The following is a 56829-nucleotide window of genomic DNA, read 5'->3' on the forward strand; positions in this document are numbered from 1 at the left end:
CGAGGATCAGCGCCGTCTCGAAGCGCGGATCGCTGAGGTCCTTGTAATAGGCGCCGACCTGATAGGCCAGGAACATGCCCTTGTAGACGATGGTGCGCGCCGACAGCGACACACAGTAGGAGCCGATGTCGCGGTTGTCGTTCTCCGCGTAGATGCGGCCCGAGATCACCTTGCGCAGGAGATAGAGCCGCGCCTCGTACTCTTCGTCATCGTCGATGTCGGGCGTGCGGCCGATAAAGACCTGACGGTGGAACGGCTCGGCGGCGGCGATTTCAGGCGCCTTCGAAAGCGAGGAATTGTCGACCGGAACGTCGCGAAAGCCGATCAGCGGCAGGCCTTCGGACTGCGCCGACTCAGCGATGATCTCGTCGATATGCGCCCTCATCGCCGCATCCTGCGGCATGAACCAGTGGCCGACGCCATACTGCCCGGCAGCCGGCAGTTCGATGCCCTGCCTGGCCATTTCCTCGCGAAAGAAGCGGTCGGGAATCTGCACCAGCACGCCGGCCCCGTCGCCCATTAGCGGATCCGAGCCCACGGCGCCGCGGTGCGTCAGGTTCTGCAGCATGGCCAGACCGTCCTCGACGATCTGGTGCGACTTCACGCCCTTCATCTGCGCGATGAAGCCCACGCCGCATGCATCATGCTCGTTGCGCGGGTTATAGAGGCCATGCTCGAAGGCGCGTTTGACGGCGACGGCTTTCGTCTGCGCGGGGGCTGTCCGCTCCGTCGTCACAGATGAAATGTCCATCATCGTCCTTCCTCCGTTCTTGCCTCGCGCGCCGCTTCGTCGCATGCCTGACGGCGCCCGACGAGCGGAAATGTTGCGAAATTCGGCGAAAACATCCGGACCGGCCAGATGGTTTCCGCCTTTTGCGGCACCATTACCGCCTGTCGATATCACGGCGCCACCCGCAGCGGCAGCCGGACAGGCGCGATCATACGCCAAATCCAGCACACATTGCGAAGATAAATACGACAGCACTACTGTCCTAAATTTCTTATGTCAGAATTTTTCCGCTGAAACAAGACCGATTTGCAAACATCTTGACGCAGGCGCGACATAAAATTTCGCCTTACGGCGAATTCAGGTAACTTTTAGCCTTCTCCACTGCGGCAACATGCGGTCCGACACGGATGGAACAACCGCCTCTTGAACTCCGGCTGCAAAACCGGTGAATGTCGCGTCGCCTTCAACTCTCGATCGTTTGGACAGAAAATGATTTTCGCATCAGACAATTGGGCCGGCGCGCACCCTTATATCGCAGCCGGACTTTCGGCCCACGCTTCCGGCTACGACCCGGCCTATGGCGACGGCGCGCTGGACCGAGCGGTCGCCGAACGGTTCAACGAGATCTTCGAACGCGAGGTAGCGGTTTTCTTCGTCGCCACGGGCAGCGCCGCCAATTCGCTGGCGCTGGCGTCGCTGGCGCGGCCGGGCGGCGTCGCATTCTGCCACCGGGAAGCCCATATCCTCGAGGATGAATGCGGCGCTCCCGAATATCTGACCGGCGGCGCTCGCCTTCGCGCCGTAGACGGCAGGCTGGGCAAAATGGATCCGGACGGACTCAAAGCCGCGATCAACCACTTCGTGCCCGAATTCGTGCATGCCGGGCAGCCTATGGCTGTTTCAATCACGCAGGCGACCGAGGTCGGAACCGTGTACGGCCTCGATGAAATCGCCGCGATCTCGTCCATCGCTAGGGAGTACGGCCTGCCGCTCCACCTGGACGGCGCCCGTTTCGCCAATGCGCTGGTGGCGCTGGATACGACGCCGGCCGAGATGACATGGAAGCGCGGCGTCGACATCGTTTCGTTCGGCGCCACCAAGAACGGCTGCTGGTGCGCCGAGGCGGTTGTGCTGTTCGACACCGGGCGAGCCAGGGATTTTTCGTTCGTGCGCAAGCGCGCCGCTCAGCTCTTCTCCAAATCGCGCTTCATCGCCGCGCAGTTCGACGCCTATTTCAGGGACGGGCTCTGGCTGGAAACGGCGCGGCACGCAAATGCGATGACCAGGCGCCTCGCCTCGCGCGTCGGAGCATCGTCCAGGGTCCGGTTGGCCTGGGAGCCGCAGGCCAACGAACTCTTCGTGGTCATGAACAAGGATCTGGTGGAGAGGCTGACCGCAGCGGGCGCGGTGTTCCATCCCTGGAACACGCCGCATGGCTATACCGGCACGGGCAACAAGGAGGAGACGATATGCCGGTTCGTCACCAGCTTCGCCACAACGGCCGAGGATGTCGACCGCTTCGCCGAACTGATCGCATAAAAAAGCGGCGCCCGGAGGCGCCGCTTTTTCGCTCGGGAGGAGCCTTACTTGGTAGTCGTGGCTTCGATCTGCTTGGCGGCCTTCGCAGGCGCCGTAGCGATCGCGATCTTGCGCGGCTTCATCTCCTCGGGAACGTTGCGCTTCAGGTCGATATGAAGCAGGCCGTTCTTGAGGAAGGCGCCGTTGACCTCGACATGGTCGGCAAGCTGGAAGCGGCGCTCGAAAGAGCGCGCGGCAATGCCGCGATAGAGGACTTCCGAGCCCTCGCCATTGCCTTCTTCCTTCCGCTCGCCCTTGACGGTCAGCACGTTACGGTGCGCCTCAATGGCGATTTCGTCTTCGGAGAAGCCGGCGACGGCCATCGAAATGCGATATGCGTCTTCACCGGTCCGCTCGATATTGTAGGGCGGATAGGTCTGGGCGCTCTCCGGCTGCGCGAGCGAATCGAGCATCGTGAAGAGCCGGTCGAAACCGACGGTCGAACGATAGAGGGGTGAAAAATCAACGTGACGCATGGTCTGTTCTCCTGTTGAGCAACACTGTTTGCGTTTTGGCCCGGTGCAAATCCTTGAGCGGCATCTTGCATGGACCAGCGGCCCCGTTTTCGGCGGCCACGTCGGTAATTTGGGAAGCAGAAATTGCCGTTTCAAGAGTTTTTGAACCGGGAATAATCCGCAGCGGACAGCGTTCTTGAATATGAACGCAGGATGAACCGCGGCTTCGGCGAGCGTTCAGGCGACGGATGTTAGATTTGCGTTCGAAATCAGGTTCGGCGATGCGCCGGTGCGCATCGTGACGAAGCCGAGCCGGGTGTAACGTCCCTTCCTCCCGGATCGACAGAGGCCGGAAGCCTGCCGCAAGCAGCTTCCGGCCTCTTCTGTTCCCGGATTTCCTTTGCTTTTGCCGGTCATGATTTCTATCACCGTGGCAGCGCTGTCCTTCCGGCGCGCCGAGAGCAAAGTGGACGATGAGCACTCTTTTCTATGAGCTTCCCGGCAATCCGGTCCCGGAAAACGCCACCGCCGGGTTCTTCACCGCCAGCGACGGCAAGACGCTCCGCCACGCCTTTTTTCCGACATCAGCGCGTCCCCTCAAAGGCACGGTGGTTCTGCTGCCTGGCCGCAACGAGTGCATCGAGAAGTATTTCGAAACGATCCGCGATCTGACTGCGCGCGGCCTCGCCGTGGTGACCTTCGACTGGCGTGGCCAGGGCGCTTCCGACCGGCTGATCAAGGACCCGCAACGCGGCTATGTGCGCAGCTTCTTCGATTACGCCAACGACCTCGACCAGTTCTTCACCGAATTCGTGCTGCCCGACTGCCGCGGCCCCTATTACGTGCTCGCCCACTCGGCCGGAGCGCTGGTAACGCTTCTGGCGGCGCCGTCGTTGGCCAACCGCGTCCGCCGCATAGTGCTGACCGCCCCCTTCCTGATGGTGACCAGCACATCGCTAACGCTCGCGACCATCCGCCGCCTGGCGATGGCGCTCTACTATCTGGGGCTGGGCGGGCTTTACGTTGCCGGCGGCCCGCGTCCGCTCGAACGATACCCTTTCGCCTCCAACAAGCTGACGTCCGACCCGGCGCGCTATGCGCGAAACTGCGAGCTCTACGAGGCCCATCCGCATCTGGGGCTGGGCGGCCCGACCGTGGCCTGGATCCGCGCTGCGGCCGAAGCTTCCATGACTGTCCAGGGCCCGGACTTCATCGCGAAAATCCAGACCCCGATCCTGATCGTCGCTGCAGGCGCGGACGAGGTGGTGGCCAACCGGCCGATCGAGGATCTGGCGCGCAGACTGCGCAACGGATCGCTTCTGACCATCGACGGCGCCCGCCACGAAATCCTGCAGGAAGCCGACATTTTCCGCGAGCAGTTCTTCGCCGCCTTCGATGCATTCGTACCGGGGAGCGACGGCTAAAAATCAGTCCCGGTGCAGCAGTTCCAAGGCCGCATCGTGCAGCTTCGGCGAGCCGGCGGCGACGATTTCGCCACCATTTTCGGCCGGTCCGCCATCCCAATTGGTGATCTTGCCGCCGGACTGCTCGATGATCGGGATCAGCGCCACGATATCGTATGCCTGCAGGCCGACCTCGACGACGAGGTCGATATGGCCGGCGGCGAGCATGGCGTAGGCGTAGCAATCGGTCCCGTAGCGCGACAGCTGAATCCCGGCCTCCAGCCGGTTGTAAGCCTCGCGCCGGCCGCCAAGGAACAGCGCCGGCGTCGTCGTACACAAAGTCGCGGCGGCCAATTCGTCCACCTTGCGCGTCGCCAGCCTGCGGGCGCCGCCCGGGCCTTCATAGAAGGCGCCGCTGCCGTCGGCGCGGAAAAGCTCGCCGGTGAAGGGCTGCGACATCATCCCGGCCACCGCGTCGCCGTCGACGGTGAGCCCGACCAGCGTGCCCCAAAGCGGAACTCCGGAGATGAAGGAGCGGGTGCCGTCGATCGGGTCGATGACCCAGATGTGGCTGCTCCCGATATTCTCGGAACCGAATTCCTCGCCCAATATGCCGTGGTCGGGATACTCTTCCCGGATGACCGCGCGGATCGCCTGCTCGGCCCTGCGGTCCGCCTCGGTCACGGGGTCGAAGCCGCCGGAAAGCTTGTTGGAAACCGCCCCCTGGCCGCGAAATCGTGGCAGGGTTTCGGCGGCGGCGGCCTCGGCGACGCGTCGCATGAATTCGGCCGAAATCTTCAAAGTCCCGTCTCCAAGGGCGAGCGATGCCGGAATCACTTGGCCGACTATAGCCGTGCTCATGCCGGTTCAGGGGCCATTTCCGCGATTTAATCAGGCAATTTGGCGCGTTTTGTGTTGCGCGGACGCAACATTCGACGTCTATTGCCCGATCTCCACATCAATATGAATTAATTATTCATGTATGCGCTTGACATTTGTGCAGCGCACAATAAATTTTAAGTCGGACAGGTTCTCCTGTCTATGCCCTCCTTGGGCGTTTCCTCCCTAGACTTCGACCGCGTTGTGCGAACAACGCGGTTTTTTTTGACCGGCAGATGCGCCGGCTATTCGGCGGCAAGCGGCAGGTCCACCAAATCGCGGTCTGGCATCCTCATCAGGTCGGCGCAGAACCGCGCCAGATCGTCGGCCAGCGCATCGAATCCGGCGGATCTCTGCAACGTCCGCTCGTTCATGTAGAGCCCGCGATTGACCTCGATCTGAAGCGCGTGGAGGCCCCGCGCCGGCCGTCCGTAATGCTCGGTGATGAAGCCGCCGGCGTAAGGCTTGTTGTGCGCGACGGTGTAGCCCATCGACGTCAACAGCCCGATTGCTTTTTCGGTGAGCGCCGACGCGGCCGACGCGCCGAAGCGGTCGCCGATGATGAAATCGGGCCGCACACCGCTGTCGCCGATCCGGATGCTGGCTGGCATCGAATGGCAGTCGATCAACACGCCGTAACCGAAGCGCTGGTGGGTCCGCGTCACCAGCCGCTTGAGCGCGTCGTGATAGGGCTTGTAGACGGCCTCAATGCGCGCCACCGCCTCTGTGAGAGGCAGGCGGCTCGCATAGATGTCGAGCCCCTCGCCAACCAGCTTAGGCACGGTGCCGAGCCCGCCGGCCACGCGCGCCGAGCGGATATTGGCATAGGGCGGCACAGGCTCGACGAACATGCGCGGGTCGAGTTCCCACGGCTCTCGGTTGACGTCGAGATAGGCGCGCGGAAAGTTCGCCGCCAGCATCGGCGCGCCCAACGCCACGGCGCTGCCGAACAGTTCGTCAACGTAGCAGTCCTCGGAGCGGCGGATCGCATTGCGGTCGAGCCGGATCATGGCGAGGAACCGGTCGGGATAGTGGGAGCCGCTATGCGGGGAATTGAAGACGAACGGCACGCTCTGCTCGGCGGCGGTGCGGATCTCGAACGGCGCAAGCGCCGAAAAGTCATCGGCCGCCGTCATCGACACATGCCCGCGAACACCACTCCATCATGGCTTCGAAACTGCCATCTGGCGGCCATTCTGTCCAGCGGTTCGACGCGAAGGCGGACGCTGTGCATCAGCGGCGGCATGACTGCATTCACTTGATCTTTACCGTCGGCTCTTCATATAGAGATGGTTAACCAGACTGGCTGCAAGCAGTCTTTGCAGGTGATTCGGACGGGAAAACATGGCACGCATTCTTCTGGCGGAGGACGACGACGACATGCGTCGGTTTCTGGTCAAGGCGCTTGAGCGCGCTGGCTACGACGTCAGCGATTTCGACAATGGCGCCAGCGCCTATGAGCGTCTGCGCGAAGAGCCGTTCTCGCTGCTTCTGACCGACATCGTCATGCCGGAAATGGACGGCATCGAGCTGGCGCGGCGTGCGACCGAGATCGACCCCGACCTGAAGGTGATGTTCATCACCGGCTTTGCCGCGGTGGCGCTCAATCCCGATTCCAAGGCGCCTAAGGATGCCAAGGTGCTGTCGAAGCCGTTCCACCTGCGCGATCTCGTCAATGAGGTCGAAAAGATGCTGCAGGCCGCCTGACGGCGCAATGCGGCCCGGCTCCAGGCCGGTGCAAATAGCCGGCCTTTGGACAATTCTCGCTATTGACGCGCTCGGCCATAATATGGTGTATGCGCGGCTTCGGATGGGCGTGTAGCTCAGCGGGAGAGCACTGCATTGACATTGCAGGGGTCACAGGTTCAATCCCTGTCACGCCCACCATCCTTTCAAGCACTTAGCCATCTCTCTCCTTCCGGCCGCACAAAATGCCCTGCTGCACGATCCGGGGTACCAACGGCGGGAGGGACGCGCACCGCATCGCCTCACAGCGGCGCCTTACCCTCGTCGATCAGCCGCGCCGCCTGTCCCGACAGCAGCTTCACTGCCTCGCCGTACATTCTCGCCTTCTCCGGATTTGAGGCGTTGCCGTCCAGGGCGCGCTTGTAGACGCCCTGGCAGATCGCCGCGAGACGGAAGAAGGAGAAAACAAGAAATACCGTCCAATTGGTGATGCCGTCGATGCCGCGCCGCCGGCAATATGCGGCAACATAGTCCTCTTCCGAAGGCAGGCCGAGCGCACGGCGGTCGAGGCCGCCTAGGCCGCGAAAGCCCGATGCATGCGGCAGCCGCCACTGCATGCACTGGTAGGCGAGGTCCGCATAGGGATGGCCGAGCGTCGACAGTTCCCAATCGAGCACAGCAAGCACCTGCGGTCTGTCGGCCGCGAAGATCATGTTGTCGAGCCGGTAATCGCCATGGACCAGCGAGACGACGCCGTCATCCGGCGGGATATGTGCCTCCAGCCAGTGGATCAGCCGGTCCATGTCGGACAACACGCCGGTTTCGGAAGCGCGGTACTGGCTTGTCCAGCGGCCGAGCTGGCGCTCGAAATAGCTACCTGGCTTGCCGAAATCTTCGAGGCTGACAGCCGCCGGATCGACATCATGCAAGGCTACGAGCGTTGCGTTCATGGCGTCGTAGATCGCCGCGCGTTCGGCATTGGACGCGATCTCGGGCAGCGCCGGGTCCCAGAAAATGCGGCCTTCAACGTAGCTCATAACGTAGAACATGCGTCCGATCGGCGAATCCTCGGCCGATAGGTGCAGCATTTCGGGAACCGGAACCGCCGTGGGGGCCAGCGCCTTCATGATGCGGAATTCGCGATCGACCTGATGCGCGGATTTCAGCAATTGCCCGGGCGGCTTGGCCCTCAGCACATAGCGGCCGGATGTTGTTGTTGTCAGCAGATAGGTTGGATTGGATTGGCCGGACTGGAACTTCTCGATCGACAGGAGCCCGGCAAAGCCCGGGATTTCCGCCTCCAGATAGGGTGCGAGCGCCGCCTGGTCGAGCGTGTTCGGGTCGTTCATCCCGTAGCTTTCTCCGGCTCGACCATGGTCAGCGTCAGCCAGCGCGCCGTCAGCGCCGGCTTCTTCGATCCTTCGATCTCGATGGTCACCTCGTGCGCGACCTGAATCCAGCCGGAGGGCCGGACTTTTACGTCGGCGAGCAGGAATTTCGTCCGGATGCGGGCGCCGGTCTTTACTGGCGCAACGAATTTCAGGTTCTCGAATCCCTGGTTGATGCCCAAGCCGGCGCCCTCCAGCGGCGGAATGGTCTCGTAGGCCATGGCCGACAGAAGCGACAGCGTCAGGAAGCCGTGCGCGATCGTACCGCCGAACGGGGTTTCGGCCGCCGCCCGTTCCGGATCGCAATGGATGAACTGGTGGTCGTCGGTCGCATCGGCGAACAGGTCGATCATCTGCTGCGTGACGGTGCGCCAGGGCGATGTGATTTCGGATCCGACGCCGGCCACGAGTTGATCAACGGTTATGGGTTTCAAGCTTTCGGCTCCCGGTACAGATCATTCCTTGAACAGCGTCATGCCATGCTGCACCGACTGTCCGCCGTCGATGGGCAGTATGGCGCCGGTGACATAGCTGCCCGCGCGGCTGCACAGATACAGGGTCGCGCCGGCAATGTCATCGGGCGCGCCGATCCGGCCGATCGGGACGTGACTCGCCACCCGGTCTGCGCCTTCTTCGGTGCCGGTGGCGAACGCCGTCATGCGGCTGCGGAAGGGTCCGGGCGCGAAGGCGTTGACGGTGATGCGCCGGCCGGCCAGTTCGATCGCCAGCGTCCGGGTCAAATGATGCACCGCCGCCTTCGAAGCTGTGTAGGAATAGGCGTCGTCGGCCAGCGGCTGCGTTCCCATCACCGAGCCGAGATTGATGATACGCGCCGGATCGTCATCGCTCGCCGCCTTGGCCAGCAGCGGCAGCAGTTCCCGCGTCAGGTGGAACAGCCCGGTGACGTTGACGTCGAACACTTTCGCCCAGGCCTTGTAGGGAAAACTCTCCAGCGGCTCGCCCCACGACGTGCCGGCATTGTTGATCAGTATGTCCAGCCGGTCCGTCCGCTCCTTGACCGCGGCGGCAAGCGCCAGCACGCCCGCCTCGGTCGCGACGTCACCACGGAAGCCCTCTGCTTTGCCCGGCGCGCCGAGTGCGTTCAACTCGCCGGCGACGCGGGCGCAATCCTCGCCCTTGCGCGAGGCGATCATCACGCTCGCGCCCGCCCGGACCAGCGCGGTTGCGGCCATGCGGCCGATGCCGGTCGCTGCCCCTGTAACCAGAGCGGTCTTGCCCGTCACCGAGAAAAGCTCGTCGAGATAGGACATGGAAAACCTCCCAGCTGCGCCGCGGCGCTCGTTCACGATGGCGTTGCAACGGCAAGCCAGTATGTTGATGCGGCGCCCGCCGTAAAGGTCTGAGCGCGGCTTGTTCGACGAGTCTTTTCGGTTCATGTCTGACCAGGTGGTGATCCGCGCGTTGCGTGGGCTCGGCTTCACGGAGGAGAAATCGGATGTCTGAGATGGCCCTCGGCATGACGGAGCGGCTGAAGCCGATCCACGAACGCGTCGCCCGCATAATACGGGAAGAGATCATCCCGCTCGACGCGGAATTCCTCGCCGAAGTCGGCAAGGCCGGCGACCGCTGGGTCTATACCGATCGCCAGACCGAAATCCTCGGCGGGCTGAAGGCGAAGGCGCGCGAGCGCGGCCTGTGGAACTTCTGGCTGACCGGCTCGGAGAGCGGCTACGGCCTCTCTACGGTGGAATACGCCTATCTTGCCGAGGAGATGGGACGCGCCCACCTCGGCGCCGAAACCTTCAACTGTTCCGCCCCCGACACCGGCAATATGGAGGTGCTGGAGCGCTACGGCTCGGAAGATCACAAGGAGAAATGGCTACGGCCCTTGCTGGACGGCAAGATCCGCTCCGCATACCTGATGACCGAGCCGGATGTCGCCTCCTCCGACGCCACCAACATCGCCATGCGCTGCGAGCCCGACGGCGACAATTATGTGCTGAACGGCGAGAAGTGGTGGGCTACGGGCGCCGGCGATCCGCGCTGCAAGATCTACATCGTCATGGTCCGGACCGGCGATGACGCTGCGCCGAAGCACAAGCGGCATTCGATGATCCTGGTGCCGGCCGATACGGGCGGTGTGAAGAAGCTGCGGCCGATGACCGTCTATGGCGACGACGATGCCCCGCACGGCCATTTCCACATCCGCTTCGAAAATGTGCGCGTACCGAAGGAGAACCTGATCCTTGGCGAGGGCAGAGGCTTCGAGATCGCGCAAGGCCGTCTCGGCCCCGGCCGCATTCATCATTGCATGCGGGCGATCGGCCAGGCTGAATCGGCGCTGGAGATGATGTGCCAGCGTTCGCTGCGCCGCGAGGCGTTCGGCAAGCAGCTTGCCGAGCTAGGCGCGAATTTCGACATCATCGCCGAGTGCCGCATGGAGATCGAGATGGCGCGCCTGCTTTGCCTCAAGGCGGCTTGGATGATCGACCAGGGCGATGCTCGCGCGGCCGCGCCCTGGATCAGCCAGATCAAGGTGGTTGCGCCGCGGGTGGCGCTGAAGGTCGTCGACGAGGCGGTGCAGATGTTCGGCGGCGCCGGCGTCAGCCAGGACACGCCGTTGGCGCGCGCCTGGACGCATCTGAGGACTTTGCGCCTCGCCGACGGCCCCGACGCAGTGCACCGGCGCCAGGTCGCGCGAGCGGAACTCAGGAAATACACTCAGGAAAATATCTGAGGCCGGGGAAAAGCGCCCCTCCGAATACGACGCTGAGACGAGAGGACGTCAGGCGGCTTACTCTGCCGGTTCCATGCCGGTATAGGCTGCCTCGTCGAGTTCGCGCTTCAGCCGCGCCTCTTCCTCGATCTTCGGCGTCACGAACCTTCCGAGCAGCAGATAGGCCACCGGCGTCAGGAACAGCGTCGAGACGGTCGCCAGTCCGAGCCCGCCGACAATGATCCAGCCGAGCGCTATGCGCGCTTCGGCCCCGGCGCCGCTCGCCAGTACCAGCGGCAGGCCGCCCAGGATGGTGCAGATCATGGTCATCAGCACGGGCCGCAGGCGGATGTTCGACGCCTCCTCGATCGCTTCGCGCACGCCCATGCCCCTGTCGCGGAGTTGGTTGGCAAATTCGACGATGAGGATGCCGTTCTTGGCCATGATGCCGACCAGCATGACCAGGCCGATCTGGCTGTAGACATTGAGGCTGGTCCCCGTAAGCAGCATCGCGAACACGGCGCAGGCAAGACCGAGCGGCACCGTCGCCATGATGATAATGGCGCTGACGAAGCTCTCGAACTGGGCGGCCAGCACGAGCAGGATGATGACGATGGCGAAGCCGAAGACCGCGAACATGCTGCTCGACTGTTCACCCAGCGTCGCCGTTTCGGCGAGCGGTATGATGCGGCTGCCGGCAGGGAGCAGCGGAGCCGCAATCTCCTGCGCGGCCTCATAGGCAGCGCCGAGAGCAAAGTCGTCGCGCAGCCCCGAGGTGATGGCGACGGCACGCAATTGCTGCTCGCGCGCCAGCGACGGCGGCACGGCCTGTTCGGTCAGGCTGGCGATGGTCGACATGGGAACGAAACGGCCGTCGCCGGCGCGAAGGTAAACGTTCTCCAGGTCTGTCGGGTCGTTGATCGGGTTGGTGGTCGAAACGAATTTGACGTCATAAGCGCGGTCGTCGATGAAAACCGAACCGACTTCGCGCCCGTCGAGCATGGACTGCATGGCTTCGGCAAGCCCGGCTATATCAATGCCGACGTCGGACGCGCGTTCGCGGTCGATGCGCACGGAAAGCTGCGGCTGGGTGGTGTCGGTGGAAAGCCGAGGCTGCTGGAACCGGGGGTCCTTCTCCATCTCCGCGACGATTGCGGCCGCGGCCTTGCCAAGGTCGGCATAGTTGTTGCCGGCGACCGCGAATTGCAGGCCGCTGCCGGCACCGCGGATGCCCAGGCTGTTCGGCTGGGCGGCGAAGACCCTTACGCCCGGCACCTGCCGCATCAAATCTTCGACCTCATCGACGATCTGCTGCTGAGTGCGCTCGCGCTCGTGCCATGGCGCGAGAGACAGCACCATGAAACCGCTATTGGACGAGCTGTTCGATCCGGCGATGCCGAAGGTGCTTCGAATCTCGCCCGCCTGGCGCATGGGGGCAACCAGTTGTTCGATCTCGCGCATCTTCTGCGACAGGTAGTCGAGGCTGACGCCTTGCGGCGCGGTGATGCGCAGGAAGGCGGACGAACGGTCCTCGGGCGGAGTGAGTTCCTGCTGAATGGTGCCGGACACGCCGAATGCCGCCGCGCCGAAGAGCACCGACGCCAGAACGACCAGGGCTGGAGCATTCAGGCACGCGCGAAGGATGCGTCGGTAAAGGCCGGCCAGGCTCTGGCCCACGCGGGCGACGACGCCAGTCCGCTCCTCGCCGGCATGGCCGCGAAGCATTCGCGACGCAAGCATGGGACAAAGCGAAAGCGCAACGACAGCGGAGAGGCTGACCGAACACGCCAGCACGAACCCGAATTCCCGGAACAGGCCGCCGGTCTGGCCGGGCAGGAAGGACAAGGGGACGAACACGGCGATCAACGTCGCCGTGGTGGCGATGACCGCGAAGAACACCTCCTTGGCGCCCAGCACGGCGGCGGCGCGCGGGCCCATGCCCTGGTTGCGCCTGCGCACGATATTCTCGAGCACGACGATGGCGTCGTCGACGACGAGGCCGGTGGCCAGGACCAGCGCCAGCAGGGTCAGGATGTTGATCGAGAAGCCGGCCAGGTAGATCGCCGCGACGGTCCCGATCAGCGCGACCGGCATGGAGAAACCCGGAATGAGGGTCGCGCGCCAATCCCAGAGGAAAAGGAAGATGACGAGCAGCACCAGTGACACCGAAAGGCCGAGGGCGATCTCGACCTCATGGATCGCGCCCTGGATGAACGTCGCATCGTCGCTGGTGACGCGGATCTCCATGCCTTCGGGAAGCGTCTCGTTAAGTTTCGCGGCCGCTGCGCGCACACCCTCCGAAATGTCCAGCGTATTGGACTGAGCCTGCCGCACGATGCCGAGGCCGATGCCGGTGGCGCCGTTGGCGCGAAGGCTGGATTCGCCGATGTCGGGACCGAGCGTGACCGTTGCGACATCGCCCAGACGCGTCCGCCCATTGATTATGATGTTCTCGAAGGCCTCCGGCGTCGTCAACGAGGCCGTTGCGCGCACGACCAGATCCTGCGTGTTGCTGGTCAGCGATCCTGCCGGTGCGTCGAAGGCCATCGAGGAGAGCGCGCTGCTGATATCGGCGACGGTCAGGCCATGGCCGGCGAGGCGCGCCTGGTCGATGTCCACCCGGAAGATCTTGTCGCGGTCGCCGTAGACTTGCACGTCGGCCACCCCGGGAACCGCAGCGAAGGCGTCGACCACCTCCTCTTCGATCAACACAGTCATATCCTCGACGGACATGTCCTGCGAAGTAACGGCCAGACGCAGCACTGCTTGCGCGTTGGCGTCGGCCTTCACGATGCGCGGTGTGTCGGCAAGGTCGGGAAGCTGGTTCTGAACCCTCGACACAGCATCGCGCATGTCCGAGGCCGCAGTATCAAGATCGACATCGTCGCCGAATTCGACCGTGACCCGGCTGCGGCCGAAGGAGGAGGTCGACGATATCGCTTCCACGCCGGCCACGCGCGAGACCGCGCCTTCCACGATGGCCGTCAGTTCGCGGTCGATGGTTTCTGCGGCGGCGCCGGTGAAATCGGTGGAAATGGAAATTACGGGCCGGTCGACATCCGGCAGTTCACGAACCTCGACACCGGCCAGGGCCGCCAGACCCGCCACCACGATCAGCGTGTTCAGGACGAAGGCCAGCACCGGACGGCGCACGAAAAGCGCCGTCATGCCTTTTTCGCTGTTGGGGTCCTGGTTTGCGGCCATAGTGGCGCCTCAGGAGCCGCTGCCGGAGGCGAGTGGCGTCGGCATGGCCGATGCCGCGGGTTCTCGGCCGGCAATGAGCAGTTCGGCGCCCTCGCGGACGACGTGAATGCCCTCCGTGACCACTTCGACACCGGCGCGTATGTCGGCGTCGATCAGGACGTTCTCCGTGTTGCGCTGGACGATGCGAACGGGCGTGCGCTTGGCCCTGCCGTCCTCGCCTATCGCCCAGACGAAGGCTCCGTCGGCGCCCCACTGGATGGCAAGCGGATCGACCGAAGGGTAGGTGTCGCCGGCAAAACGCATCGACACCTGGAAGGACATGCCGGCCCGCAGCGTATCGTCGGGATTGCCGATGCGCGCCCGCACATGCAGCGTGCGGCTGGCCTCGTCGAGCCGGTTGTCGACCGCGCTGACAGCGCCTTCGAACACCTGGTTGGGACGGGCGATCGAGGTGGCGCTCATCGGCATGCCGACGGTGATGGCGCTGGCGTAGCGTTCCGGCACCCAGAAATCGACGATGATGCTGGAGCGGTCGTCGAGCGTGGCGATGGCCGTCTCGGTGGTGACGTAATTGCCGGCCTCGACCGGCAATATGCCGACAATGCCGGAGATCGGCGCGACGATGGAGCGGCGCTCAAGCGCAAGCTGGGCGTCGCGCAGCGCCAGGCGCGCATTTTCGAGCGCCAGTTCCGCTTCGGTCATCTGGACGGCGGTGGCGGTGTTGGACGAACGCAGCGCCTTGATGCGCTCGACGCGCGCTTCGGCGTCGGCCATGGCGATGCGGGCCCGATCGACCGCGATTTCCTCGGTGTCCGAGTCGAGTCGGGCGATGATGTCGCCAGCGCGGATGCGGCTGCCCGCGGTGACCGCAACTTCGGTCAGCCGGCCGGCCGAATAGGGTTTCACAATAACGGATTTGTCGGCTCGGCCGGTGCCGATCGCCGACAGCCGGTCATTGATCGTGGCAGGAGTGACCGGCCGCGTCACGACAGCGGTTTGAAGGCCCGAACCCCGCCCGCCACCCTGACGACGGCCGCCGGTGGCTGTATTTTCAGATTTAGGCGCAGCTGCCAGCGCCCATTCGATCCCCCAGCTTGCGAGCATTTCCGGCGCGCCGGGGAAGAACCGCACCCAGGCCGCGGCTGCCGCCACAAGGATGACCACGGCGATAAGAAGTTGTTTCCAGGCGGCCATCGGGACTCCGGTCGGCAGTCGGTTTCGCGTCCACCCGGCCTCTGCCGTACCGAAAGCGAGCCGGGAAACTTTCGGGCGCAAAAGCACCCGGAAATCAGTACGCGGCCTTTATGACAATTCGCAGGCCGGTACGCACCTTAAATATCCGTAATATCACACCGCGCCCGCCTTAGCCAAAATCACGAAACGCTGATTTTCAACGCAGATTCTCCATCTCGCGGATGCGCTTGGCGCTATCGGCCTCGAGTTCGCGCGTGACCTCGCCTATCAGCGCCTCGGCGACCACGAAGAGGGCGGAGGACGAATCCCAAGGCGAAGGGACCGCCGTGCGTCCGGCGATGACATGGCGGGCGAAGCGGGCGATGGGCGACAGCCATTGGTCGGTGAAAAGCACGATCTGCACGCCGCGCTGATGCGCCGTCTCCGCGAAGCGGATCAGGCTGTCCTGGTAGCGGCGGATGTCGAAGATCAGAACCACGTCACGCTTGCCCATGTCGATAAGCTGATCGCGCCAATTGCTTTCCTGGCCGGTCAGATGGAAGACGTTGGGCCGGATGATCGTCAGATGCGCCGCCATGTAGCGCGCCACCGGGTCGGTGAAGCGGCCGCCGATCAGGAAGATCTTGGCGCGCGGATTGGAAAGCTGGACGACGATTTCGCGCATCTGCTTTTCCGAGACGTGCCGGAAGGTTTCGCGGATGTTCTCGAGCGTCGCCTCCAGCATCGGCGAGGCCTGTCCGCGGCGATGCGAGGAGGACGAGGCGGTGCGCGACAGCGGTGACTGCAATTGCGCGGCAAGTTCATCCTGCAGCGCCGACTGGAATTCCGGATAGTTCTGGAAGCCGAGGCGGGAAACGAAGCGCAGGATCGTTGGCGAACTGACGCCCGCCTGTGCCGAGAAATCAGCGACGGTCTTCAGCCCGATCATCGGATAGCTTGCGATCAGCGTCTGCGCGGCGCGACGTTCGCCGGCCGGCATCGTGTCGATGCGATCAGAGATCAGTTCGGCAATGCTCGACGACAATGAACCCTCTCGCAGCCGCCGGTTGTGGTCCAATGGATGTCCCCGCTTTTGCGGCCGTCAACAGCGCGAACGCGTTTGACAAACCTTCCGAATGTGTATGAAATCATCCATTGAGGCGCAATGATAGAAAATACGTACCATACGATACGCGCTTCAGGGGACGACGACAAATGGAACCTGCGCGGTCCGCCGAGCAACCAATTTCCAATGCCGTCCGGATCACGAACCGCAACGGTCGTAGTCCGATCGTCCTCATTTGCGATCACGCATCAAACTTCATTCCCAAGCGCTTTGGAGACCTCGGCCTCGGAAAACGCGAGCTCGAAAGCCATATCGCCTGGGATCCGGGCGCTCTGCCGGTGGCCCGCAGGCTTGCCAAGGCGCTCGATGCGACGCTGATCGAATCCCGGCTTTCGCGCCTGCTGATCGATTGCAACCGGCCGCTCGACGCGCCCGACCTGATCTGCGCGGTCAGCGAGACCACCGCCGTTCCGGGCAATGCGGACCTTTCGGTCCAGGACCGCCAGGCTCGCGTCGCACTGTCATGGCAGCCCTTTCACGAGGCTGTCGAACGGCTGATCAAGGACCGACTATTGCAGGATCGGGAAACCACGCTGGTTTCGATCCATTCCTTCACCCCAGTCTACAAGGGAGTGAGGCGGCCGTGGCATATCGGCATCTTGCATGACGAGGATCGGAGCATCGCGGATCCCATGATCGCCGCTCTGAAAATATCGGGCGGCATCGTCGTCGGCGACAATCAACCGTATTCGCCGGCCGACCGCGTGTATTTCACGCTGGAGCGGCACGGGCGTTCGCGCGGGCTCTCCTGCGTCATGGTCGAAATCCGCAATGACGAGATCGGCGACGAAGCCGGCCAGCGCCGATGGAGCGACATGCTTGCCGGGATTCTCGCGGGAATGCCGGTAGCCGCCGAACGGGAACGGACCATTGCCTGAAGTTGTGAAAACCTATGTCCGTATCGTGGATGCATGGAGCCGATACCTGGGCCTCTTCACCATGTATCTGGTGTTCCTCATGATCGGCATTTTGTTCTATGCCTCGGTCATGAAGGTCTTCTTCCTGCCGTCGAACTGGACCGTCGAAATGGCCCAGTTCGTCATGGTCGCGTATTTCGCGCTCGGCGGAGCCTACACGATTCGCGAAGGCGACCATGTACGCATGGACTTGCTCTACAGCGGCTTTACGATGCGCGGCAAGGCGCGGGCGGACTTGTTCACCTCGATCGTGCTGGTCGGCTTCCTCGTCATGCTCCAGATCGGCGGCATAGCTTCGTTGGTCTACGCGTTTCAATATGGCGAGAAGAGCTTCTCGGCTTGGGCGCCGGTGATGTGGCCCATCAAGGTCGTGCTCAACATAGGCATCTTTTGCACGCTGCTGCAGGCAGTCGCGATCTTTTTCAAGGACTGGGCGACGCTCAGGGGGGAATCTCTCTCGTGAGTTATAGCCTCATCGCAACCTTGATGTTTTCATCGATGATGCTGCTGCTCCTGACGGGGCAGCGGGTGTTCGCCGTGATCGGCTTCGTCGGCGCAACCGCGGCGGTCTTGCTGTGGGGCACGGGAGGCATCGAGATTCCCTTCACCGCCATCATCAAGGTGATGAAGTGGTATCCGCTGCTGACGCTGCCGCTTTTCGTCTTCATGGGCTACATGCTCGCCGAATCGCGCATCGCCGACGATCTCTACAAGATGTTTCACGTCTGGTTCGGTCCTGTTCGGGGCGGACTCGCGATAGGCACCATCCTGATGATGGTCATTATTTCAGCCATCAACGGGCTCAGCGTCGCCGGGATGGCTGTGGGCGCAACCATCGCGCTCCCGGAACTTTTGAGGCGCGGCTACGATAAGGTCATGGTAACCGGCGTGATCCAGGCGGGCTCCACGCTTGGCATTCTCGTGCCGCCGAGCGTGGTGCTGGTTCTATACGGCATGATCGCACGCCAGCCCATCGGCAATCTCTGGATGGCTGGCGTGTTCCCCGGCCTGATCATGGCGGCGCTCTTCATCATCTACATCACAGTCCGATGTTTGCTTCAGCCGAAGCTCGGCCCGCCCCTGGTGAAAGAAGAACGTGACCAGTACACGTTCGGCCAGAAGGTGGCTCTCGCGCGGGCTGGTCTGATCCCGCTCGCTATTTTCCTCTCCATGACCGGACTGTTCCTGACCGGCGTCACCAGCCTCGTCGAAAGCTCGGCCGTGGGCGCAGTCGCCTCGATCGTGGCCGCGTGGCTGCGGGGCGGACTCAACTGGACGGTGCTCCATGACACGACGCGCAAGACGCTCGGCATTTCCTGCATGTTCTTCTGGATTATCACCGCCGCGCTCTGTTTCGGCGCCGTGTTCGACGGGTTAGGCGCGGTACGCTCTATCGAAAACCTGTTCCTCGGCGAGCTTGGCCTCGAACCTTGGCAGGTTCTGGTCTTGATGCAGCTCACCTTTGTTGGTCTCGGTGTCTTCCTCGACGACACGGCCATGCTGGTTATTGTCGCGCCGCTCTTCATCCCGCTAGCCGGAGCGCTGGGCTTCGATCTGGTTTGGTATGGGATCCTTTACACGATCACCTGCCAGATTGCGTATCTGACGCCGCCCTTCGGCTACAATCTCTTCCTGATGCGCGCCATGGCTCCTCCGGAAGTGACGCTGCCCGACATTTACCGGTCAGTTTTCCCGTTTGTCGGTATCATGCTGCTCACGCTGCTGATCATCGGGATATTCCCGGAGACCGCGACGTGGCTGCCGAACTACTATTATTCAAAGTAGGCCTAAGGCTGTTCAACCAGAGGGAATGACAATGGAAAAAATCCAGAATAGACGCATCTTCCTGAAGAAGGCAGGGCTCGTGACGGCAGGCGCCGTCGGCGCCTCGACCCTGGCGACGCCCTATGTGATGGCGCAGACGACGCCGATCAAATGGCGCCTCCAGACCTATGCCGGGGCGGCGCTCGGACCGCATGTCACCAAGCCTGCGGTCGATATGTTCAATGCCGCCGCCAAAGGCGAAATGGAGATCGAACTCTACTTCGCCGACCAACTCGTGCCGACCGGCGAACTGTTTCGAGCCATGCAGGCAGGCACGATCGACGCGGTCCATTCGGACGACGATTCCATGGCGGCGCCGGTCGATATCTCGGTGTTCGGCGGCTATTTCCCGTTCGCGACCAAGCATATCCTCGACGTGCCGGTGCTATTCAACCAGTACGGGCTCGCCGACATATGGCGCGACGAGTATGCCAAGGCCGGAGGGGTTGTGTGGCTCTCGGCCGCGGGCCAGGATCCGTGCCACTTCAACACCAAGAAGGCGCTCAATTCCCTGGCGGACCTGCAGGGCCTTCGCCTCTACACCTTCCCGACCGCCGGACGGTTCCTGTCTCAGTTCGGCGTGGTTCCGGTATCCATACCGTATGAGGACGTGCAGGTCGCGGTGCAGACCGGCGAACTCGACGGCATGTCCTGGTCGGGCATCACCGAAGACTACACGGTGGGTTGGGCCGACGTCACCGATTACTTCACGACCAACAACATCTCCGGCGCCTGGATCGGATCGTGGTTCGTCAATGAAAAGAAGTGGGCGGACACTCCGGAGCACCTGAAGCAGTTGTGGCTTGCCTGCGTCGACGCCAGCCACACCTATCGCAACCAGTGGTATTGGGGCGGCGAGGCGAAGCTTCGCGCGACGGGCGACAAGCTGAAGCTTACGACGATCCCGGCCGCCGAATGGGCCGAGGTGGAGAATGCTGCGCTGAAATTCTGGGATGAGATCGCGGCCGAGAGCGAGACCCGCGCCAAGGTGGTCGGCATCTTCAAACAGTACAACGAGATCCTGAAAAAGGCCGGCGGCGTCTACACCCAGGGATAACGCCGACAGATTGTGCGATAGAGCCCGGCTGCTCCGAGCCGGGCTCCTTGCGTGGACAAGACGATGCCGATCAAGCCGGCGTTCGTGCAAAATGAGGAAGAAAATGGCCGGAAATGTTTCATTCGATGAATTGAAAGCGGCAGTCGCCGGAAGCGAGATCGACACCGTTCTCGCCTGCGCCGTCGACATGCAGGGTCGCCTCGTCGGCAAGCGCTTCCTGGCCAAATATTTCGTCGAGTCGGCCTATGACGAGACGCATGGCTGCAACTACCTGCTGGCCAACGACATCGATATGGAGCCGGTGCCCGGCTACAAGGCGGCAAGCTGGTCCAAGGGCTATGGCGACTTCGTCATGAAGCCCGACCTGTCGACCATCCGCCGGGTGCCGTGGCTGGAGAAGACGGCGCTTTTGCTATGCGACCTGCAGGATCATCATACCCATGAAGATCTGGGCCATTCGCCCCGGGGCATCCTCAAGAAGCAGGTAAAGCGGCTCCAGGAGCGCGGCTATCTCGCCTATTTCGCCTCCGAACTCGAATTCTACCTGTTCAGCGAAAGCTACGATTCCGCCCGCGCCAAGCATTGGCAGAATCTGGAAACCGCCTCGCCCTATATCGGCGACTACCTGATCGGCATCACCACCAAGGAAGAGGGTGTGATGCGGCGGCTGCGCAACGAAATGGAAGCCGCCGGCATCCCGATCGAGAACTCGAAGGGCGAATGGGGCCCGGGCCAGGAAGAAATCAACGTCCGCTACGCCGAAGTGCTGGAGATGGCGGACCGCCACGTCATCCTCAAGAATGGCGCCAAGGAAATCGCCGACAGCATGGGCAAGGCCATCAGCTTCATGGCCAAATACAATTACGGCCTCGCCGGCAATTCCAGCCACATCCATAATTCGCTGTGGAGCGCCGACGGCAAGACGCCGCTTTTCTACGATAGCAACAGCGAATGGACGCTGAGCCGGCTCGGCCAGCAATGGGCGGCCGGCCAGCTTAAATACGCCAGGGAATTCACCTGGTTCCTTGCGCCCTACATCAACTCCTACAAGCGCTTCCAGGCCGGCACCTTCGCGCCGACCAAGATCATGTGGAGCGAGGACAACCGCACGGCCGGTTTCCGGCTTTGCGGCGAGGGCACCAAGGGCATCCGCATGGAATGCCGCATCGGCGGCGCCGACCTCAACCCGTATCTGGCCTTCGCGGCGCTGATCGCCGCAGGCCTCGCCGGCATCGACGAGAAGCTCGAGCTGCAAAAGCCCTTCGTCGGCGATGCCTACCAGGCGGCCGAACTGCCCGAAATTCCTAAGACCCTGCGTGACGCGACGCAAACCCTGGCCGAGTCGAAGATGCTTCGGGAGGCGTTCGGCGAGGAGGTCATCGAGCACTATGTCCACACCGCGAAATGGGAGCAGATGGAATACGATCGCCGCATCACCGACTGGGAACTGCATCGCGGGTTCGAGCGGTATTGATCGGCTCAAGAAAAAGAAGAACACGAGGACGACATGACGGAAACCATCAAGCTCAAATCCCCCATCGACGGCTCGATCTATGCCGAGCGGCCGGTTGCCACCGATCAGGCAGTCAACGGCGCGGTCGAGCGCGCCAGAGCCGCCCAGGCGGAATGGGCGCAAACGTCGATCGCCGAGCGCGGCAAGTACCTGCTCGCCTTCCTCGAGGCGCTGCTGGCCATGAACGACGAGATCGTGCCTGAACTCGCCTGGCAGATGGGCCGGCCAACGCGCTACGGCGGCGAGAAGGGCGGCGCCGAGGAGCGCACCCGCTACATGGTGGCGCTCGCCGAAAAAGCGCTGGCGCCTTACGTGCCGGAGGACCGGCCGGGCTTTCGCCGCTACCTAAAGAAGGAGCCGCTCGGCGTGGTGTTCGTCATCGCGCCGTGGAATTATCCTTATCTCACCGCCGTCAATTCGATCGTGCCCGCTTTGATGGCCGGCAACGCCGTAATCCTCAAGCATGCAGCGCAGACGCTGCTCGTCGGCGAACGTTTCCAACAGGCCTTCGACAAGGCCGGCCTGCCGAAGGGCGTATTCCAAAACATCGTGCTGAACCACGCCCAGACGGAGAAGCTGCTGGGCTCCGGCAAGATCGACCACGTCAACTTCACCGGTTCGGTGGCCGGCGGGCGGGCGATCGAGAAGGCGGCTGCCGGAACCTTCATGACGCTCGGCCTCGAACTCGGCGGCAAGGATCCAGCCTATGTGCTGCCCGACGTGAAGCTCGACCACGCCGTCGCCAACCTCGTCGACGGCGCATTCTACAATTCCGGCCAGTGCTGCTGCGGCATCGAGCGCGTCTACGTGCACGAGAAGGTCTATGACGACTTCGTCGAGGGCTTCATCGCCGAGACGAAGAGCTATCGCGTCGGCAATCCGCTCGACCAGGCGACCACGATGGGCCCGATGGCGCAGGCCCGCTTCGCCGATTTCATCCGCGAGCAGAAGGCCGAGGCGCTGCGCAAGGGCGCGACCGCGCATATCGGCATGAAGGTCGAGGGCGACCGCGACGGCTCGCCCTATCTCGCGCCGGAAGTTCTTACCAATGTCGATCACCAAATGAGCGTCATGCGCGAAGAGAGTTTTGGTCCGATCGTCGGCATCATGAAGGTGCGCAACGACGAGGAGGCCATCGCGCTGATGAACGACAGCCCCTACGGCCTGACCGCCTCGATCTGGACCACCGACACCGACCGCGCAGCGGCGATCGGCGACCGCATCGAGACCGGCACGGTGTTCATGAACCGCTGCGACTATGTCGATCCCGGCCTTGTCTGGACGGGCGTCAAGGACACCGGGAAAGGCGGCGCCATGTCGGTCGTCGGCTACGAGAACCTGACGCGGCCGAAGAGCTACCATCTGCGCGAAACAATCTGATTTCTTCGAAAGCACATTAATGACCAAGCTCTTTTCCAAATGGAATTACCCGACCACTGTTCGCTTCGGCGCCGGGCGTATATCGGAATTGCCGGACGCGCTCACCGCCGCGGGCATCGAGCGGCCGCTTTTCGTCACCGATCCCGGCTTGGCGAAACTGCCGGTCGTGGCCAGCACGCTGAGGCTGCTGGACGATGCCGGGATTCCGTATGGCGTGTTTTCGGACGTGAAGCCGAACCCGGTTGAATCCAACCTCACCGCCGGCATCGAAGTCTTCAAAAAGGGCGAGCATGACGGCGTCATCGCCTTCGGCGGCGGCTCGGGCCTCGATCTCGGCAAACTGATCGCCTTCCAGGCCGGCCAGACGCGGCCGGTCTGGGATTTCGAGGACATAGGCGACTGGTGGACGCGCGCCGATTCCAATGCCATCGCGCCGATCGTCGCCGTGCCGACAACTGCGGGCACGGGCTCGGAGGTGGGTCGCGCCGGCGTGCTGACGCACGAGGCAAGCCACACCAAGAAGATCATCTTCCACCCGAAGCTCCTGCCGGCGATCGTGATCGCTGACCCCGAGCTGACCACCGGCATGCCGCCCTTCATCACCGTCGGCACCGGCATGGATGCACTCGCCCACTGCCTCGAAGCCTATTGCGCGCCGGGCTATCACCCGATGGCGGACGGCATTGCGATCGAGGGCATCAGGCTGGTGTTCGAGAACCTGCCGAAGGCCTATGCGGACGGCAGCGATCTGACCGCCCGCGCCCATATGATGAGCGCTGCCGCGATGGGGGCGGCGGCCTTCCAGAAAGGCCTCGGCGCTATCCATTCGTTGTCGCATCCGATCGGCTCGCTCTACGACACCCATCATGGCATGACCAATGGCGTCTTCATGCCCTACGTGCTCGCCTTCAATCGCGCGGCGGTGGAAGCGCGCATCGAACGGCTTGCTGCCTATCTCGGCATTTCCGGCGGCTTCGACGGTTTCGCGGACGCCATTTTGAAGCTGCGCAGGGACCTGAAGGTGCCGCACACGCTGCCGGAGCTGATCAAGGATTTCGGGATGGACGGCGAGCGCAAGGCGCTGATCGCCGAGATGGCGGTCGCCGATCCGAGCACGGGCACCAATCCGGTGGAACTCACCGGGAAGGCCGCGGCCGGCCTGCTGGAGAACGCGATTTCGGGCAAGGTTTGAGTGCAACCAGGGAGCGTTCAATGCGAGGGAGGAGGGGAGAGGCGATCTCGAAAGTTCGGCGAATATATTAGCCGGAAAAGTAACTGCTTGCGATTGCTACAAGCCGTTAAAAGTAGTTAACTTTTCAGGCCTCGGGGGTTAGGGCGGTCCAGCTTTTCATCGGACTGTCACTAGGTAGCGGTAACCGCATCGCAGGCGTCAAATGGCGTCAGTTCAATGGAGAGAACACATGTTCAGTTTCACAGGGAAGGTCCTTTCCCTCTCGGCGGCGTCGCTTGTGGTGACGACCGCTTTCGTCTCGGCACAGACGATGGACGAACTCGTCGCGGCAGCCAAGGCAGAAGGCCAGTTGACCACGATCGCGCTGCCGCATGACTGGTGCGGCTATGGCGAGGTCATCGCCGGCTTCAAGGCGAAGTACCCGGAAATCACCGTCAACGAACTCAATCCCGACGCCGGCTCGAGCGACGAGATCGAGGCGATCAAGGCGAACAAGGACAATAAGGGTCCGCAGGCGCCGGACGTCATCGATGTCGGCCTCTCCTACGGTCCATCGGCCAAGCAGGAAGGGCTGGTCCAGCCCTATAAGGTCTCGACCTGGGACACGATCCCGGACGACGCCAAGGATGCCGAAGGCTACTGGTACGGCGACTATTACGGCGTGCTGTCGTTCGAGGTGAATAAGGATCTGGTGCCGAACCCGCCGGCGGACTGGGCCGACCTCTTGAAGGACGAGTACAAGAACGCAGTGGCGCTCGCCGGCGATCCGCGCGCCTCCAACCAGGCGATCCAGGGCGTTTATGCAGCCGGTCTCGGCTCGGGCGGTACCGACGCGAAGTCGGCCGCCGAGAAGGGCCTCGCCTTCTTCAAGGAACTGAACGAAGGGCAATTTCGTTCCGGTTATCGGCAAGGCGGCTACGCTGGCGCAGGGCCAGACGCCGATCCTGATCACCTGGGACTACAACGCCCTTTCGGGCCGCGACACGCTGAACGGCAACCCGCCGGTCGACGTTATCGTGCCGAAGACCGGCGTGGTGGCCGGCGTCTACGTTCAGGCGATCAGCGCATTTGCGCCGCACCCGAACGCCGCCAAGCTGTGGATGGAGTACCTCTATTCGGATGAAGGTCAGCTCGGCTGGCTCAAGGGCTACTGCCATCCGATCCGCTTCAACGATCTCGCCAAGAACGGCAAGATCCCGCAGGAGATGCTCGATAAGCTGCCGCCGGCCGCTTCCTACGAAGCCGCCGTGTTCCCGACGCTCGAGGATCAGGCAGCCGCCAAGGAGATCATCACCAAGCAGTGGGACGCCGTAGTCGGCGCGAACGTGCAGTAAGCATGCGGATGCGGCGGGCGGCCAAAAGACGCCCGCCGCATCTCATCTGCTGCCCCGCCCCATGGCACATTTAAGCGATACTGAAGTGGCAATCGAGCCGGCCGCAGCGAAGGCTGCGGGCGGGAAATTCCGTTTGCCGACTCAATGGCTGGGCGTCGCGCCTTTCTTCATCTTCGCGCTGATGTTCCTGATCTTCCCGACGATCTATCTGGTCGTCGGCGCATTCCAGAACAATCAGGGCGAATTCACCCTCGAAAACATCATCGCGCTTTCGCAGCCCTCGATCATCGCGGCCTACTGGATCTCGATCAGGATCAGCCTGGCCTCGGCCCTGCTCGGGGCGCTCGTCGGGCTCGCCATCGCGATCGCTATCGTGCGCGGCGGGCTGCCCGCCTGGGTGCGTTCCGCGACGATGACGTTTTCCGGCGTCGCCTCCAACTTCGCCGGCGTTCCGCTGGCCTTTGCCTTCCTCGCAACGCTCGGCCGCCTTGGCCTTGTCACGATCCTGCTGCGCGAGATCGGTGTGAATATCTACGCGCTCGGCTTCAACATTCTTTCCTTCTGGGGCCTGACGCTCACGTATCTGTTCTTCCAGATTCCGCTGATGGTGGTCATCATCACGCCGGCTATCGACGGACTGAAGAAGGAATGGGGCGAGGCCGCCGCCACGCTCGGCGCAACCCAGTTCCAGTACTGGCGCATGGTCGCCATACCCGTTCTGTGGCCCAGCTTCCTGGGCACCGTGATCCTGCTCTTCGCCAATGCCTTCGGCGCGATCGCAACGGCCTATGCGCTGACCGGCTCGTCGCTCAACATCGTGCCGATCCTGCTCTATGCGCAGATACGCGGCGACGTGCTGCACAATCCGCATCTCGGCTATGCCCTTGCCTTCGGAATGATCTTCGTCACCGGCCTCGCCAATGTGTTCTACATCTGGTTCCGGACGCGCAGCGAAAGGTGGCTGAAATGAAGGCCGGACGTTTCTGGGCCTGGGTCACTTTTGCGGTCGGCGCGGCCTATTTCTTCATTCCGCTGATCGCGACGTTCGAATTCTCGTTGCGCATGCGGCGCGGCGAATATTCCTTCGACGCCTATCGCGTGGTGTTCGGCGATGTCCGCTTCCAGGAGACTTTCGGCTATTCGGTCGTAATTGCCTGCTTCACCATCCTGCTCGGGGTGCTGATCGTCGTGCCGACGGCCTACTGGATCAGGCTACGCATGCCGCATATCCGGCCGGTGGTCGAGTTCATCACACTGTTGCCACTCATCATCCCGGCCATCGTCATCGTGTTCGGTTACATCCGCATGTATGGCTCCTCGTCGCCGCTGCCCTTTCTCGCGACACGGCGCGGCACCGACCTCTTGCTGATCATCGGCTATGCGACGCTGGCGCTGCCTTATATGTACCGCGCTGTCGACACCGGCTTGAGAACCATTGACGTGCGCACGCTGACCGAGGCGGCGCAGATACTCGGCGCCGGCTGGACCACGATCATCGCCAGGATCATCCTGCCCAATGTGCTGATCGCGGTCCTGTCGGGCGCGTTCCTCACTTTCGCGATCGTCATCGGCGAGTTCACAATCGCGAGCCTGCTCAACCGCCCGGCCTTCGGCCCGTATCTGCAAAACATCGGCGCCAACCGCGCCTATGAGCCGGCGGCACTTGCCGTGATCGCTTTCGCCATCACCTGGGGGTGCATGGCGGTGATCCAGCTTCTTTCCCGGTTTGCGCCCAAATCGGCCAACAACCCGTCGCACTGAAAGCCCCGCCATGGCCGAAACCTTCCTCTCGATCCAGAATGTCCACAAGGCCTTTGGCGCGACCACCGTGGTCGAGGATTTCAACCTCGATGTCGAACGCGGCGAGTTCGTTTCGTTCCTCGGGCCGAGCGGCTGCGGCAAGACCACGATGCTGCGTATCGTCGCCGGTTTCGAGGAGCCCAGCGCCGGCATAGTGATGGTCGGCGGCAAGGACGTCACTAATTTGAAGCCCAACCAGCGCGATATCGGTATGGTGTTCCAAGCCTACGCGCTGTTTCCGAATCTGACGGTCGCGCAGAATATCGGCTTCGGGCTGAAAGTCGCGGGCGTTCCGCGGGCCGAGGCCGACGCCCGCATCGCCGAAATGCTGTCGATCATCAAGCTGCCGGAGTTCGGCAGCCGCTATCCCTATCAATTGTCGGGCGGCCAGCAGCAGCGCGTGGCACTCGCCCGCGCGCTGGCTCCGAAACCGAAGCTGCTGCTGCTCGACGAGCCGCTGTCGGCGCTCGACGCCAAGGTCCGCGTGTCGCTGCGCGAGGAAATCCGCCTGATCCAGAAGAAGCTCGGCATCACCACCATCTTCGTTACACACGATCAGGAAGAGGCGCTGTCCATGTCGGACCGCATTGTCGTCATGTATGGCGGCAAGGCCGAGCAAGTGGGCACGCCCTTCGAGATCTACAACAAGCCGGCGACGCGCTTCGTGGCGTCGTTCGTCGGTACGCTCAACATCCTCGAAGGCACGGTCGCCGATCCTGCGAGCGGCACGGTGCGCATCAATGGCAGCGAGATCGCGCTGAAGCGTGCGCTCGACGGCAAGGCGGCCGGCGACGAAATTTCGCTCGCCCTGCGGCCAGAGGCGATTTCGGTCGGCAATCATCCCGGCCGCGATGCGAGCATCGCCGGCGAGATTTCCGATGTGAGCTTCCTCGGCTCGGTTATCCGCGTGCGGGTCGGCGTCGGCAAGAACGCCGTGTCACTCGACACTTTCAACAGCCCTTCCACGCCGCCGCCCGTGGTCGGCGAGACGGCCAACATAACCTTTGCCGCATCCGATCTTCTGGTGCTGCAGTAGCACTGCCTTCCCTCCCTTGACGGGAGGGTCGATCCGCGAATCGGATCGGGGTTGGGTCGTTCGGAAGCGCGCGGTCCTCGCTGGCCCAAGCTTCGCCTCTCCGCTTCTCATTGCCAGCTAAATACCGAAAGCGTACTGCGAACAGCGGGGGATTTTGGCGTGAAGCTCGTCAGCTATAACATTCAATATGGTTTCGGAGCCGACGGCCGCTACGACCTCGAGCGGACTGCGCGCGTTGTCGCCGCGGCTGACATCATCGCGCTGCAGGAGGTGGAGCGCGGTTGGCAGCGGACCGGATTCGACGACCAGCCCGAGATCCTCGGCCGGCTGCTGCCGGAGCATTACTGGGTCTATGGCCCGGCATTCGACATGGACGCCAGCACCCGCGTGGACGGTCGCGTCGTCAACCGGCGGCGTCAGTTCGGAACCATGCTCCTTTCGCGCTGGCCGATCGTGTGGTCGCACCTGCACCTACTGCCCATGCGCCGGACAATAGCGCCGCTCAACACACAGAATCCCGCGCTCGAATGCATGATCCGCACGCCGGCCGGCCCGGTGCGGTTCTTCTCGCTGCACCTCGCCCATATCGGAGCGGAGGAGCGGCTGGAGCAGATCGCATTCCTGCAGGACCTGCATCGCCGCACGCCGTTTCAGGGCGGGCCGTGGAGCGGCGTGGACGACGAGCCGGAGCGCGACTGGACGCATGGCGAGAGCGAGCCGGAATGCCCGCTGGCGGCGATCTGGCTGGGCGACTTCAACTGCGAGCCGGACAGCGCCGAGTACCGGCGCATCACGGGCGCCACGCCATACCATGCCGGAGCCGCCTATCTCGACGGTTTTGTCGATGCGGCGGCGGTCGCCGGCCACAGGCCTGGCGATCTTTATACCCATGTGAAGGAGATCGGCGGCCTCATCAGAAAACGCCAGCTCGACTATTGCTTCGTGGGATCGATGCTCGCCTCCCGCGTGCGCTCGGCCAGCGTCGACAATGCCGAGATCGCCTCGGACCACCACCCGCTTCGGGTCGACATCGATCTCGATGATCCGGCTTCGCGGATCATGCCGGAATGACGCTTACCGTTTTCTTCGCCGTGCTCGCAGCCGCCGCCATGCATGCCGCATGGAACGCGCTGATCAAGATGCGCGGCGACCGCTTTGCTTCGATCTCGCTGACCTCGCTCGGCATGAGCCTCGCGGCTCTGCCGGTCATTCCCTTCGTCGAGTTTCCCGGCGCTGACGTCTGGCCGTTCATCGTCGCCTCGCTAGCCATCCATATCGGCTACCGGCTGTTCCTAGTCATGGCCTACGAGGCCGGCGATCTCGCCCAGACCTATCCTCTGGCGCGGGGGGCTGCGCCACTGATGACCACGATCGGCGCGATCTTCCTGCTCGCCGAACTGCCGACGCCGCTGGCTATACTCGGCATCGTGCTCCTGTCGACGGGCACGCTGCTGATGTCGTTTCGCGGCGGGGCTGGGCTGGGCAGGCTCGACCGCCGGGCGGTCGGATTTGCACTGACGACCTCGATCTTCGTCGCCGGCTACACGCTGACCGACGGCAGCGGCGCACGCCTCGCCGCCACCGCCTCGAGCTATGCGGCATGGCTGTTTCTCTGCGATGGGCTGGTCTCGATTGCGGTCGGCTTTTATTATCGCGGGCGCGGCCTGCTTTCGATCATGAAGATGGAATGGCATGTCGGTGTCCTCACAGGTCTTCTCAGCGCCGCCTCCTACTGGATCGCCATGTGGGCGATGACGAAAGCGCCGATTGCGTCGGTGGCGGCGCTGCGCGAGACCTCGATCCTGTTCGCCATGCTCATTTCGGTCTTTGCGCTGCGCGAAAAGGTGACGGGATGGCGGGTCGCCGCTGCGCTTTGCATCGTCGCCGGCGTCGTGGCGCTCCGGCTGGGCTGAGGAACCGCGAAGCGCACTTTCCCTTTGCCACGCTGCGTTTCCGCCCTGGCCATTGACCCTTCGACAAGCTCAGGGTGAGGTAGTCGGGAAGACGGGCGGGCAAGAAAGCACCGCACGAATTCGTAAGACAAGAACAGGCACTCCCATGCCCGCCCGTCCGGTGTCTGTCGCCCGGTCGACCGGTCACGCGCCCCGCTCCATGTTCTTTCCATGGACAATGACGCGCGGATGATCCGCCTCCCTCCACGAAGCATTGGCGCTTCGCATCGGGAACGCCGGCCCGTCGGACGCCCTCAGGGCCATGGGTTCCGATCCCATGGCGGGAGGTCACCGCCGCCCTGCCTGATACCCGGTGCGCACCAGGTCCCGCCAGAACGGTGAGGCCATTATGCGGGAGCGGCAGGGTGTGGGACAAATCGGGTGCAGAAAAATTTCGAGTCGGCGGCTATGCCCTTGATCCACAAGGCGTAATTTTTCAGTCGGGCTGGAGAGAGGGTGGATTCTGTCCACCCTTGACGGCTGGAGTGCCTACTCAGGCTTCGGTTTCGGCGGCGCGCCGGGGATTGCGGTGGAGGTGACGGAAACCGGGTCGCTGGCCGGAAAACTGTCCTCCAGGCCCTCGTTCAGTTCCTCTTCCAGTTCCCGTTGATCTTCACTGCGGTCCGGAATATCCGCCTTCTTCCTGGGCTCCTCGGGCTTCTTCGCGTCAGGCATCGGATCGCCTCCCAAGCTCAAATTCGCCGGTCGTCGGGAAGCATCCTGCCACGGCGCGACGCGACGCGATAGCGGCAAGCGCCCTTCCGACGCAGCAACGCGCCTGATCTACGCCGCCGCGTCCCTCGCCGCCTCGACCAGGAAGGCAAAGACATAGTCGGAAAAAGAGCGCCAGCACTCGACGCGGAACGCGTTCTCGGCGGTGCGGAAAAGCACGATTTCGACCTTGCCCAGAATGGTGCGCGAGCATGCGCCGACCGGGAAAGCCGCAAGCGACAGGTCCTGCGGGCAACCGGCATTGATGGTGGCCGCGGCGGCAGGCCCGGCGACCGAGATGGCGACATTGCGGTGCGAGATGCCGACGGCCGAATGCAGCGCCTTGACGCCGGCACAATCAGCCAGCGGGTCCTTCGCGCCATCGTCGATGACGAGCCATTCATCCGGGCCAAGCCAGAGCGCCGATCTCTTGCCCTTGGACGCCGAGGTTTTCGGCGCTGCGGGCAGTGTCAGGCCAAGCGCCTTCGACAGGGCGGAAAGCGAAGCCGCGGGCGCGCGCAGCGAGATGCGGTGAGCGGGTGCGAGCACCGCCAGCCTGACATCCTTCGCGCCGAATTCGCGGCCGGCGAGCGCCGGCGCGCGGGCGGCGATCTTCGAAACTGCGTCAGCCATTGAGACGGCTCCCCTTCTCGTCGAAGAACACTGGCGAGCAGACTTCGACCTCGATCACGCGATCCGGCATCGGCACGTGGAGCGTCTTGCCCATCATGGCGCGTCCGTCGGCGACAAGCGCCATGGCGATGGAGCGGCCGCAATTTTCCGACCAGTAGCTCGAGGTGACGTGGCCGATCATCTTCATCGGCACAGGCTGTTTCGGATCCGCAACGATCTGTGCACCCTCATCCAGCACGATTTTCGGGTCCTTCGTCTTCAGGCCGACAAGCTGCTTCCTTCCCGCCGCCACCAGATCAGGGCGCGTCAGGCCGCGAATGCCGACGAAATCCGTCTTCTTCTTGCCGATCGCCCAATCCAGTCCGGCATCGTTCGGCGTCACCGTTCCGTCGGTGTCCTGGCCGACGATGATGTAGCCCTTTTCGGCGCGCAGCACGTGCATGGTTTCGGTGCCATAGGCGCAGGCGCCGTGCTTCTGGCCCTCGGCCCACAGCGCTTCCCAGACAGCCAGGCCGTGATCAGCCGGCACGTTGACCTCGAACCCGCGATCGCCGGTAAACGACATGCGGAACAGCCGCGTCGGCACGCCGCAGATCCTGCCTTCGCGTACCGACATATGCGGCATGGCTTCGTCGGACATATCGATGCCCTCGACCAGCGGTTCGATGATCTTACGGGAGTTCGGCCCCTGCACGGCGATCACCGCCCACTGTTCGGAGATCGAGGTCAGCCAGACGTTGAGATGCGGAAACTCGGTCTGGAGGTAGTCTTCCATGTGGTTCATGACGCGTGCGGCGCCGCCAGTCGTCGTCGTGACGTGGAAGCGGTCCGGCGCGAGCCGGCCCACGACGCCATCATCATAGATGAAGCCGTCCTCGCGCAGCATGATGCCATAGCGGCAGCGGCCGGCATCGAGCTTCTCCCAAGGGTTGGTGTAGAGCAGTTCCATGAACTTGGCGGCGTCCGGCCCGACGACCTCGATCTTGCCGAGCGTCGACGCGTCGAACAGGCCGGCGGACTTGCGGACAGTGACGCATTCACGGTTGACTGCGGCGTGCATATCCTCGCCGGCCTTCGGGAAGTACCAGGCGCGCTTCCACTGGCCGACATCCTCGAACACCGCGCCGTGGGCTTCCGCCCAGGCGTGCGTGGCCGTCTTGCGGGTCGGGTCGAACAGAGCGCCGCGGCCGTGATTGACGATGGCGCCGAAGGTGACCGGCGTGTAGGGCGCGCGGAAGGTGGTGAGTCCGACTTCCGGTATCTCCTTGCCCAGCGTCTCGGCGGCGATGGCCAGCCCGTGCATGTTGGAGGTCTTGCCCTGGTCGGTCGCCATGCCGGTGGTGGTGAAGCGCTTGACGTGCTCGATCGAGCGCATGCCTTCCTTGACCGCGAGGCGGATGTCCTTGGCGGTGACGTCGTTCTGGAAATCGACGAAGGCCTTTACGGTCGAATCCGCGCCCGCGCCGGGAGCCGCGCCGAGCATGTTGCCGGCAAAGCTTTCGGTGCTCGCAGCCTTCGGCCTTGCCGATCTTGTGGTTTTGCCTCCACCATCCTTCGCGGCTTGCTCGCCGGCCGCATACGCCTCATCGACCGCCGCCGCGAGATCGTCGGTGCCGTTGCAGGCGCCGACCGAGACGCAGTCCTGGGCATAAGCGCCCGGCAGGAAGCGCTTCGTCGCGTCGTCGAAGGCGACTTTGCCGCGAGATTGCGAGAAGAGATGCACGGAAGGCGTCCAGCCGGAGGACATCAGGATCGCGTCGACCGGAATGGTGCGCTCGCCGCCGCCGGCCTTCGGCCGGACGGTCATCGAGGAGACGCGCAGCTTGCCGCCGGCCCTGACGACGGCGCGGCCGTGATTGACCTCGATGCCGAGCGCCCTCGCCTCTTCGACCGCCGGGCCGGACGGATTGTCGCGCAAATCGACGATCGCGGCGACATTGACGCCGGCCTTCTTCAGGTCGATGGCCGCCGCATAGGCGGTGTCGTTGGCGGTGAAGACGCCGATGTTGCGGCCGACCGCCACGCCGTAGTGATTGAGGTAGGTGCGCGCCGCCGAGGCCAGCATGACGCCCGGCCGGTCATTGTCGGCGAACACCATGTGACGCTCGATCGAGCCGGTGGCCAGGATCACGCGCTTCGCGCGGACCTGCCAGAGGCGTTCGCGCGGCAAACCGTCCCCGGGCCTTGCGAGATGGTCGGAGACGCGCTCGACCAGCCCGACGAAATTCTGCGCGTAGTAGCCGAAGGCGGTGGTGCGCGGCAGCACGCGGACATTGTCCATCGCGGCGAGTTTCGCCACGATCGTCTGCGCCCAGGCCCAGCCGTTCGCGCCGTCGACCGAAGCGCCTGCCTCGAAGCGCAGGCTGCCGCCGAACTCCGCCTGCTCGTCGCAGAGGATGACGCGGACGCCGGTTTCAGCGGCGGCGAGCGCCGCAGCAATGCCAGCCGCGCCGCCGCCCAGCACCAGCACATCGCAATGGGCAAACCGCGAGGCATAATGATCGGGGTCGGGCTTGTCGGGCGCGACGCCGAGCCCGGCCGCGGCGCGGATGCGCGGCTCGTAAAACGCCTTCCACGCGGCCTTCGGCCACATGAAGGTCTTGTAGTAGAAGCCGGCCGAGAACATGCCGCCGGCCCGGTCGGACGCAGCGCCGACGTCGAATGCGAGCGAGGGCCAGCGGTTCTGCGAGTTCGCCGTCAGCCCGTCATAGAGCTCCTGCACGGTGGCGCGCACGTTGGGCGTCTTGCGGGCGGCGTCGCGCACGATCTGCACCAGCGCGTTCGGCTCCTCCGCGCCGGCCGAAAGGATGCCGCGCGGACGGTGGTATTTGAAAGAGCGGCCGACGAGATGGACACCATTGGCGAGCAGCGCGGAGGCCAGCGTATCGCCCTCGACACCCGACAGCGCGCGGCCGTCGAAGGAAAAGCGCGCAGTCTTCGCCTGCGCCAGCCGGCCGGCGCCGGAGATGCGGAATGAAGCGGTCATGACATGTTCCCGGCGGTCGGCGATTGGGTCTCCCTCCCCTCGACGGGGACGGTGGCCGCGAAGCGGCCGGGTGGGGTGGACTTACTCGATCCGATCACTCCCTCCGCCCCGCTTTGCGCAGCACCTCCCCCATCGAGGGGGAGGAGGGAGTTTCCTTCAGGCACGCAGGCAAAAAATAGGCCCATCACGCATCCCCCTTCTTCGCGCTCGTCTTCCGCTTCGCCACCGGCTTCTTGATATTGAGCTGGTCGGGCGGGCGGTTGGCGTAAGCGGCCGGGCCGCTCTCCGCGATCGCGGCAAGGTCGGGCTTCGGCTCGCCGGCCTTATAGGTCATGACGAACTTGTCGGTGACCGTGTCGCGGACAGCGTTGAAGAAGCGCGCGCAGCCATGCATATGCCGCCAGCGCTCGAAGATGATCCCTTTCGGGTTCGAGCGGATGAAGAAGAACTTTTCGAAGTCGTCGTCGCTCTCGGCGGCGATGTTCGACGGCCGCGCGATATGCGCCTCGCCGGCGTTGCGGAATTCGAGCTCGGGACGCTCTTCCTCGCAGTAGGGGCAGCGGATCAACAGCATGATTTCTCTCGCTCAGTGCGCGACGGCGGCGGCGGCCGCTTCGTCTATCAGGCGGCCGGTGCGGAAGCGCTCGATGGTGAAGGGCGCATTGATCGGGTGCGGCTCGTCGCGAGCGATGGTGTGGGCAAAGACGTTGCCCGAGCCCGGCGTTGCCTTGAAGCCGCCCGTGCCCCAGCCGCAATTGACGTAGAGCCCCTTGACCGGCGTCTTGGCGAGAATCGGCGAGCGGTCCGGCGTAACGTCGACGATGCCGCCCCAGGAGCGCAGCATCTTCATGCGCGTGAACATCGGGAACATCTCGCAGATGGCGTCGAGCGTGTGGTTGAGGATGTGGAGCCCACCGGTCTGCGAATAGGAGATGTACTGGTCGGTGCCCGCCCCGATGACCAGTTCCCCCTTGTCGGACTGGGAGATGTAGGCGTGGACGGTGTTGGACATGACCACGCAGGGGAATACCGGCTTGACCGGCTCCGACACCAGCGCCTGCAACGGATAACTTTCGAGCGGCATCCTGACGTCGGCCATGTTCATGATCACGGAGGAATGGCCGGCCGCGACCACGCCGATCTTCTTGGCGCCGATGAAACCCTTGCTGGTTTCGACGCCGGTTACCTGGCCGCCGGGCGCGCGGCGGATGCCGGTGACCTCGCAGTTCTGGATGATGTGGACGCCGCGCGCCGAAGCCGCCCGCGCATAGCCCCACGCGACGGCGTCATGCCGGGCCGTGCCGCCGCGGCGCTGCAGCGACGCTCCGACGACAGGGTAGCGCGCGTCCCTGGAAGTGTTGAGCGGCGGGCAATAGTCCTTGGCCTGCTCCGGCGTCAGCCATTCATTGTCGATGCCGTTCAGCCGGTTGGCGTGGACATGGCGCTTCAGCACCTGGATGTCGTGGACGTTGTGCGCCAGCATCATGACGCCGCGCGCGGAGTACATGACGTTGTAGTTCAGATCCTGCGAAAGCCCGTCCCACAGCTTCAGGGCGTGGTCGTAGATGCCGGCCGATTCGTCGTAGAGATAGTTGGAGCGGATGATGGTGGTGTTGCGGCCGGTATTGCCGCCGCCGAGCCAGCCCTTTTCCAGCACCGCGACATTGGTGATGCCGTGCTCCTTGGCGAGATAATAGGCGGTCGCCAGGCCATGGCCGCCCGCGCCGACGATGATCACGTCGTATTCAGCCTTTGGCTCGGGAGAGGACCACTGCTCCTCCCAGCCCTTGTTGCCGCGCATCGCCTCGCGGGCGATCGCAAATACCGAATATTTCCGCATGGGCGCTGGCCTCGTGGAAGCTGTCGTCTCTGATCAGAGGGCGAGGCATACCACTAGCGAAAAGCCGATGTCACCTTTGCGCTGTTTGCGACGGCGATTGCCGTTTTGCGCCGAACAGAAAGGTCTCAGGCAGCGCCAGCGAGCGGCCGGCGGAACGTGGCCGAGGAACAAATTTTTTGTCCGGGCCTTGTTAATGTGAAACTTCGATATATCTAAGTTGCATCTTAACATATCGAAAGGTACTCTAATGCATCCCTTCAGACATTGCGGCCACAGCCGCCACAACTGGAAATCCAGAGGGCCGCACGGCCATTTCGCCGAACGCGCCGAGCACCGCCATGGCGGCGGACGCGGCGGCAGGCGGCGCATCTTCGACCAGGGCGATCTCCGCCTTGTCGTGCTGCAACTGATTTCGGAAAAGCCCCGCCACGGCTACGACATCATCCGCGCCGTCGAGGAAAAGGTGGGCGGCGCCTACAGCCCGAGCCCCGGCGTCGTCTATCCGACGCTGACCCTGCTCGAAGACATCGGTCATGTCCGCGTGACGACCGACGAGAGCGCCAGAAAACTCCACGAGATCACCCCGGAAGGAACCGAGTTTCTCGAGCGGAACCGCGAGGCGGTCGACGCGCTTTTCGAGCGGATGGCTGGCATCCATGAGGCGCAGGGCCGAAGCGCGATGCCGCAGATCGTCCGCGCGACCGAGAATTTCAACCTGGCGCTCAGGATGCGGCTCAGCCGGCAGCCATTGACCAACGAGCAGGCCAACGCCATCGCCGCGATCATCGACCAGGCGGCGACGGCGGTCGAGCAGAGCTGACCTTTCACCGACATCGCCTGCGGGCCTGCTTAGCCGGTCCGCCACGAAGTCTTGCAGCCGCTCCTGCCCAGCGAAATTGCACTTCCGCCTTCCGCATGTATCGGGTGGTTCGTCCCTGTCCGATTTGCGACCACGGTCGCCGATGCCGGCAACCGCCGGTGGGAAATCGGAAGGACTGAGAAATGTTTTCACTCGTGAACAAGGTCGCGATCGTCACCGGCGCCAGTTCCGGTATCGGGCGCGCCACGGCAATTCTGTTCGCCGAACAGGGAGCGAGCGTCGTCGTCGCCGCACGGCGGCAGGCGGAACTGGATGCGCTGGCGCGCGAAATCTCCGACGCAGGCGGCGAGGCTGTCGCTCTTGCCGGCGACGTCAGGGACGAGGCCTATGCAAGGGCGTTGGTCGAACTGGCCGTGCAGAAATTCGGCGGTCTCGACATCGCCTTCAACAATGCCGGCATGGTCGGCAATGCGGGCTCCGTACCGGACATGGCGCTGGAAAGCTGGCGCGAAACGCTCGACACCAATCTGACCAGCGCGTTTCTCGGCGCGAAATACCAGGTTCCGGCTATGATCGAGCGCGGCGGTGGCTCGCTGATCTTCACTTCGACCTTCGTCGGCCACACTGTCGGCTTTCCCGGCATGGCGGCTTACGCGGCGAGCAAGGCCGGCTTGATCGGCCTTACCCAGGTGCTCGCCGCCGAATACGGAGCGAAGGGCGTTCGCGTCAACGCGCTGCTGCCGGGCGGCACCGACACGCCGGCGAGCATAACCAACGCTCCGGACGCGGGACCCGAGGTGCTGGCCTTCGTTGAAGGGCTGCATGCGCTAAAGCGGATGGCGAAGCCGGAAGAGATTGCCCGTTCGGCGCTCTATCTTGCCTCGGAGGCCTCCGCCTTCACGACCGGCGCCGCACTGCTGGCCGACGGCGGCGTGTCGATCAACCGCACATAAGCAACCGCAGGCGGCCGGGTTATCCAAGCTAGCGCACGGCAAATTTCCTCGCCGCAAGCGCTGCGGGCGCGAGATCGGGAACGCGAGGCTGGCGGCCGGATAGGGCCAGCCGCCAGCCGGCTGGTGCCCTTTTGGATTGGATCTGGATCCCCCAAAAGCCCATGCGGGAGAAATCCTATCATATTACTTTCTGCCGAACACCGTTTACTTTTTACTGAGCACCGTTTTCCAGACGTTCTTCACGGCACGGAATGAATGCCGCCGACAATTGCTGCCGTTGCCATGGATTGCTGCAACGCCTACATTGATCCGGCCGGGTCGGACGCAATTGACGGCTCCCCCTCGACATTCCCCGCTGATTCTGCTAACAGCCAGCGCAATTCGCGGTGGTGACCGCCGCGGAGGCTTGTGGCTATTGGCCCTTGCCTTTTGATTTCAAACCGAAAGACAGGATTGCCCGTGCAGGTACTCGTCCGCGACAACAATGTTGATCAGGCGCTTCGCGCGCTCAAGAAAAAGATGCAGCGCGAAGGCATCTTCCGCGAAATGAAGATGCGCGGACACTATGAGAAGCCTTCCGAGAAGCGCGCCCGTGAAAAGGCCGAGGCCGTTCGCCGCGCCCGCAAGCTGGCCCGCAAGCGCGCCCAGCGCGAAGGCCTTCTGCCGATGACGCCGCGCCCGGCTGCCGCCGCTGGCGCCGGAGCTCCGCGCACGCCGCGCTGATCTCGCCAATATTTCGTCCTTTTCAAAGGATACCGGAGGTGGGGCGATGGTGAGTCGCCACCACCTTTTTGTTTACCGGCAGCCTGAGGAAACACCATCGATGAATGCATCGCCCGGCAACGGCAGAATCTCGGGACGCGGCCTCGCAGTCGTTGCGGCCATTCTCTCAGGTTTCGCGCTGGCCGGCTGCACGACCACCCCGACCGGCGAACTCGCCACCATCGAAGTGGCGCAGGGCTCGGACGAGAACATCTCGTCGCTGTCGGCCGTCATCGCCCGCAATCCCAGCGACCCGGAAGCCTACAATGTGCGCGGATCGGCCTATGGCCGCGGCGGCAAGTACCGCGAGGCGCTGCGGGACTTCGACAAGGCGCTGGAACTGCGCCCGAATTTCTACCAGGCCTACGCCAACCGCGCGCTGATTCACCGCTTTCTTGGCGACCAGGCGAGCGCGCTCGCCGACTATAACCGCTCGATCCAGCTCAACCCCAGCTACGACGCGGCCTATATCGGTCGCGGCAATCTCTACCGCAAGGCGGGTCGCGTACAGGAAGCCTTCAACGACTTCCAGCGGGCCATCCAACTCGACACCACGGACCCGCGCGCCTACCACAATCGCGGCCTGATCTACCAGTCGCAGGGCCAGCACGCCTTCGCGATCGAGGACTTCTCGACCGCCATTTCGCTCGCGCCCGACGCCGCCGAGCCCTATAATGGCCGTGGCCTTTCCTACATTGCCACCAATGACGAGGAAAACGCCTTCACCGACTTCAACATGGCCATCAAGCTCGACGACAGGATCGCCGAGAGCTGGGCCAACCAGGCGCTGATCTACGAGCGCCGCGGCGACAAGCAGAGGGCGGCGAAATCCTATGCCCGCGCGGCCCAGTTGGACCCCAACTACAAGCCCGCCGTCGAAGGTCTGGCCCGCACCCGCGCCAGTTGAGTCGAGGCGGGCCACGCCCGCCGGAACCATGTCCGTCTCCGCCAGTTATGGGCCGTACGGGATACGAAGGAGACGTCGGGTGAGACAATCATACATTGCCGCCGCGGCAGCAGCCGCGCTTTCGGCTTTCGCCTTCTCCGCTCACGCGCAGCAGGCTGGCGTGGAACTCGGGCTGCTGGACTGCCAGGTGGAAGGTGGGACCGGCTTCATCATCGGCTCGACCAAGAACGTGAAATGCACCTTTACGCCGGCTGACAAGTCGTTTGCGCCCGAACCCTATTTCGGCGTGATCAGGAAGATCGGCCTCGATGTCGGCACGACGGGGACCACCTACATCCAGTGGCTGGTGCTGGCGCCCAGCGCCAATGTCTACGCGCCGGGCGCACTAGCCGGCGATTATGCCGGAGTAAGTGCGGAGGCTTCGGCCGCCGTCGGCGTGGGCGCGAACCTGCTCGTCGGCGGCTCGAACCAGACGTTCACACTGCAGCCGCTTAGCCTGCAGGCGCAGACCGGCGTGAATGTCGCACTCGGGGTCACCGACTTCCAGCTGCGCAGCATCGCCAACTGACGGGTCTGCAATGTTCGATCATGCCGGCTTCCGGGTCCGCGATCTCGAAGCGGCGCGGCGTTTTTATGACGCCGTTGCGGAAGCGCTCGGGCTTGCGACGGCCGACAACACCGATACCTCGTTCCTGCTCGGCCGCAGCGCCGCCGAGCCGATGCCGTTTCTGTGGATCGGAACCGACCAGCCCGCCTTCTGGTCGGAGAACCACATGGTTTCGGCCAGTCCTATCCACATCGCGTTCCAGGCCAAAGATCGCGCCGCGGTCGACGCGTTCTACCGGGCAGGGTTGGCCAATGGCGGAACCGACAATGGCGCGCCCGGCCCACGCGGGCCGGCGGAGATGAAATATTACGGGGCCTATGTGCTCGACCCTGACGGCAACAACATCGAGGCGGGTTTTCGCGGAGATTGAGCGGAGTTTTGCTGCTATCCTAACGCGCTCCCATACGCGGACATTCAGCCTCCTGCACCAATCGCCGTCAATCAATCGGAAGGTTCGAAGAGTGGTGTTCCCAGACCTTGGCGAGGCCACCCGCGCTGGTCTGCCACCTACCCGCCGATGGACTAGTTAAATTTTAACGCGAGGACCGTTCGAGCCCGGAGCGGACCTTTGTCAGCCGGTCGATGCGGCGGTGAAAACCGCCAACTGAGCCTCGAAAGCACGCTTGTAGGCGGGCCGCGCTTCGCCGCGGGCGACATAGGCGGACAGGTTCGGATATTCCTCCAGTAGACCTGATCCTTCCAGTCTGCGCAGCACCATCACCATCAGTAGATCACCGGCGCTGAACGCGCCGTCGAGCCAGTCGGCATCGCCAAGCCGACTGGAAAGCTGGTCCAGCCGGGCACGGATGCGATCGTCGAGGAAAGACAGGCGTTCTTCGCTGTACCAGGTCTCGTCGCGCTCCACGTAGGGGGCCTGTTCGCGCTCAACGATCGGCGGCTCCACCGTGTTGAGAGCGGCAAACATCCAGGTGATCGCGCGCGCCCGGGCATTCGCATCGTCCGGCAGCAGGCCGGCATGGCGCTCCGCGATATGGAACACGATCGCCCCCGTCTCGAACAGGGCGAGATCGCCTTCTTCATAGGTCGGAATCTGCCCGAAAGGATGAAGCGCGAGATGCGCGGGTTCTTTCATCGCTTTGAACGAAAGAAGACGGACCTCGTAAGGCTGGCCCACTTCTTCGAGCGCCCAGCGAACGCGCATGTCGCGCGCCAGACCCCTGCCGCGATCGGGCGACCGTTCAAAGGCAGTGATGGTGGGGGTCATTGGAACGCTCCTGGTGATTGCATGACGCTGTCGAGGGTGATGTGCCTGATTACGACGATCTTCTCATGGTGAGGTATCCGGTTCTTGCGCTTTGCATCCAGAGGACGAACGACCGGTGCGCCTTCCGACAACCGACATCGTGTTTTTGGCCACAGGATTTCGCGGTTCCGAACCTTCTACGCGCGGCCGTTTCCGCGAACGACCTGAAACCTTCCGTCAACGAAGGTCTCAAAGTGGCGCATCTCAGCCGTTTGCACAGCCGGATTCTCCTCCTGGCCCCAACGCTTCCGCTTGCTGGACGCGATGAGCCGCCCTATCCATGACCGCCACGAGGCGGCCATGAGTTACACCGGGGCGGAAAGAGTGGACTGGCGGGCGCTGTGGGCGAGCGGCGATCTCGCGCGATTTTGCTTCATCAGCCTCGGCATCCTGCTTCACGCCACCAACGAGACCATGGTCGCGACCGTCATGCCTGCCATGGTCGGCGACCTTTCGGGAGTGGAATTCGTCGGCTGGTCGCTCGCAGTCTACGAGATCGGCGCGATCACTGCCGGTGCTGCGGCGGGCCGGCTGGTCAGCTACGTGCCGCTGCGCACCAATATGGTGGTGGCCGCCCTGCTCTACGCGGCAGGCGCGCTGGTCTGCGCCATGGCGCCTTCCATGCCGGTTTTCCTGGCGGGCCGCGTGGTCGAAGGGCTGGGTGGCGGCGCGCTGGTGTCGCTGGCCTTCGTGTCCGTCGAGCGGCTCTTTCCTCGCAACATCTGGCCACAGCTTTTCGGCGTCATGTCGGCGATCTGGGGTGTCGCGGCCTTCTCCGGTCCGCTGATCGGAGCGCTGATTTCGCAGGCCTTCTCCTGGCGATGGGCATTCGGTCTGTTCGTCTTCGGCGGACTGGCCATGGCGATCGCCTGCTACGCCGTGCTGCGCAGCCCGGAGGCGACCACGCGAAAGGCTGCCGGCGTCGCACTGCCGCCCTTCCCTTTCGCCGCGCTCGCTTGCCTTGCGGCAAGCGTGCTCCTGATCGCGCTTGCTGGGGTCGACATCGAGATGCTGCGCTCGTCGCTGTTCCTGGCAGCCGGCCTTGGCGGGCTCGCGCTGTTCTTCGTGCTCGACGCACGCAAGCCGCCGTCGCGCCTGTTCCCCACGAGGCCGTTCGATCCGCGCTCGCCCGTCGGCACCGGCATGATCATGGTGTTCGCCTTCTCGATTGCGACCTGCTCCTTCGCGCTTTACGGTCCGCTCATCCTGACCACCCTGCACGACGTTCCGGTGCTGACAACGGGCTACATCATCGCCGCCGAATCGATCTCGTGGTCGATCCTGTCGATACTGGTCGCCAACGCGCCGCCGCGCAACGAGCGAGCGATCATCAGCGGCGGCGCGCTGATGATCGCGGCCGGCATTGCAGGCTTCGCCTACGCCGTACCGCTGGGGTCGATCCCGCTGATCCTGTTCTGCGCAGTGCTGCAGGGCGGCGGCTTCGGCATCGCCTGGCCGTTCGTGACGCGGGTGATCGTGGCGACAGCCGACCCGGCCGAAAGCACGGTGGCGTCGTCCGGCGTGCCGACCATGCAGCGCATCGGCTATGCGGTCGGGGCCGCAGTGGCCGGCATAATCGCCAACGTCGGCGGCTTTTCGGAGGGGCTCAGCGCTGAAACATCCGCCGGCGTCGCGGCCTGGATCTTCCTTGCGTTCCTGCCGCTGGGCGTCGTCGGCTGCCTGGCGGCGATGAAGCTGACCCGCGATTCGCGGGTCCTGCGGGAAGCTTAATCCAGCGGACCGGTCTAGGTCCTGCCCGGCCGCCAGCCGAGGCGCGACTCGATGCGGCGCGCGCTGGCTTTCACCAGCGCGATCAGGTCGGGATCCTTCTGCCTGACCTTCACGTCGGGAACCACGATCGAGATGGTTGCACGGCATGCGCCTTGGCTGTCGCGGATGGGCGCGGCGATGCAGGCGACGGAAAAGTCGGATTCGCCGGCCTGGATCGACAGTCCCTGCTCCAGCGCCGCGTGCGAGCTTGCCGCCAGCACGCCAGTGTCGGTCTCGGCGCGGCCGGTCGGAGAGGCGGTGGCCGAGCGTGCGAAGATCTCGCGCCGCTCCGCCTCGGGCAGATGGCCGACCAAAAGCCGCCCCGACGCCGTCCAGTTGAGCGGGCTGCGCGTGCCGACGCGCGAGGTGACCTGGAAATGATCCGAACCTTCGGCCATGGCCAGCACCACCATGTGGTCGCCGTCGCGGCCGCAGATCTGAATCGTCTCGCCGGAGGCGGCGGCGAGTTCGTGCATCTCCTCGGTGGCTATGGTGAGAAGGTCGAGGCTGCGCGCATAGGTGAGGCCGTAGTGATAGAGGCGCGGGCCGAGCCAGATCAGGCCGTTTTCCTGGCGCCCCAGCAGGTCCTTTTCGACCAGATCGTCGACGATGACATAAATGGTCGAAAGCGGCGCGCCGATGTGGCGGGCGATCTCGTAGGCGGTGGCCGGCCGCTCGACCTTCTGCAGGAAGTCGAGGATCTGCAGCGCCCGATCGATGCCGCTGGTGCGCGAACGGCGCACCTCGGCGGCGGGCGGGCGGGCGGGCTTTACATCGAGGTTCGTCATTATCCGCCGGATGCTCGCAGGATTGAACGTTCAGGGTACATTAGGATGTTTCCGCCCGCGCGGGAACGGCGATCAGTCCGGCCATTTCAGGATCGCCGCCTCCTGCCGCAACAGGCGCTCCGCAAACGGCGTGACGATCGTCTCGTTGGACATGCGGGACTTTTCCAGTTCCTCTGTCAGCCTCGCCGCGACCTTGTGCTCCTCGCCCGGATGCAGATTGCACGGGTCGAGGTAGAAATAGCCGTGCTCGACCTCGTGGTCGCGCACGATCACCGGCGGATCTCCGGCGGCGAGGCGGTCGGCGAGATCCCAGGCGCTGATCCGCGCCTCCGCCGGATCAATGCGGATTTTCAGCCGGTCAAGCGGATTGTTGGTAGGATCGGGCACGATCTCGGCGCTGACGCCGGGCTTGCCGGCAAGCGCCTCCAGCCAGCAGTCGAGTGCGCGGCGCTCGCGCGCGCGGATGCCTTCATGGTCGCGCGACTTCCACGCCGTCAGCGCAGCGAGCGCGCCGACTATGCCTTCCTTACCGACCTTCATGCCGCGGCCGATGCCGCGGTTCTGGAGATAGACGTTGCGCACGAGCGCCTTCGAGCCGGCGACGATGCCGGAGGTCGGGCCGCGTAGGAATTTATGGCCGGAATAGAGGACGAGGTCGGCGCCATCTGCGAGGAAGCCGGCGAGGTCGTATTCGGAGGCAGCATCGACGATGACCGGGACGCCGCGTTCGTGTGCGACGTCCGCGAATATTTTCAGCGGGATCTGGGCGTAGTCGACGACATGGTGCGAGACGACATAGACGGCGGCGGCGGTGCGCTCGTTGATCGCGCCGCGCAGATGATAGGCCGAGGCGCTGGTCGCCTGCCCGACCGGCACGACCTTGGCGCCGGTCAGCCTTATGCCCTGCTCGACCGGCGCGCCGTAGCTGATCATGTGGCCGGACTGGATGACGACTTCGTTCTTCAGGCCGGTCGTGTCCGGCAGCCGCTCGATGGCAGCAAGATCGGGCCCCGTCATGCTGGCTGCGACGGCCAGGCTGATCGCCGCCGAGCAGGAAGCGGTGACGAAGCCTGCCTCCGCGCCGGTGAGTTCGGCGATGACCTGGCTGGCGCGGCGATGAAGATCGCCCATGTCGACGAATTTGGTGAGGATCGCCGAAACTGCCTCGACGGCCTCGGGAACGACGATGGAAGCGCCAAGGGAGGTCATGGTGCCGGAAACATTGATGACCGGGCGGAGGCCGAGGTCGGCGCGGATGTCTTTGGTCGGCATTCTGTAAAGGCTCCGGGAGTTCATGAATTGATGGTCGTGGTCATCGGCGTCAATCCACCGCCACGATTGCTTCGATCTCGACGGTGATGCGGCCGGGCAGCGAGCCGTGGCCGACGGCGGAGCGGGCATGGACGCCCCTGTCGCCAAACACTTCGATGAGGAGGTCGGAGCAGCCATTGATGACCGACGGGTGGTTGGAGAAATCCGGCGTGGCGTTGACCATGCCGAACAGTTTTACGATGCGGCGCACGCGGGAAAGGTCGCCCAGCGCCTCGTGCATGACCGCGATGAGGTTGATGCCGGTGAGCCGGGCATGGGCATAGGCGGCTTCCGTCGAAATCTCCGCTCCGACCTTGCCGGTATGCAGGGAGCCGTCGGCCTCGCTCGGCCCCTGCCCCGAGAGATAGAGAAGGTTGCCCTCAAGCACGTGGGTGACGAAATTGGCGATGGGCGGCGGCGCTCCGGGAAGCGTAATCCCGAGCGCCTTGAGCCGGTCGTACGGCGTTGTTTCCGGACGCTTCAGAAGCTCGGAAATGGTCATGAAAACTCCAGTCAGGATGCTGTTTCGTTGTGGCGGATGCAGGCAACGAACTGGCCTCCGCCGACCGCCTCGATCGGCGGGATGGTTTCGGCGCAGGCCGGAATCGCCAGCGGGCAGCGCGTGCGGAAGACGCAGCCCGAAGGCGGGTTGATCGGCCTCGGAATGTCGCCATGCAGCGCGACATGCGTGCGCCGCCGGGTCGGATCGGGTATGGGCGCGGTGGCCAGCAGCGCTTTCGTGTAGGGGTGGCGCGGCGCGGCGTAGACGCGGCGGCTCGGCCCCCGCTCCATGACGCGGCCGAGATACATCACCACCACCTCGTCGCAGAGATATTCGACCACCGAGAGATCGTGGGCGATGAACAGCATGGTGAGGCCGAGGCTCTTCTGCAATTCGCTCAACAAATTGAGCACCTGCGCCTGGACCGAGACGTCGAGCGCCGAAACCGGCTCGTCGGCGACCACGAATTCCGGCTCGACTGCGAGCGCGCGTGCAATGCCGATGCGCTGGCGCTGGCCGCCCGAGAATTCATGCGGGAAGCGGGAAGCATGGTCCGGCGAGAGGCCGACCAGCGTCAACAATTCGGCGATGCGCTCGGCCCTTTTCTTTCCGCGCGAAAAACCGCGCGCGTCGAGCGCTTCGCCGATGATCGCCGCAATGCGCATGCGCGGATTGAGGCTGGAGAACGGATCCTGGAAGACGATCTGCAGCCGCCGGCGATAGGCGCGCATCTCGCGCGGCGTGAGCGAGAACAGGTCGACGCCGTCGAAGACCGCCTTGCCGCCGCTCGGCTCGACCAGCCGTAGGATGGAGCGGCCGGCGGTGGTCTTGCCGGAGCCGGATTCGCCAACCAGCCCGACGGTTGCGCCCTTTCGCACCTCGAAGCTGACGTCCTCGACGGCATGCACGATACGGCCGCCGCGTCCGGGAAAATGCTTTGTCAGGCCTTCGACGCTGAGCAGGACAGGCTGTTCGGCTGGCGATTGCCAGCTCTGGTCGGGGAGGCGCTTGGCGGCGGCGCTCATAGCTCGGCGCTCCTGATGCACCGCGAAAAGCCTACGCCGGCGGCAACAAGCGGTGGCGGCGCTTCGCGGCAGGCCTTCAGCGCGAATTTGCAGCGCGGCTCGAAGGCGCAGCCGGGCGGCAAAGCCGTGATCGGCGGCACGCTGCCGGGGATCGAATAGAGCGCCTGCCGCTCGCCGTCCGGGCTTATGTCGCGCGCGGCGTTGGGCGTGCAGGCGAGCAGGCCGCGCGTGTAGGGATGGCGCTGGTGCGCGAACAGATCGTTGACCGGAGCCTGCTCGACGACGCGGCCGCCATACATGACCACGACATTGTGCGCGATCTCGGCGACGACGCCGAGATTGTGGGTGATGAACAGGATCGACATGCCGAACTGCGCCTGCAGCCGACGGAGGAGATCGAGGATCTGCGCCTGGATGGTGACGTCGAGCGCCGTCGTCGGCTCGTCGGCAATCAGCAGCGAAGGGCCGCAGGCGAGCGCCATGGCGATCATGACACGCTGGCGCATTCCGCCCGACATCTGGTGCGGGTAGTCGTCGAGGCGCGATGCGGCGTCGGGGATTTCGACCAGCCTCAGCATCTCGAGCGCGCGGCTGCGCGCCTCGCTCCGGCCGATCGGCTCGTGCAGCGCGATCATCTCCCCGATCTGGTCGCCGACAGTGTAGAGCGGGTTCAGGCTGGTCATCGGCTCCTGGAAGATCATGGCGATCTCGCGGCCGCGGATCTTGCGAAAATCCTTCGGGCCGAAGGCGGCGAGGTCGTGGACCCGCTCCTTGCGGTCGCGGAAGAGGATGCTTCCGCCGGCGATCGCGCCCGGCCGCGACAGAAGACCCATGATCGACAGGCTTGTCACCGACTTGCCCGAGCCGGATTCGCCGACCACGGCCAACGTCTCGCCGCGCTTCAGGTCGAAAGTGACGCCGTCGACGGCCTTGGCCGTCATGCGGCGGGTCACGAACCAGGTCTTCAGGTCCCGGACCGAAAGAATGGTGTCGGCGTCCAGCGTCGCGGTCATGACTTCCACCCGCAATGCGGACAGGCGTGCCCGTCGTTCGAGCCTTCCGCCGGCACATGCCTATGCGCCGTCACAGCTTCCGCGCCGAGGACGGCGTAGCGCGGCTCGAAGAGCCGGTTGAGCCGGCTGGTCGCGCCCTGCGAATCCTTCACCGTCAGATCCGAATCGACCACGTCGAACAGGGTGAATTCGGCCGGTTTGCCCTTTTCCAGCAGATTGTCCGCCGGCAGGCGGATGGCGCGGCGCGGCGCTGTGGTCGAGGCCGCCACGACATCGTCGAGCTTCATCCCGAGCGACAGAAGTTTGGACATTGTGGTCGCCATGTCCCAGACCGAGCCGTCGAGCGAACGGTTGTGCAGGTCGGTCGAGATCGTCCGCGGTTTCAGCCCGCGCGACAAAGCCGCCTTCGCCACGTCGAAGGAGAAGGATGCGCCGCCATGGCCGACATCGAGCACGATGCCGCGCGCCGCCGCCTGTTCGGCGAGCTGATAAAGGTCCTCGTCCTCCAGGATCGAACCGCCGGCCTTGCCGTTGAAGCAGTGGGTGACGATGTCGCCCTCGGTGAGCACGCCGAGCACATCGTCGTAGAGAGGCGGCGGTTCGCCGACATGCACCATCAGCGGCAGCTTCAGAATTCGGCAGAGTTTTTTTGCAAGCTTGACCGGTGCGAGATCCCAGCCGCCGGTGATGACGGCGCTGGCCCTGACCTTCAGCCCGACAATCACTTCGCGATTGGCCTCGACCGCGGCGATGGTGCGGTCGATGTCGATCGAGCGCATGTCGATGAGTTCGCTGACGCGGTTGCAGGCGACGAGGCCGATCGAACCGAGATTGAGGAATGCGTAAATGTTTTCGCGGGCGGGCTCAATTATGAATTCGCGCAGGCCATGGAAATTGGCCTCGCCGGCCGAGCCGGCGTCTACCATGGTGGTGACGCCGCGCGTTGCGCCGCATTGCTCCGGCTTCAGCGATATGTCGGTGCCGCCATACCAGACATGGACATGAAGGTCGGTCCAGCCCGGCGACACGAATGCGCCTTTGGCTTCGACGATGCGGACGTCGCCGTCGGCTTCGATCCGCGCCGAGACTTCGGCGATGCGGCCGTCCCTGCCGATCATTATGTCCAGCGGCGTGTCGGACATTAACTTTTCGCCGAAGCCGATCGGCTTTGCGCCCTTGAGGAGCAGCGGCTGGGCGGCGGGCTTAAAACGGTTGCCGATCATGTGTCAGATGTCCTTCGCAAGTCGCGGGTCGAGAAGGTCGCGCAGGCCGTCGCCAACCAGTTGCAGCGACAGAACGGTGAGCACGATCGCCGCGCCCGGGAAAAACATCATCCAGCTCGCCTGGTCCATGTACTGGCGGCCGACGCTGATCATCGTGCCCCAGGTCGGCGTGTCGGGCGATATGCCGACGCCGAGGAACGACAGGCCGGCTTCCGCCAGGATGGCATTGGCGAAGATGAAGGTGCCCTGCACCAGAAGCGGCGAGGTGACGTTGCGCAGCACGTGGCGCACCAGGATGACCGGCGTCGGCACGCCGAGCGCCCGCGCCGCCTCGACATAGGGCAGTTCGCGGATGACCAGCGTGGAAGCGCGGATGACGCGCGCCAGCCTCGGCGCATAGACGATGCCGAGCGCGATCACGACATTGGTGGCCGAAGCGCCCAGCGCCGCCACCAGCGCGATGGCGAGCAGTATGTCGGGAAACGCCATCATCGCGTCGATGAGGCGCGAGACCGGCTGGTCGAGCCTGCGGAAGAAGCCGGCGGTCAGGCCGAGCACGATGCCGATGGTCGACGAGAACACCACGACCGCAAAGCCCACCGTGAGCGAGGTGCGGCCGGCATAAAGCATGCGGGTGAAGATGTCGCGGCCGAGATCGTCGGTGCCGAACAGATGCGCCATCTCCGGCGCGTGCAGGCGGTTGGCGATGGAGAGTTTCGACGGCGAATAGGGCGAGATCACCGGCGCAAGCAGCGCAGCAGCGGCAATGACCACCAGAATGACGATGCCGATGAGCGAGGTGCGCCGCCCGACCAGCCGCGACAGAATGTTCGGCTCGCTCTGCAGCGCTGGAGCAATCGCGGCCATCAGTAGCGCACCCGCGGATCGATCAGGAGGTAGAGCATGTCGATGCCGAAATTGACCAGCACATAGAGGCCGGCGATGACCAGCAGCGCGCCCTGGATGACGGGGTAGTCGCGCCGCAAGACCGCAGAAACAACGAGGTTGCCGACGCCGGGCAGGCCGAACACCGTCTCGGTGACGACTGCGCCCGAGATCAGCAGCGCTGCGGTCAGGCCGATCACGGTCAGGATCGGGATTAGCGCGTTCTTCAGCGCATGCTTCAGAACCACGCGCCATTCGCTCATGCCCTTGGAGCGCGCCGTGCGCACATAGTCGTCGTTGAGCACGTCCAACATTGAGGCGCGGGTAAAGCGGGTGATCAGCGCCGAACTGACCAGGCCGAGCGCGAAAGCCGGCAGCACGAGATAGTGCAGGCGCTCGAACAGCGTCGTGCCCGGACCGCCATAGCCTGAGGTGGCGAACCAGCCGAGATGCACGGCGAAGAACTGGATGAACAGCAGGCCGAGCCAGAAGCTCGGCACGCTGGCCGCGAACATTGCGAGCGCAGTCGCAGCCTGATCGAAGAACGAGCCGCGCCAGTAGGCCGACAATATGCCGACCGGCAGCGCGATGACGGTGGCGATCAGCAACGAGAAGATGGTGAGAAAGAAGGTCGGTTCGGCGCGGTCCATCAACGCCTCGGTGACCGGCTGGCCGAGGAAGATCGACTGGCCGAAATCGGCGCGCAGCACGCCCGCGACATAGTTCGCGAACTGCTCGACGATAGTCCCGTTCAGCCCGAGTTTCTCGCGCAACTGCTCTATGTCTTCGGCCGAAGCATCGGGGCCGAGCATGACGGCGGCTGGGTCGCCCGGCGTGACGCGCACGATGACGAATACGACGGTGACGACCAGCGCCATCACGACGAGCATGCCGAACAGGCGGTTGAGGGCTGCGCGCAACATGGCTGTTTGCTCTGGTTGATCGGGGCGGATGCGGAGCGCCGGATTTTTGATCCGCCGCTCCGCTCTCGTCCGCGCAGTGTGGGAGGATGCGCGGCGGTGTGGAAGGGCTATTTCTTCTCGAAATAGGCGTTCCAGAAATAGGGCCACGGAGCCGGAGCCACGCCTTCGAGGTCGGGCGACTGCGCGGCGAGCGCATTGAAGTTGCCGACTTTGTAGGCCGGAACCTCCTCATAGATCGCCTTCTGCACATCGGCCCAGAGTGCGACGCGCTTGGCCGGATCGGCTTCGGCGTTGAACGCGCCGAGCACCGCTTGCTTGGTGTCGGAGACCCACCAGCCCGGCGAAGTGTCGGACATGATGCCGGTGAGCGAGGGCTCGGGCAGGAACGGGCTGTGGGTGATGTAGATGTCCCACAAGGCCGGATCGGCGCGGTTCTTGGTCAGCGTCGCCCATTCGACCACGTCGAGCTGTACCTTGAAGCCGGCTTGCTCGAGATAGGCCTGGGCGACCTGCGCCATCTTGTAGTGAAACTCGTACTGGCGGCTGGTCAGGATGCGCAGCGGCTTGGAGCCGTCATAGCCTGCCTCCTTGAGCAAGGCGGCGGCGGCTTCCGTGTCGCCGGCTGGCTTGTAGGGCTCGGTGCCGGCCTCGGTATGCCAGGCGTAGCCTTCCGGATACATGGCGCCGTCGACGCTGAAGAAATCGGTCGAGCCGAAGGCGGCGAGCAGCATGTCCTCGGGCGCCAGCGCCGCCTGGATGGCCTTGCGGATGCGGATGTCGGAGTTCAGTCCTTCCTTTGTGTTCATGACGAAGACCGGCCAGCCGAACGGCTTCAGCAGCACCGCCTCGGTCTTGCCGCCGGAAACGCGCTCGAACGATTCGACCGGGAGTTGGTCGACATAGGCGAACTGGCCGGCGACCGCGCCTTCGACGCGGGTGTTGGGATCGGGGACAGGCACGAAGCGGATCTCGTCGAGATACTGCTTGCGCGCGCCGCCATAGCCGTCCGGCTCGCCTTCGCGCGAGACGTAGCCATCGAAGCGCACGAGCTGGATGAACTGGTCCGGCTTGCGCTCCTTGAGCATGTAGGGGCCGGTGCCGATGAAGGTCGCAAGCGGCTCCTCGGCCGCATTGGCGGCGGGAATGATGATGGCGGCGGCGTTGTTCAGCGAGAGCAGCGCCAGCAGCGGCGCGAACGGCTTGGAGAGCGTGATTTTCACCGTGCCGTCGTCGACGGCCTCCACGGCGGTGATGGTCTCGGCGGCCTGCTTGCCGCGGGTGGCGATCTTCATCCAGCGCTGCAGCGAGGCGACGACATCCGCGGACGTCATGGAATTGCCGTCGTGGAACTTGATGCCGGCTCGCAGCGGGATCGTGTAGGTCAGCCCGTCGGTCGAGATTTGCGGCATGTCGGCCGCCAGAAGCGGTGTAACGCCCCATTTGACGTCGAATGTGTAGAGCGTCTCGAACATGTGCTGGGTCACGATGCCGACGAGGTCAGCCGTCGAGGCCATCGGGTCCAGCGTCGGCGGTTCGCCGATAGTGGCGACGTCGATCACGCCGCCTTTGGCGGGTTCGGCTATTGCCAGGCTCGTGGCCGACCACAGTACGGCGGTGAGCGAGGCGAATACTTGCACGATGCGCTTCATTCGTTCCTCCCTTATTCCAGTTTTATGGAATGTATATCTTAGTTACGGATTAACTTTGCATCGAACTGTTCCCGCGTCAAGCGCACGCTGAATCGCAGGCATGAAGCCCGCGCTGTTCGCGCTGGACGCGGCCGCCGCCAAAGGGCTATCCAGCAGTGATGCAGTCTGGAAATGACGCGACCGAAAACAGCGGAACGGCCTTCGACCGGTTCCGCGATGCTTTGCGCATCCTTTATCATGGCAGTTCGCCGACGGCGCTCCGCTTCCAGATGGCCGTGATCCTGGTTGATCTTGCCATCATCGCCTTCTTCATCGCTTCGCCAGTGCTGAGGGACCAGCCGTCATTCCTGTGGGTGGATTATTCTGTGGCGGCGCTGCTGGCCGGCGACATCGTCATGCGCGGCCTTGCTTCGTCCGACGTGCTGCGCTGGCTGAAGCAGTCGACCGTGCTGGTCGACATCTTCATCCTCGTCACGCTGCTCATGCCTTATACGCTGGCCAATCTTGGCTTCCTGCGAATCCTGCGCCTGTGGTCGCTATCGCGCAGCGGTATGTTGTGGCGGCCGCTGCGCCGCGCGGGCTACTCGACATGGCGCGGCGCGGCCCACGCGGTGATCAACCTCCTGACCTTTCTGTTCGTGGTCACCGGCTTCGTCTACACCTTCTTCTTCCGCGAAGGCTCCGGGATCGAGGGCTATGTCGATGCGCTGTATTTCACCGTGGCGACTGTGACCACGACGGGCTTCGGCGACATCGTGCTACCCGGCCCATGGGGCAAGCTCACCTCGATCGCGACCATGATCATCGGCATATCGCTGTTCGTGCGTCTCGCCCAAGCGATCTTCCGGCCCGGCAAGGTGTTCTTCCCCTGCCCGGTCTGTGGGCTGCAGCGGCACGACGTCGACGCTGTGCACTGCAAAGCATGCGGAACGGCGCTAAAGATCCCCGACCCGGGAGATTGAGAGCGAAGCGGCTAAGGCGTCGGCGATGGCTATCAGTGGTCCATCGCCTTGACGATTTCCTCGGTCATCTTCTTGGCGTCGCCCAAGAGCATCATGGTGCCGTCCTTGTAGAACAGCGTGTTGTCGATGCCGGCGTAGCCGGAGCCGAGCGAGCGCTTGACGAACAGGCAGGTGCGCGCCTTGTCGACATCGAGGATCGGCATGCCGTAGATCGGCGAAGACTTGTCGTCGCGCGCCGACGGGTTGGTCACGTCGTTGGCGCCGATCACATAGGCGACGTCGGCCTGCGCGAACTCGCTGTTGATGTCTTCGAGTTCGAACACTTCGTCATAGGGCACGTTGGCCTCGGCGAGCAGCACGTTCATGTGTCCGGGCATGCGGCCGGCGACCGGGTGGATCGCGTATTTCACCTCGACGCCGGCGGCTTTCAGCTTGTCGGCCATCTCGCGCAGCGCATGCTGCGCCTGGGCGACCGCCATGCCGTAGCCCGGCACGATGATGACCTTCTGCGCGTTCATCATCAGATAGGCGGCGTCGTCGGCCGAACCCTGCTTGACCGTGCGCTCTATACCGTCATCCGCGGCCGCCGAGGTCTCGCCGCCGAAGCCGCCGAGGATGACCGAGATGAACGAGCGGTTCATGCCCTTGCACATGATGTAGGACAGGATCGCGCCCGACGAGCCGACCAGCGCGCCGGTGATGATCAGCGCCAGATTGCCGAGCGTGAAGCCGAGTGCGGCCGCCGCCCAGCCGGAATAGGAGTTGAGCATCGACACAACGACCGGCATATCGGCGCCGCCGATCGGCACGATCAGAAGCACCCCAAGCACCAGCGAGACGGCCACGATCAGCCAGAAGACGGCGAGGCTTTCAGTGGTGACGAGGAGCACGATCAGCACGATGAGCGCCGCGCCCAACGCCGCATTGATGGCGTGGCGGCCGGGCAGCATGATCGGCTTGCCCGACATGCGGCCGTCGAGCTTCAGGAAGGCGATGACCGAGCCGGTGAAGGTGACGGCGCCGATGGCGACGCCGAGGCTCATCTCGACCAGCGCCTGGCTGTGAATGTCGCCCACGGTGCCTATGTCGAAGCTCGTCGGCGCGTACATGGCTGCGGCGGCAACCATCACTGCCGCCAGGCCGACCAGCGAGTGGAAGGCCGCGACGAGTTGCGGCATCGAGGTCATCGGGATGCGCCGCGCGGTGACCGCGCCGACGCCGCCGCCGATCGTCAGACCCAGCACGATCAGCGCCAGGCCGCCGGCGCCCGGCGTCGCCAGCGCCAGCGTCGTGACGATGGCGATGCCCATGCCGATCATGCCGTAAATATTGCCCTGGCGGCTGGTCGTCGGATGCGACAGGCCACGCAGCGCAAGGATGAACAGGATTCCGGAGACGAGATAGAGGAAGGAAGCGAGGTTGGCGTTCACTTCACTTTTCCTTCTTCTTGTACATCGCAAGCATGCGCTGGGTGACGAGAAAGCCGCCGAAGATGTTGACCGAGGCCAGCGTGAGCGCGACAAAGCCGAAGCCGGTCGCCAGGCCCGAGGCCGAGATGCCGACGGCGAGCAGCGCACCGACCACGATGACGGACGAGATCGCGTTGGTGACGGCCATCAGCGGCGTGTGCAGCGCCGGCGTCACCGACCAGACGACGTAGTAGCCGACGAAGATGGCGAGCACGAAGATCGCGAAGCGGAAGACGAAGGGATCGACCACGCCGCCCGAAACCGCCAGGGCTGCGGCTCCGGCCGCATCGCCTGCCGCTTCGGTGCTTTCGAGTGCGGCGCGCGCCGTGGCGACGGCCTGCTCAAGCTGGTCCAGCGCCTGTTCGAGAGCGGTCTTTTCCATCACGCGTCTCCCCTGTTCTTGCCGGGCGTCACCGGCCTGGGCTTCGCCGCCGCCGGTTTCCTGGCTGCCGCCGGCTTCTTCGCGGCGGTTTTCTTCGGCGCGACGTCGAGGCCGGGCTCGGTGCCCTTGGCAGCCTTCTTGACCGCAGGATCGGCGGCGGGCTTGGCTTCCTTGCCCGCGAAGTTCGGATGCACCACGCGGCCGGCATCGGTCAGCATGGTCGCCTTGACCAGTTCGTCGTCACGGTTGATCGCGAGTAGCTTCGTCGATTTGTCGACCATGGTTTCGAGGAATGCGAACAGATTGCGCGCATAAAGCAGCGAAGCGGATGCCGCGACGCGGCCCGGCACATTCAGATGGCCGACGATCTTGACGCCGTTGGCGGTGGTTACCACCTGGCCGGGCACAGCGCCCTCGACATTTCCGCCGCGCTCGACCGCGAGATCGACGATGACCGAACCGGACTTCATCGATTGCACCATGGCGGCGGAGACCAGCTTCGGCGCCGGCCGGCCGGGGATCAGTGCGGTGGTGATGACGATGTCCTGCTTGGCGATGTGCTCGGCTATCAGCGCCGCCTGCTTGGCCTGGTATTCCTTCGACATTTCCTTGGCGTAGCCGCCCGCCGTCTCGGCAGCCTTGAACTCCTCGTCCTCGACCGCCAGGAATTTTGCGCCGAGCGAGGCGACCTGCTCCTTCACGGTGGGGCGCACATCGGTGGCGGTGACGATCGCGCCCATGCGGCGCGCCGTGGCGATCGCCTGCAGGCCGGCGACACCGACGCCCATGACGAACACCTTCGCCGCCGGCACGGTGCCGGCCGCCGTCATCATCATCGGCAGCGCGCGGTCATATTCCGCCGCGCCGTCGATGACCGCCTGGTAGCCGGCGAGATTGGCCTGCGAGGAAAGCACGTCCATGACCTGCGCCCGGGTGATGCGCGGCATGAATTCCATCGAGAATGCAGTGACGCCGGCTTTGCCGAGCGCGGCCACCGCCGCGTCGTTGCCGTAGGGATCCATGATGGCGATGACGGACGCGCCGCGCTTGTAGGATTTGAGCTCCGTCGCGTTGGGACGGCGAACCTTCAGAATCACATCCGCACGGGCCGCATCGGATGCGGAACCAATGGTGGCGCCC

Annotated in this window: 53 protein-coding genes, 1 tRNA gene and 1 pseudogene (2 of these 55 cut by a window edge); 26 read left to right on the top strand and 29 right to left on the bottom strand. The window is 64.1% G+C overall.

Features of this window, described 5'->3' with window-relative positions; genetic code table 11:
- Nucleotides 1-754 carry the 5' end (the start) of a glutamate synthase large subunit gene (gene gltB / locus ABVK50_RS20910; RefSeq protein WP_353644756.1) on the bottom strand. The gene continues 3950 nt to the left of window position 1, outside the view, so only the first 754 of its 4704 coding nucleotides appear in the window; the start codon lies at nt 752-754; the stop codon falls past the left edge of the window.
- Between the two features lie 465 nt (nt 755-1219).
- On the opposite strand from gltB, the gene ABVK50_RS20915 reads away from it, so the two are divergent.
- Entirely contained in the window at nt 1220-2269 is a 1050-nt protein-coding gene (locus tag ABVK50_RS20915) for a low specificity L-threonine aldolase (RefSeq protein WP_353644755.1), read from the top strand.
- 44 nt (nt 2270-2313) lie between these two features.
- Here ABVK50_RS20915 and ABVK50_RS20920 read toward each other — a convergent pair whose 3' ends face one another.
- Together ABVK50_RS20920 and ABVK50_RS20925 are read right to left on the bottom strand one after the other, a co-directional pair.
- Complete coding sequence (locus ABVK50_RS20920; RefSeq protein WP_353644754.1) at nt 2314-2784, bottom strand: Hsp20 family protein; 471 nt, start codon at nt 2782-2784, stop codon at nt 2314-2316.
- Nucleotides 2771-3244 (bottom strand): hypothetical protein, encoded by a 474-nt coding sequence (locus tag ABVK50_RS20925; protein WP_353644753.1) that lies wholly within the window; start codon nt 3242-3244, stop codon nt 2771-2773. Before ABVK50_RS20925 ends, ABVK50_RS20920 begins: the two co-directional genes overlap by 14 nt.
- On the opposite strand from ABVK50_RS20925, the gene ABVK50_RS20930 reads away from it, so the two are divergent.
- Entirely contained in the window at nt 3237-4187 is a 951-nt protein-coding gene (locus ABVK50_RS20930; RefSeq protein ID WP_353644752.1) for an alpha/beta hydrolase, read from the top strand. The two genes, ABVK50_RS20925 and ABVK50_RS20930, sit on opposite strands and share 8 nt — an antisense overlap.
- Before the next feature lie 3 nt (nt 4188-4190).
- On the opposite strand, the gene hisN is transcribed toward ABVK50_RS20930, so the two are convergent.
- Both hisN and ABVK50_RS20940 read right to left on the bottom strand, forming a co-directional pair.
- Nucleotides 4191-4967 (bottom strand): histidinol-phosphatase, encoded by a 777-nt coding sequence (hisN, locus tag ABVK50_RS20935; RefSeq protein ID WP_353644751.1) that lies wholly within the window; start codon nt 4965-4967, stop codon nt 4191-4193.
- A gap of 323 nt (nt 4968-5290) precedes the next feature.
- Nucleotides 5291-6181 carry an N-formylglutamate amidohydrolase gene (locus ABVK50_RS20940; protein ID WP_353644750.1) on the bottom strand — a complete coding sequence of 297 codons (891 nt, stop codon included), beginning with the start codon at nt 6179-6181 and terminating at the stop codon, nt 5291-5293.
- A gap of 208 nt (nt 6182-6389) precedes the next feature.
- Between ABVK50_RS20940 and cpdR the strand changes: the two genes are divergently transcribed.
- Nucleotides 6390-6752 carry a cell cycle two-component system response regulator CpdR gene (cpdR, locus tag ABVK50_RS20945; RefSeq protein WP_008835384.1) on the top strand — a complete coding sequence of 121 codons (363 nt, stop codon included), beginning with the start codon at nt 6390-6392 and terminating at the stop codon, nt 6750-6752.
- Between the two features lie 105 nt (nt 6753-6857).
- Nucleotides 6858-6932, top strand: a tRNA-Val gene (locus ABVK50_RS20950).
- A gap of 101 nt (nt 6933-7033) precedes the next feature.
- On the opposite strand, the gene ABVK50_RS20955 is transcribed toward ABVK50_RS20950, so the two are convergent.
- The 3 genes from ABVK50_RS20955 to ABVK50_RS20965 are packed head-to-tail and all read right to left on the bottom strand — an operon-like array spanning nt 7034 to nt 9390.
- The gene (locus tag ABVK50_RS20955) at nt 7034-8080 is read right to left on the bottom strand and encodes a phosphotransferase family protein (protein ID WP_353644749.1); all 1047 of its coding nucleotides are present in this window, start codon (nt 8078-8080) and stop codon (nt 7034-7036) included.
- Nucleotides 8077-8553, bottom strand: coding sequence for a MaoC family dehydratase (locus tag ABVK50_RS20960; protein ID WP_353644748.1), 477 nt, complete (start codon nt 8551-8553; stop codon nt 8077-8079). Before ABVK50_RS20960 ends, ABVK50_RS20955 begins: the two co-directional genes overlap by 4 nt.
- A 21-nt stretch (nt 8554-8574) precedes the next feature.
- Nucleotides 8575-9390 (bottom strand): SDR family oxidoreductase, encoded by an 816-nt coding sequence (locus ABVK50_RS20965; protein ID WP_353644747.1) that lies wholly within the window; start codon nt 9388-9390, stop codon nt 8575-8577.
- Nucleotides 9391-9575: 185 nt separating this feature from the next.
- Here ABVK50_RS20965 and ABVK50_RS20970 point away from each other — a divergent pair, with 185 nt between their 5' ends.
- Complete coding sequence (locus ABVK50_RS20970; RefSeq protein ID WP_353644746.1) at nt 9576-10817, top strand: acyl-CoA dehydrogenase family protein; 1242 nt, start codon at nt 9576-9578, stop codon at nt 10815-10817.
- Nucleotides 10818-10874: 57 nt separating this feature from the next.
- Here ABVK50_RS20970 and ABVK50_RS20975 read toward each other — a convergent pair whose 3' ends face one another.
- From ABVK50_RS20975 to ABVK50_RS20985, 3 genes are all read right to left on the bottom strand, one after another.
- Nucleotides 10875-14000 (bottom strand): efflux RND transporter permease subunit, encoded by a 3126-nt coding sequence (locus ABVK50_RS20975; protein ID WP_353644745.1) that lies wholly within the window; start codon nt 13998-14000, stop codon nt 10875-10877.
- Between the two features lie 9 nt (nt 14001-14009).
- Nucleotides 14010-15194 (bottom strand): efflux RND transporter periplasmic adaptor subunit, encoded by a 1185-nt coding sequence (locus tag ABVK50_RS20980; RefSeq protein WP_353644744.1) that lies wholly within the window; start codon nt 15192-15194, stop codon nt 14010-14012.
- A gap of 196 nt (nt 15195-15390) precedes the next feature.
- On the bottom strand, nt 15391-16218 hold the full coding sequence (locus tag ABVK50_RS20985) for a MurR/RpiR family transcriptional regulator (protein WP_353644743.1): 828 nt from the start codon (nt 16216-16218) through the stop codon (nt 15391-15393).
- Nucleotides 16219-16388: 170 nt separating this feature from the next.
- On the opposite strand from ABVK50_RS20985, the gene ABVK50_RS20990 reads away from it, so the two are divergent.
- The 13 genes and pseudogenes from ABVK50_RS20990 to ABVK50_RS21050 all read left to right on the top strand — a co-directional run bounded on the left by ABVK50_RS20990 (nt 16389) and on the right by ABVK50_RS21050 (nt 30265).
- Nucleotides 16389-17177, top strand: a complete 789-nt coding sequence (locus ABVK50_RS20990) for an N-formylglutamate amidohydrolase (protein ID WP_353644742.1) — start codon at nt 16389-16391, stop codon at nt 17175-17177.
- On the top strand, nt 17170-17679 hold the full coding sequence (locus ABVK50_RS20995) for a TRAP transporter small permease subunit (protein ID WP_353644741.1): 510 nt from the start codon (nt 17170-17172) through the stop codon (nt 17677-17679). The genes ABVK50_RS20990 and ABVK50_RS20995 overlap by 8 nt, the downstream gene beginning before the upstream one ends.
- Nucleotides 17676-19001, top strand: a complete 1326-nt coding sequence (locus tag ABVK50_RS21000; RefSeq protein ID WP_353644740.1) for a TRAP transporter large permease subunit — start codon at nt 17676-17678, stop codon at nt 18999-19001. Before ABVK50_RS20995 ends, ABVK50_RS21000 begins: the two co-directional genes overlap by 4 nt.
- A gap of 31 nt (nt 19002-19032) precedes the next feature.
- Nucleotides 19033-20097: a TRAP transporter substrate-binding protein gene (locus ABVK50_RS21005; RefSeq protein WP_353644739.1), complete on the top strand. Its 1065-nt coding sequence runs from the start codon at nt 19033-19035 to the stop codon at nt 20095-20097.
- A 103-nt stretch (nt 20098-20200) separates the two neighbouring features.
- Nucleotides 20201-21571: a glutamine synthetase family protein gene (locus ABVK50_RS21010; RefSeq protein WP_353644738.1), complete on the top strand. Its 1371-nt coding sequence runs from the start codon at nt 20201-20203 to the stop codon at nt 21569-21571.
- 33 nt (nt 21572-21604) lie between these two features.
- On the top strand, nt 21605-22990 hold the full coding sequence (locus ABVK50_RS21015; RefSeq protein WP_353644737.1) for an aldehyde dehydrogenase family protein: 1386 nt from the start codon (nt 21605-21607) through the stop codon (nt 22988-22990).
- Between the two features lie 19 nt (nt 22991-23009).
- On the top strand, nt 23010-24182 hold the full coding sequence (locus ABVK50_RS21020; RefSeq protein WP_353644736.1) for an iron-containing alcohol dehydrogenase: 1173 nt from the start codon (nt 23010-23012) through the stop codon (nt 24180-24182).
- Nucleotides 24183-24411: 229 nt separating this feature from the next.
- Nucleotides 24412-25516: pseudogene (locus tag ABVK50_RS21025) on the top strand (ABC transporter substrate-binding protein).
- Nucleotides 25517-25697: 181 nt separating this feature from the next.
- Nucleotides 25698-26486: an ABC transporter permease subunit gene (locus tag ABVK50_RS21030; RefSeq protein ID WP_353645861.1), complete on the top strand. Its 789-nt coding sequence runs from the start codon at nt 25698-25700 to the stop codon at nt 26484-26486.
- The gene (locus ABVK50_RS21035) at nt 26483-27277 is read left to right on the top strand and encodes an ABC transporter permease (RefSeq protein ID WP_353644735.1); all 795 of its coding nucleotides are present in this window, start codon (nt 26483-26485) and stop codon (nt 27275-27277) included. The genes ABVK50_RS21030 and ABVK50_RS21035 overlap by 4 nt, the downstream gene beginning before the upstream one ends.
- 10 nt (nt 27278-27287) lie before the next feature.
- Entirely contained in the window at nt 27288-28352 is a 1065-nt protein-coding gene (locus ABVK50_RS21040) for an ABC transporter ATP-binding protein (RefSeq protein ID WP_353644734.1), read from the top strand.
- A gap of 159 nt (nt 28353-28511) precedes the next feature.
- Nucleotides 28512-29423 (top strand): endonuclease/exonuclease/phosphatase family protein, encoded by a 912-nt coding sequence (locus ABVK50_RS21045; RefSeq protein WP_353644733.1) that lies wholly within the window; start codon nt 28512-28514, stop codon nt 29421-29423.
- On the top strand, nt 29420-30265 hold the full coding sequence (locus ABVK50_RS21050; protein ID WP_353644732.1) for an EamA family transporter: 846 nt from the start codon (nt 29420-29422) through the stop codon (nt 30263-30265). The genes ABVK50_RS21045 and ABVK50_RS21050 overlap by 4 nt, the downstream gene beginning before the upstream one ends.
- A 528-nt stretch (nt 30266-30793) precedes the next feature.
- On the opposite strand, the gene ABVK50_RS21055 is transcribed toward ABVK50_RS21050, so the two are convergent.
- From ABVK50_RS21055 to ABVK50_RS21075, 5 genes are all read right to left on the bottom strand, one after another.
- Complete coding sequence (locus ABVK50_RS21055) at nt 30794-30979, bottom strand: hypothetical protein (RefSeq protein ID WP_353644731.1); 186 nt, start codon at nt 30977-30979, stop codon at nt 30794-30796.
- 108 nt (nt 30980-31087) lie between these two features.
- Nucleotides 31088-31648 (bottom strand): sarcosine oxidase subunit gamma, encoded by a 561-nt coding sequence (locus tag ABVK50_RS21060; protein ID WP_353644730.1) that lies wholly within the window; start codon nt 31646-31648, stop codon nt 31088-31090.
- Complete coding sequence (locus ABVK50_RS21065; protein WP_353644729.1) at nt 31641-34634, bottom strand: sarcosine oxidase subunit alpha; 2994 nt, start codon at nt 34632-34634, stop codon at nt 31641-31643. Before ABVK50_RS21065 ends, ABVK50_RS21060 begins: the two co-directional genes overlap by 8 nt.
- 184 nt (nt 34635-34818) lie before the next feature.
- The gene (locus ABVK50_RS21070) at nt 34819-35208 is read right to left on the bottom strand and encodes a sarcosine oxidase subunit delta (protein ID WP_353644728.1); all 390 of its coding nucleotides are present in this window, start codon (nt 35206-35208) and stop codon (nt 34819-34821) included.
- 12 nt (nt 35209-35220) lie between these two features.
- Entirely contained in the window at nt 35221-36474 is a 1254-nt protein-coding gene (locus tag ABVK50_RS21075) for a sarcosine oxidase subunit beta (RefSeq protein WP_353644727.1), read from the bottom strand.
- A 247-nt stretch (nt 36475-36721) separates the two neighbouring features.
- On the opposite strand from ABVK50_RS21075, the gene ABVK50_RS21080 reads away from it, so the two are divergent.
- The 6 genes from ABVK50_RS21080 (at nt 36722) to ABVK50_RS21105 (ending at nt 40893) form a co-directional block, all read left to right on the top strand.
- Nucleotides 36722-37294 (top strand): PadR family transcriptional regulator, encoded by a 573-nt coding sequence (locus tag ABVK50_RS21080; RefSeq protein WP_353644726.1) that lies wholly within the window; start codon nt 36722-36724, stop codon nt 37292-37294.
- Nucleotides 37295-37476: 182 nt separating this feature from the next.
- A complete protein-coding gene (locus ABVK50_RS21085; RefSeq protein ID WP_353644725.1) occupies nt 37477-38247 on the top strand; it encodes an SDR family oxidoreductase in 771 nt (256 codons plus the stop codon).
- A gap of 459 nt (nt 38248-38706) precedes the next feature.
- On the top strand, nt 38707-38970 hold the full coding sequence (rpsU, locus tag ABVK50_RS21090; RefSeq protein WP_040585386.1) for a 30S ribosomal protein S21: 264 nt from the start codon (nt 38707-38709) through the stop codon (nt 38968-38970).
- A gap of 100 nt (nt 38971-39070) precedes the next feature.
- Entirely contained in the window at nt 39071-39916 is an 846-nt protein-coding gene (locus tag ABVK50_RS21095) for a tetratricopeptide repeat protein (RefSeq protein ID WP_353644724.1), read from the top strand.
- 79 nt (nt 39917-39995) lie between these two features.
- The gene (locus tag ABVK50_RS21100) at nt 39996-40484 is read left to right on the top strand and encodes a DUF992 domain-containing protein (RefSeq protein WP_353644723.1); all 489 of its coding nucleotides are present in this window, start codon (nt 39996-39998) and stop codon (nt 40482-40484) included.
- 10 nt (nt 40485-40494) lie between these two features.
- Nucleotides 40495-40893, top strand: a complete 399-nt coding sequence (locus ABVK50_RS21105; protein WP_353644722.1) for a VOC family protein — start codon at nt 40495-40497, stop codon at nt 40891-40893.
- A 201-nt stretch (nt 40894-41094) separates the two neighbouring features.
- Here ABVK50_RS21105 and ABVK50_RS21110 read toward each other — a convergent pair whose 3' ends face one another.
- Nucleotides 41095-41748, bottom strand: coding sequence for a glutathione S-transferase family protein (locus ABVK50_RS21110; protein ID WP_353644721.1), 654 nt, complete (start codon nt 41746-41748; stop codon nt 41095-41097).
- A 339-nt stretch (nt 41749-42087) separates the two neighbouring features.
- Between ABVK50_RS21110 and ABVK50_RS21115 the strand changes: the two genes are divergently transcribed.
- A complete protein-coding gene (locus ABVK50_RS21115; protein ID WP_353644720.1) occupies nt 42088-43518 on the top strand; it encodes an MFS transporter in 1431 nt (476 codons plus the stop codon).
- A 14-nt stretch (nt 43519-43532) separates the two neighbouring features.
- Here ABVK50_RS21115 and ABVK50_RS21120 read toward each other — a convergent pair whose 3' ends face one another.
- The 9 genes from ABVK50_RS21120 to ABVK50_RS21160 all read right to left on the bottom strand — a co-directional run bounded on the left by ABVK50_RS21120 (nt 43533) and on the right by ABVK50_RS21160 (nt 52876).
- Complete coding sequence (locus ABVK50_RS21120; RefSeq protein ID WP_353644719.1) at nt 43533-44345, bottom strand: IclR family transcriptional regulator; 813 nt, start codon at nt 44343-44345, stop codon at nt 43533-43535.
- 72 nt (nt 44346-44417) lie between these two features.
- Complete coding sequence (locus ABVK50_RS21125) at nt 44418-45617, bottom strand: aminotransferase class V-fold PLP-dependent enzyme (RefSeq protein ID WP_353644718.1); 1200 nt, start codon at nt 45615-45617, stop codon at nt 44418-44420.
- A 49-nt stretch (nt 45618-45666) separates the two neighbouring features.
- A complete protein-coding gene (locus ABVK50_RS21130; RefSeq protein ID WP_353644717.1) occupies nt 45667-46158 on the bottom strand; it encodes a RidA family protein in 492 nt (163 codons plus the stop codon).
- A gap of 11 nt (nt 46159-46169) precedes the next feature.
- A complete protein-coding gene (locus ABVK50_RS21135; protein WP_353644716.1) occupies nt 46170-47183 on the bottom strand; it encodes an ABC transporter ATP-binding protein in 1014 nt (337 codons plus the stop codon).
- A complete protein-coding gene (locus ABVK50_RS21140; protein ID WP_353644715.1) occupies nt 47180-48196 on the bottom strand; it encodes an ABC transporter ATP-binding protein in 1017 nt (338 codons plus the stop codon). The genes ABVK50_RS21135 and ABVK50_RS21140 overlap by 4 nt, the downstream gene beginning before the upstream one ends.
- Nucleotides 48193-49419: an amidohydrolase/deacetylase family metallohydrolase gene (locus ABVK50_RS21145; RefSeq protein ID WP_353644714.1), complete on the bottom strand. Its 1227-nt coding sequence runs from the start codon at nt 49417-49419 to the stop codon at nt 48193-48195. The genes ABVK50_RS21140 and ABVK50_RS21145 overlap by 4 nt, the downstream gene beginning before the upstream one ends.
- A 3-nt stretch (nt 49420-49422) precedes the next feature.
- Nucleotides 49423-50286 (bottom strand): ABC transporter permease, encoded by an 864-nt coding sequence (locus tag ABVK50_RS21150; RefSeq protein WP_353644713.1) that lies wholly within the window; start codon nt 50284-50286, stop codon nt 49423-49425.
- The gene (locus ABVK50_RS21155) at nt 50286-51227 is read right to left on the bottom strand and encodes an ABC transporter permease (RefSeq protein WP_353644712.1); all 942 of its coding nucleotides are present in this window, start codon (nt 51225-51227) and stop codon (nt 50286-50288) included. Before ABVK50_RS21155 ends, ABVK50_RS21150 begins: the two co-directional genes overlap by 1 nt.
- 107 nt (nt 51228-51334) lie before the next feature.
- On the bottom strand, nt 51335-52876 hold the full coding sequence (locus ABVK50_RS21160) for an ABC transporter substrate-binding protein (RefSeq protein WP_353644711.1): 1542 nt from the start codon (nt 52874-52876) through the stop codon (nt 51335-51337).
- 158 nt (nt 52877-53034) lie between these two features.
- Between ABVK50_RS21160 and ABVK50_RS21165 the strand changes: the two genes are divergently transcribed.
- Nucleotides 53035-53838, top strand: a complete 804-nt coding sequence (locus tag ABVK50_RS21165; protein ID WP_353644710.1) for a potassium channel family protein — start codon at nt 53035-53037, stop codon at nt 53836-53838.
- 32 nt (nt 53839-53870) lie between these two features.
- Here ABVK50_RS21165 and ABVK50_RS21170 read toward each other — a convergent pair whose 3' ends face one another.
- The 3 genes in view from ABVK50_RS21170 to ABVK50_RS21180 are tightly spaced (at most 1 nt apart) and all read right to left on the bottom strand, a layout consistent with a single transcriptional unit that may run on beyond the window.
- A complete protein-coding gene (locus ABVK50_RS21170) occupies nt 53871-55268 on the bottom strand; it encodes an NAD(P)(+) transhydrogenase (Re/Si-specific) subunit beta (protein ID WP_353644709.1) in 1398 nt (465 codons plus the stop codon).
- 1 nt (nt 55269) lies between these two features.
- A complete protein-coding gene (locus ABVK50_RS21175) occupies nt 55270-55689 on the bottom strand; it encodes a proton-translocating transhydrogenase family protein (protein WP_353644708.1) in 420 nt (139 codons plus the stop codon).
- Nucleotides 55689-56829 carry the 3' portion of a Re/Si-specific NAD(P)(+) transhydrogenase subunit alpha gene (locus ABVK50_RS21180; protein ID WP_353644707.1) on the bottom strand. 164 nt of this gene lie beyond the right edge of the window, so only the last 1141 of its 1305 coding nucleotides appear in the window; its start codon lies off the right edge, out of view — the gene reads right to left on this strand; its stop codon occupies nt 55689-55691. The genes ABVK50_RS21175 and ABVK50_RS21180 overlap by 1 nt, the downstream gene beginning before the upstream one ends.

This window comes from Mesorhizobium sp. WSM2240 (assembly GCF_040438645.1).
Lineage (GTDB): Bacteria > Pseudomonadota > Alphaproteobacteria > Rhizobiales > Rhizobiaceae > Allomesorhizobium.

Coding starts and splice junctions, on each gene's coding strand:
- ABVK50_RS21160 (WP_353644711.1), bottom strand. CDS start 52,876: ATGAAGCGCATCGTGCAAGTATTCGCCTCGCTCACCGCCGTACTGTGG.
- ABVK50_RS20970 (WP_353644746.1), top strand. CDS start 9,576: ATGTCTGAGATGGCCCTCGGCATGACGGAGCGGCTGAAGCCGATCCAC.
- ABVK50_RS21030 (WP_353645861.1), top strand. CDS start 25,698: ATGTTCCTGATCTTCCCGACGATCTATCTGGTCGTCGGCGCATTCCAG.
- ABVK50_RS20980 (WP_353644744.1), bottom strand. CDS start 15,194: ATGGCCGCCTGGAAACAACTTCTTATCGCCGTGGTCATCCTTGTGGCG.
- ABVK50_RS20955 (WP_353644749.1), bottom strand. CDS start 8,080: ATGAACGACCCGAACACGCTCGACCAGGCGGCGCTCGCACCCTATCTG.
- ABVK50_RS20965 (WP_353644747.1), bottom strand. CDS start 9,390: ATGTCCTATCTCGACGAGCTTTTCTCGGTGACGGGCAAGACCGCTCTG.
- ABVK50_RS21020 (WP_353644736.1), top strand. CDS start 23,010: ATGACCAAGCTCTTTTCCAAATGGAATTACCCGACCACTGTTCGCTTC.
- ABVK50_RS20915 (WP_353644755.1), top strand. CDS start 1,220: ATGATTTTCGCATCAGACAATTGGGCCGGCGCGCACCCTTATATCGCA.
- ABVK50_RS21095 (WP_353644724.1), top strand. CDS start 39,071: ATGAATGCATCGCCCGGCAACGGCAGAATCTCGGGACGCGGCCTCGCA.
- ABVK50_RS21130 (WP_353644717.1), bottom strand. CDS start 46,158: ATGACCATTTCCGAGCTTCTGAAGCGTCCGGAAACAACGCCGTACGAC.
- ABVK50_RS21055 (WP_353644731.1), bottom strand. CDS start 30,979: ATGCCTGACGCGAAGAAGCCCGAGGAGCCCAGGAAGAAGGCGGATATT.
- cpdR (WP_008835384.1), top strand. CDS start 6,390: ATGGCACGCATTCTTCTGGCGGAGGACGACGACGACATGCGTCGGTTT.
- ABVK50_RS21070 (WP_353644728.1), bottom strand. CDS start 35,208: ATGCTGTTGATCCGCTGCCCCTACTGCGAGGAAGAGCGTCCCGAGCTC.
- ABVK50_RS21120 (WP_353644719.1), bottom strand. CDS start 44,345: ATGACGAACCTCGATGTAAAGCCCGCCCGCCCGCCCGCCGCCGAGGTG.
- ABVK50_RS21075 (WP_353644727.1), bottom strand. CDS start 36,474: ATGCGGAAATATTCGGTATTTGCGATCGCCCGCGAGGCGATGCGCGGC.
- ABVK50_RS21085 (WP_353644725.1), top strand. CDS start 37,477: ATGTTTTCACTCGTGAACAAGGTCGCGATCGTCACCGGCGCCAGTTCC.
- ABVK50_RS21150 (WP_353644713.1), bottom strand. CDS start 50,286: ATGGCCGCGATTGCTCCAGCGCTGCAGAGCGAGCCGAACATTCTGTCG.
- ABVK50_RS21010 (WP_353644738.1), top strand. CDS start 20,201: ATGGCCGGAAATGTTTCATTCGATGAATTGAAAGCGGCAGTCGCCGGA.
- ABVK50_RS21140 (WP_353644715.1), bottom strand. CDS start 48,196: ATGACCGCGACGCTGGACGCCGACACCATTCTTTCGGTCCGGGACCTG.
- ABVK50_RS20990 (WP_353644742.1), top strand. CDS start 16,389: ATGGAACCTGCGCGGTCCGCCGAGCAACCAATTTCCAATGCCGTCCGG.
- ABVK50_RS21080 (WP_353644726.1), top strand. CDS start 36,722: ATGCATCCCTTCAGACATTGCGGCCACAGCCGCCACAACTGGAAATCC.
- ABVK50_RS21050 (WP_353644732.1), top strand. CDS start 29,420: ATGACGCTTACCGTTTTCTTCGCCGTGCTCGCAGCCGCCGCCATGCAT.
- ABVK50_RS21035 (WP_353644735.1), top strand. CDS start 26,483: ATGAAGGCCGGACGTTTCTGGGCCTGGGTCACTTTTGCGGTCGGCGCG.
- ABVK50_RS21165 (WP_353644710.1), top strand. CDS start 53,035: ATGCAGTCTGGAAATGACGCGACCGAAAACAGCGGAACGGCCTTCGAC.
- ABVK50_RS21175 (WP_353644708.1), bottom strand. CDS start 55,689: ATGGAAAAGACCGCTCTCGAACAGGCGCTGGACCAGCTTGAGCAGGCC.
- ABVK50_RS20930 (WP_353644752.1), top strand. CDS start 3,237: ATGAGCACTCTTTTCTATGAGCTTCCCGGCAATCCGGTCCCGGAAAAC.
- ABVK50_RS21015 (WP_353644737.1), top strand. CDS start 21,605: ATGACGGAAACCATCAAGCTCAAATCCCCCATCGACGGCTCGATCTAT.
- ABVK50_RS21005 (WP_353644739.1), top strand. CDS start 19,033: ATGGAAAAAATCCAGAATAGACGCATCTTCCTGAAGAAGGCAGGGCTC.
- ABVK50_RS21135 (WP_353644716.1), bottom strand. CDS start 47,183: ATGAGCGCCGCCGCCAAGCGCCTCCCCGACCAGAGCTGGCAATCGCCA.
- ABVK50_RS21060 (WP_353644730.1), bottom strand. CDS start 31,648: ATGGCTGACGCAGTTTCGAAGATCGCCGCCCGCGCGCCGGCGCTCGCC.
- ABVK50_RS21065 (WP_353644729.1), bottom strand. CDS start 34,634: ATGACCGCTTCATTCCGCATCTCCGGCGCCGGCCGGCTGGCGCAGGCG.
- ABVK50_RS20975 (WP_353644745.1), bottom strand. CDS start 14,000: ATGGCCGCAAACCAGGACCCCAACAGCGAAAAAGGCATGACGGCGCTT.
- ABVK50_RS21105 (WP_353644722.1), top strand. CDS start 40,495: ATGTTCGATCATGCCGGCTTCCGGGTCCGCGATCTCGAAGCGGCGCGG.
- ABVK50_RS21125 (WP_353644718.1), bottom strand. CDS start 45,617: ATGCCGACCAAAGACATCCGCGCCGACCTCGGCCTCCGCCCGGTCATC.
- ABVK50_RS21110 (WP_353644721.1), bottom strand. CDS start 41,748: ATGACCCCCACCATCACTGCCTTTGAACGGTCGCCCGATCGCGGCAGG.
- ABVK50_RS21040 (WP_353644734.1), top strand. CDS start 27,288: ATGGCCGAAACCTTCCTCTCGATCCAGAATGTCCACAAGGCCTTTGGC.
- ABVK50_RS21115 (WP_353644720.1), top strand. CDS start 42,088: ATGAGTTACACCGGGGCGGAAAGAGTGGACTGGCGGGCGCTGTGGGCG.
- ABVK50_RS21145 (WP_353644714.1), bottom strand. CDS start 49,419: ATGATCGGCAACCGTTTTAAGCCCGCCGCCCAGCCGCTGCTCCTCAAG.
- ABVK50_RS21155 (WP_353644712.1), bottom strand. CDS start 51,227: ATGTTGCGCGCAGCCCTCAACCGCCTGTTCGGCATGCTCGTCGTGATG.
- ABVK50_RS20940 (WP_353644750.1), bottom strand. CDS start 6,181: ATGACGGCGGCCGATGACTTTTCGGCGCTTGCGCCGTTCGAGATCCGC.
- ABVK50_RS20920 (WP_353644754.1), bottom strand. CDS start 2,784: ATGCGTCACGTTGATTTTTCACCCCTCTATCGTTCGACCGTCGGTTTC.